The organism is Escherichia sp. E2586 (assembly GCF_005781105.1).
Taxonomy (GTDB): Bacteria; Pseudomonadota; Gammaproteobacteria; order Enterobacterales; family Enterobacteriaceae; genus Escherichia.
On the sequence record NZ_VATN01000022.1, the window covers coordinates 162,319 to 219,989 of the forward strand.

The window sequence follows — 57,671 nt, forward strand, 5'->3', positions numbered from 1 at the left end:
ACAACAGAAAAATTCATCTGCTGTACGTACAGCTGTTTAAGACAAAGAGGAGGTATCTGTGTCCAGACGTGAAAAATTACTGAAACAGGATTTGGTTGCTCATATCCGGAAAGACCGGGGGAGTTTCAAGAAGCTGAGTGACTATTCCCGGATCATGCACCGGTTTGCGGAAAGACTGGCTAAACTGAATATACAGATCAGTTCTGCTGCGCAGGTAAAAGTGCGGCATATTGAATTATATATGAACAGCAGGAGTGATGTTTCAAAGCGAACCAGAGAAAATGAAATGTCTGCAATACGGGTTATGTTACGTCAGGCCGGTAAACATAAAATGGCAGATCCTGAACATCCCCGTCTCAGCAATAAGGCGTTAGGTATTTCAGGAGGAAGCCGTAAAGGGACAAAGAAATTAATTAAGGATGAGCGTTTTCGGGAAATTCTTCAGCGCGTGGAAGCAAAAGATAAAGGGGTGGCCGCTGTTGTTAAACTGTCACGTTATCTCGGTCTGAGAAATGAAGAGGCTGTCCAGTCGGTCAAATCGTTACGGACGTGGAAAAAAGCGTTACAACGGGGAGATGAAAAAATAAGAGTGATTTTTGGTACGAAAGGGGGACGGGAAAGAATGACGACGGTTGTTGACCGGGATAAAGTTCTTGATGCTGTTAATTACGCACTCAAATATGCCAGTGAGCATAATGAACGTCTGATAGACAGAGATAATCTTAAGTCGGCAATGGATTATTATCTTAATACATTACGACGTTATGGAGAACTGAAAGGCGGAGATGAGACCGCACACAGTTTTCGGTACAGTTACGCCGCAAGTGCCATGAAATATCATATTATGAATGGTTACAGTTATAAGGAGGCACTTGCACTGACATCAATTGATCTTGGTCATGGCGATGGCAGAGGGCGATATATTGAACAGGTTTATTGTCAGTTATTAGGCTATGAGTAATAACTTATATCGATTTTGTACGGGTAAATATTACGAATTATACTATTTTGATGAAAATAATTTCTGTGATGGCGATTACAAAAGATTTGTCTTTGTGATCACGCTACCTGGCGCGATATATTGATTCCTGATATCAGGCTGAGTTTGAATGTGAAGGATCAGCAGATAAATGGGACATCTATGATGAATGGGATATCTGTGAATCCATTGCGGATTATTTTGATGTGGTGGGAGATTTTAACTGTGATATCAGACGGACGGGAAGAAAAATACTGATGAAAGGTACCTGTGTTTTTCCTCCAGGAGAACCGGTTAAGGGAACACATAATATTCCTCTTTGGGGCGATGTTGAATAACTTGACATCCATCTTTTGTGCCTTAAAAATATACAGGCTAACTTTGTTACCTTCGGGTGACCACCAATGTTCCGGCAGTCTGTGAGGAACGCCTTCGGGTGGCTGCATTCAACACCTCCTGAGCCTGAAAGGACGGTGCATTCCACGTGAATGGGGCAAATCTGCGCGCTCTTGAGAGCAGAATGTCGTCACAAAAAGCGTATTATGACGCGACGATGAGGGCTTTTTATACTTAATTTGTGCGGGGGTGTTCCGCATGGCGGTTATGTACCCTGTCTGATGGCAGTAGCGCATGGCATTTTATCTTCGACTGTGCTGGCGATAAAAGCATCGTGCAGCCCTGCTGTTTTGTCATTTATTACCCTGTCGGGAACATGCTTCCCGCAGGGCGGATGTGTTCCCGTAATTTTTTGTATCTGAGGTGAACACATGAATAGTCTGTTAATACTCCTTTACGTTGTTGTATGGCGTGTCTACACCATTCTTCGGGTAATCGCACCAGAGTCGGCGGCCCGTGCGTGGTGTGAGTATCACTTGGAGGGCATGTCGATCCTTCGTTATACGTACCGCACACTTGCAAAGGCGGCAGAAATGCGTGAAGGAGAAGCACCTCTTCCTCCGAAGGGGGGGCGGTTATCTTGAAAGCCTCGCACATTATTTGGGTTACAAAAGCGGCGATGAAAAGCTGGAATCAGGATTTCTCCGGCTGTTTCTGTGGCATATATGTGCGAAAGGTCATGTGCTGGGCGCTCTTATGGAGATGGAGGCACGTGTGTGCAGATACAATCCATGGGAGTACGGCTGGACTCAGTGTGTCTATATTGACAGAAATGAATATTTCGAATGAGTTTTACTGAGCTGAAGCATTAATCCCGTATTGATGTTTCTGTCCCCTGACGGGTGTTTTTGTCCGTCGGGGTGAAGACTCCCGTTTCTTTCTGCAGGAGTCTTTATGTCAACGTTTATTTTGTGCCCTGAACCGGGCATCTCTTCTTTTTTCCGGCGAATGACGGCTCAGTTGCGGGTGTTTTTTTCCCGCAATAACCTGTCATATTACAGTCGCTGGTACACCAATCCGGCCGGCAATCTGAGCGTCCGGGTCTGTATGTTCCGTCGTGGCGGTGTCTGGACACCCTGTCTGTACTACCGGCAGGGAATGCACCGCAACGAGTACACAGGCTGGTATCAGCCGTTACCGCGTGAAGTCATTTGTCTGAACCGGTTTACCGGGCGGATATCCCGTCGCAGGACCTGGCATGCTGCCTGCCGTATGGCGGAACAACTGACCACCCTGCGTTACCGGTTTGGTCTGCAGGCTGATGGATGAAAGCGTCGTACAGTCTTGCTGATTTATCATTTATTACCCTGTCGGGAACACGCTTCCCGCAGGGGAGATGTGTTCCCGTGATTTTTTGTCTCTGAGGTGAACACATGAATAGTCTGTTAATACTCTTTTACGTTGTTGTATGGCGTGTCTGCACCATTCTTCGGGTAATCGCACTAGTGTCGGCTGTCCGTGCGTGGTGTGAGTATCAACTGGAAGGTATGACGATACTTCGTGATGCGTACAGCTCGCTGGCAAAGGCGGCTGGAATGCAGAATGATGCATTTGCATATTCTGAAAGTATTGCACGTCATCTGGGCTACAAAAGCGGTGGTGACCAACTGAAATCAGGACTTTTCCGGCCGTTTCTGTGGCATATACGTGCGAAAGGCCACAGGCTGGGGGCTGTCATGGAGATGGATGTATGGAAGACATGGAAGAACGGCTGTAACGATGTCTGCAATCCATGGGAGCGTGGATGGAACGATGGCTGGACTGAATGTCTGAATCAACGTGTAGCCGGCATCCTGAAGCAGGTCTGTGTTGACTTTTCCGACGCAGACTGAACGGTTTTTCTTTTACTTACTGCACCGTGTGTCTGCGCCGGTGTTTTCCCTGACGGGAATTTTGTTCCGTCAGGGACAGGGCTTCCGGAACAGACGGAGGTCATTATGTATTTACCCTTACTTGTTCATTATTCAGCACTGCAGACGCAGTCTGCTCTGCTGGCGCATATCAGCCAGCTGGAAGGTGAGCTGATGCGGTTACGTGCCTGGCAACGGCTGGGTATTACCCCGGAGCTGGATGATGAGACGGAGCCTTCACTGGTCTGCGTGCATCTGTGGGATACCGGCGAGGCACTGGGCTGGCTGCTGTATGACCTGGAGCAGGAGAACATTCCTGCTCCGGGAGTTCAGGCTCGTCAGGTGCTTGACAGTCTGATGGCGCCGGGGCGTGAAATTAATCATGAAATCTGGACTGACAGTATCAGTACCGGAAAGCTGACGGCCGGAGCGGATGCCTGTTTTGCCCGGCACGACATGATGTAGTTCATAACCTGACCCTGACGGGGGGTGCCCTCCGTCAGGAAGGCATTCCCCGTTGTTTATTTTTAATCTGACCATGAGGAATGTTCCATGTCTGAACTATCTTCACGTCCGGCCCGTGAGCCGGTGGTATATACCCTTGAGCAGGTAGCCACAATACCGGAAAAGCAGTGGCATGCTTTTGTTCTGGCCGTAACAGAAACCTTCTGGCAGTTGCCGGAGGCGTTACGGCCGCAGAATGCGTATTTCGGCTCCCTGACCCGGGCATCTGAGTTGTTTCCGGTAACGGACATTCTGGCGTTTTACAGCCGGTCTGCAGACGGGCTGTGGTCGGTGAATGTCACCATTGAACGGGAGCATCGTCAGAACATTCTGGTGCTTAAGGAGCTGAATTTTGGCCGCCAGCCAGGGGATTTCTTTGCCCGTACGGTGTTTGTGCTGCTGCACAATCTGTGTCCGGATTGTTTCCGTATTCATTCCACTGCCGGTGGTGCCAGCTGGTCACTGCCACTGAAATGGATAAAACGATTTCTGGGACATGAGAATTTTTCTGCTCCGGAGTCTGTATTAACCACCCCGGTAAGGGGAGATGCGTTTGACCGTTTACTGCTGCAGTTTCTGTCCGGTCAGGGGCGACAGTTATCCCCGGATGACTGGTCAGCACTGGAAGAGGCTGAACATCAGCTTTACTGGCTGCGTGTACTTGCCGGTGGACACTGACAGAACACCGTTGTTTCTTTTCATTTACCCGGAATAACGCCATCGCGTATTCCGTCATTCATATACCCCGGCAGGGACATATCCCTGTGGGGAGAGTCCCTGCGTTATTCAGGAGAATTGTTATGGGACTCGATATTTACTTTCTGGCTCGTGATAACCATCAGAATGGTACCGTTGTGGAAACACAGGAACATCAGGAAGTGGGGGCTTTCCGTAAGGTGATGCCGCTTCTGACATGGTTCCGTAACCATACTGATGCTTCGGATGAGCAGCATACTTTCCCTGTAACACGCCGGTCACTGGCTGCATTATTGCGTGACCTCAGTATGCTGACGCCGGGAAACTGCCACAGCCTGTTTCCTTATGTCAGAAACTCGTGTTTACGGGGTGAAGACTATGCTGATGACTACTGGTATGACGTGAATGACATAAAAGCGTGGGTCAGCGATACGCTGAAGACGTTTGATTTTGAGCGTCGTTCACTGGTGATGCTGGCGTTGTGGTAATGCCGGAGGACAGTATGAAATCAGCCTCAGTAAAAGAAATGCCATCAGCAGAGCAGGTTACCGTTATAAGACGCCAGGCGTTTCTGGCATATCTGTCTGGTGATGACGCTCACATGGGGGAGCTGTACTGGTACATGCTGATTAACAGAATGTTGCCTGATTGCCCCTGTGAAGCATGGCATTTTGTGGCGTTTCCTGATGGTGGCGGCTACATGGTGCCTTTGCCTCCGGAGGAAGATATATTCCTTACAATTCGGGGGCTCCGTGGGACTGATTACACTGTCACTGCAGATGCTGCCGGTATAATTCTTACCACAGGGATTCTGTCTCTGCGGATGCATTTGCATTGCCTGAAAGGTAACGATGAGATGATGCGGTTCTGCAGGACGCGTCATTCACAACTGATGGTATTTGCCGGAACGCATCCGGAGCGTGGTGTGACGGGTGTAATTTTGAGTGAGTATAACTTCTGCAGTCGTTATTCCTGATAACTGGTTGCTTAATCTGAACCGCTGGCGGAGGGGGTAACCTGACCGCCATTCATCCCGTGAGGGCATTGTTCCTCACGGGACAATGCCCTCTTTTTACATCTGATAGATAAAAGAGGAGCATAAACCATGTCTGAATGGTGCCAGAATCGTTTTGAAATTACCGGTAAGTCAGTCTGCCTGGATGTGCTGACGCAGTGGATTGAAGGATGTGAGACACCGCGTTACCGCCATGCCATACAGCAGAGTATACAGCTGTTTCTGGCCGGTTGTGCCGGACTGGTGAAACCCACCCGGACGACGCAGTATCCGCCATATCCGGCGCTGGTTCGTCACGGTACGGGGTTGTCATCTCCGGCTAACCAGGCATTTGAACAGTGGCTGGGGCTGCTGGTAAAAGACGCCGTACTGGATGAAGAGACGATAAAGACTATTGACCGCCTTTATCACCAGTCATGTATTGGCGCAGTCCGCTGGGGGAATCTGCCGGAAAATGCCCGGGAGATAATCACTGCGTTAATGCGTTGTCAGTATTCTGACTGGTTTGGTCTGGTCGGACTGAGCGAACATATTGATGCCGGAGCCTGCTGGAGCCGTTTGTCGGACTACCCGGAGCAGGCGCAGCCCTGTGATATGCTGATGGTCATACCCTCCCGTCTGGCCACAGAGCTGAACGGTTCAGGTGGACTGCTGCAGGGCATTTCCACCACGACCAGCCTTTACTGCCGGATATACGGTGTGGAGTGGCCATCAGGTCACAATGTCCGCTGGGTGCGTGATGAGATGAGCAGTCTGGTGCTGCTGACAGACACGCCCTGGTATCCGCCTTCAGGTGAGCTGGTTGGTGAAATCTCGAAGGTGTTCGACTGTGAGATACGGCACTGGTACAGCGAGCCTGTCAGAGGCATACAGGGTTACAACTGTTATGACGGTGGTGAACATACGGACAGTGACCCGCAGGCCGAATGGCCGGGCAGGGAAACACTTCCTCAGCCCCGGCTGTATCTGGTGGAGGAGCGCGCTGAAGAACAGACAGAAGCCGCGCCTTTACCGGTTCCGCTGGTTTCAGGCCAGTAATTAACCTCAGGGTGCCACATTCGTGGCACCCGTTTTTTCCTGTCATCTTTCATTTCAGCCCGAAGGGGAACACCTGTTCCTCCCCGGGGCCATGTGTTCCCTGTTTTTACGGAGAAGCACATGACCACCTTTATCGACCATCAGAAAGCCTTCATTTCGCTGTTTAATCAGACGGCCCGTTATCACAAACGCCATAAGGTGTTTGAGGACTTTGTCAGCTGCAGTGTGATTGCCCTGGAGAACCGGCTTCAGTTCAGTGAGGCACGGGAGCAGAAGTTCCTGCGAATCGTCAGTGGTTATGAAAAGCAGGATGTTATCAACATTGCGCATTTGCTTGCCCATGTCATTGAGGGGCTGGAGCAGGGTTTCTGTGACTTTCTGGGCAGCGTGTTCATGCAACTGGAGCTGGGGGATAAATACCGGAGCCAGTTTTTCACGCCATGGAGTGTGGCCAGCATGATGGCACAGATGCAGCTGGGGAATGTGAAAGCGTTGTTTGAGAACAAACCCTTTATCACGCTCAGTGAACCTGCCTGTGGTGCCGGCAGTATGATTCTGGCTATGGCTGACACCCTGAACCGTTCGGGGTATCCGGCATACCGCAGGATGTGGGTGTCAGCAACGGACATTGACCCTCTGGCAGCTGGTATGGCGTATATACAACTGTCGCTGTGTGGTGTGGCAGGAGAAGTAGTGATTGGCAACTCATTGTGTAATGAGCGGCGCCGGGTGCTGCTGACGCCCGGGCATTACCTCGGGAACTGGTCATATCGCCTGCATCATATCCGGGAGCAGGCAGCAGCCTGATGTTGCATGCTTTTTTACTGCGCCAGCCTTCGGGCTGGCTTTTGTTGTTATTTCTAAGCCATCTGCAGCTCTTTAATTGAAACTCAGAATAGTCAGTTCACCTTCCGGGAGGGGGGTACTTCAATGTCAATCATCTGTTCTCCAGTGAGCAGTCTAAAGGCAGTTTTAAGAATATCGCTTATTTGAGAATGTTTACTGCTCATGAATTCATGCGGGACGATAAGTCACTGAGTGCTCAATAAAGTGGCATTAGCTAGGGAGGGTAAGAATTTTCTTATTCCCGGGGCGGGATCTTGGGGAGGGATGAGTATATTTATTGCGGTATTATAATAATTCGCGTGATTATAACTATTGGTCTGTTTTGGCGTTTTTTTAAAGTTTGATGATGTTTGATGGATGTAATGTTAGTGAATATTTGCACGATAATTAAGTTTTGTTTTTTTTTGATTTTTGTGAGAATTGTTTTTTGATGGATGTCTAATTTAATGCAAAAAAAATCCCGCATTGTTGCGGTGTGAGTTTTGTGTTTTTTGCGCTTATTCGATCTTTTATGTTGGTTTTTCGTGGTTGCTTGGTGTTTTGTGCTGTGATCGTTCTCATTTTTTTTATTTAAAATTGCATATCTTGTTTTGTTTAGCATAAAAGATCGTAAAAATTGTGTTTTTCAATGGAAGACTCTGTGTTAGATTTCTTTTGCAACAGAATGTTGCCAGAATCTTCGATTTATACGGATATATGGTTAGTGCTAGGTGTGAGGAGGTAAGAGGTTCTGAGTTTAGAGTTATCAATAGTTTTTGGAAATACAGTGATGAGAGATAACTGTTTATTTCTTACCAAGACCCAGGGTGAGTCTCTGATGCCAGGAGAAATGCCAGAGTTTCAGTTTTGGTTATTGGTTGAAATATCGCCTATCCATAGTGAGAAAATTATTCTTGCTCTTAAGGATTTTCTCGTTATGGGCTATTCACGAAAAGAGGTTTGTGAACGGCACAATGTTTCGCCAGGATATTTTTCTGGGGCATTAGGACGGTTTCAACGTGTTCACTTAACGGTTGTCCAGCTTACACCTTATTATTCGCAACCAAAAAAATATATGTTGGATAAATTTAGTGATGCAGGATAATAATTCACTATTTTGAAAATAGCCAAAACACTCGGTGAATAAAAACAAATAACTGATATTTGTTGGTATCAGAGCATCTTATTTAGGTGTTCTGACACCAGCGCATATATATGTGTTGGTTTGTTTATCATCTTTAATAAAACAAAGGAATTTTTTAATGAAAATGATTAAAACTGTTATGGCTGGCGCAGTTGCAATGGCTCTGGTTTCTTTTGGTGCTAATGCTGCAAATCAGGGACAGGGCGTTGTTAACTTCAAAGGTACTGTAATTGATGCTCCGTGTGGTATTGCGCCGGAATCTGCGGATCAGTCTATCGACTTTGGTCAGATCTCTAAATCTCATCTGAATGCCGATGGTATTTCTGTGAAGAAAGATCTGAACATCAAGCTGGTTAACTGCGAGCCGGGTAAAAATGTAGCAGTTACATTTACTGGTGCGACTATTTCCGGGGCTGCAACTGAACTGGGTACTGCCGGCGATACCGGTACTGCTGTAGTGATTTCTGGTCAGGATGGCAAGCTGATTTCTTTCGGTACTGAAGGTGCTGCCCAGAGCCTGAAAGAAGGAGATAACATGCTGCATTACAGCTCTTGGGTGAAAAAAGCCAGTGGTGCTGAGTCTGTGAAAGAAGGTGACTTCACCGCTGTTGCTAACTTCAATCTGACTTACAACTAATCACCCCTCTCCGGTTTTTAACCGTCAGATAAGCAGGGGCGTCAGCCCCTGCGATTACCGGTAAAGAATAAGGAATACTGCATGTTCTGGCGCGTGATCCTTTCGGTAACATTTTTCCTGTGTGCAGCGGCTCAGGCTGCGCCATCGCCCTCCTTTCCGCCGTCGGGGATGACCCTGCCGGAGTACTGGGGAGAGGAGCATGTCTGGTGGCATGGCCGGGCGAGTTTTAAGGGGCAGGTGATTGCTCCGGCCTGCACGCTGGCCATGGAAGACACCTGGCAGGCGATTGATATGGGGGAGACCCCGGTTCGTGATTTACAGGACAGTTTCGCCGGTCCTGAAAAGAAATTCCGTCTGCGGTTGCGTAACTGTGAGCTGGCAGGAACGGGCAAGCGGGTTTATACGGCGAGCCGTGTCCGGGTGACCTTTGATGGTCTGCAGGGCGAAACGCCTGACAAATTCTCGCTGACCGGTCAGGCAGAAGGTATCAATCTGCAGATACTGGATAACTTGGGCTATCCGGCTCGTGTCGGTAAAGTGATGCCGCCGTTATTGCTGAACGGAAATGAAGAGGGGCTGGATTATACCCTGCGGGTTGTCCGTAATGGTCAGCCGTTAAAGGCGGGAGATTATTATGCCGCATTACGTTTTAAGGTGGATTACGAATAACAGGGTGAACAGAAATAACAACCGGTAACAGACGGAAGCTTCCCGGTATTTAATTAACTATTCCGACAGAGGAACTGAAATTAAATCCTGCATGCAGGAGGGGGACACTTTGTCTTTATTTCCGGGAGCAGTCTGTATTAAAGGTGGTGGCTGATAATGAAAAATAATACCTCTTTTGCTGTTAACGGCATTACATATGCGCTGATGCTTTCCCTGGCAGGCGCACCGGCTTATGCCGTCGACTTTAATACAGATGTTCTGGATGCAGCAGACAGACAGAATATTGATTTTTCCCGGTTCTCCCAGGCGGGATATATCATGCCCGGGCAGTACCAGATGGAAATTATGGTGAATGACCAGGGGATATCACCGTCGGCATTTCCGGTGACGTTTCTGGAGCCGCCGGTTTCCGGTCAGGACGGAAAGAAGCCGTTACCGCAGGCCTGTCTGACGCCGGAGATGGTCAGCCGGATGGGGCTGACGGCGGCTTCTCAGGAGAAGGTCACATACTGGAATAACGGGCAGTGTGCGGACCTCAGTCAGCTGCCGGGGGTGGAGATACGCCCGAATCCGGCTGAAGGGATGCTGTACATCAATATGCCGCAGGCCTGGCTGGAGTATTCCGACGCCTCCTGGCTGCCGCCGTCCCGCTGGGATAACGGTATTCCGGGGCTGTTGTTTGACTACAACATCAACGGGACGGTGAACAAGCCGCACAAGGGAAAGCAGTCACAGTCACTGAGCTATAACGGGACTGCGGGTGCCAACTTCGGTGCCTGGCGTCTGCGTGCGGACTATCAGGGCAACCTGAATCACACCACCGGCAGTGCGCAGGGGACGGACAGTCAGTTCACCTGGAGCCGTTTCTACATGTACCGCGCCATCCCGCGCTGGCGCGCAAATCTCACACTGGGTGAGAACTACATCAATTCTGAGATTTTCAGCTCCTGGCGCTATACCGGTGCCAGTCTGGAAAGTGATGACCGCATGCTGCCGCCAAAACTGCGCGGTTATGCACCGCAGGTCTCAGGGATTGCGGATACGAATGCGCGCGTCGTGATTTCGCAGCAGGGACGCATCCTCTATGACTCCACCGTGCCGGCAGGTCCGTTCACCATTCAGGACCTGGACAGCTCCGTGCGTGGTCGACTGGATGTTGAGGTTATCGAGCAGGACGGGCGGAAAAAAACGTTCCAGGTGGACACGGCATATGTGCCGTATCTGACCCGTCCGGGCCAGATTCGTTACAAGCTGGTTTCCGGTCGTTCGCGTAACTACGAGCACACCACGGAAGGGCCGGTCTTTGCTGCCGGTGAGGCATCCTGGGGTATCAGTAACAAGTGGTCACTTTACGGTGGCGGTATCGTTGCCGGGGATTACAACGCCCTGGCAGTGGGTCTGGGTCGTGACCTGAATGAGTTCGGTACGGTATCTGCTGACGTGACCCAGTCCGTGGCCCGCATTCCGGGAGAAGATACAAAGCAGGGTAAATCCTGGCGTCTGAGCTACTCCAAACGTTTTGATGACGTGAATGCGGATATCACCTTTGCGGGTTACCGCTTCTCTGAACGCAATTACATGACGATGGACCAGTACCTCAATGCCCGTTACCGGAATGACTTCACGGGACGTGAGAAGGAGCTGTACACCGTCACGCTCAACAAGAACTTCGAGGACTGGAAGACCTCGGTCAACCTGCAGTACAGCCATCAGACCTACTGGGACCGCCGGACATCTGACTATTACACGCTGTCGGTGAACCGTTACTTCGATGCCTTCGGGTTTAAGAACGTTTCCCTGGGGCTGTCCGCATCCCGTTCGAAATACCAGAACCGGGATAACGATTCGGCATTTGTACGTCTGTCCGTGCCGTGGGGAACCGGTACGGCCAGCTACAGCGGCAGCATGAGCAATGACCGTTACACCAACACCGTGGGGTACAGCGACACGCTGAACAAAGGGCTGAGCAGTTACAGCCTGAACGCCGGTGTGAGCAGTGGCGGTGGTCAGCCATCGCAGAGTCAGATGAGCGCGTACTACAACCACAGCAGTCCGCTGGCCAACCTGTCAGCGAACTTCTCTGCCGTGGAGAACGGTTACACGTCATTCGGTATGAGCGCATCCGGTGGTGCAACGATTACCGCGAAAGGCGCGGCCCTGCATGCAGGGGGCATGAACGGAGGAACCCGGCTGTTGGTGGACACCGATGGTGTCGGAGGCGTGCCTGTCGACGGCGGCCGGGTCTCCACCAACCGGTGGGGCATTGGTGTGGTGACGGATGTGAGCAGCTATTACCGCAACACCACCTCAGTGGACCTGAACAAGCTGCCGGAAGACATGGAAGCCACCCGCTCGGTGGTGGAATCGGTCCTGACGGAAGGGGCCATTGGTTACAGGGAGTTTGAAGTCCTGAAAGGAAGTCGTCTGTTTGCCGTGCTGCGTCTGGCAGACAACAGCCATCCGCCGTTTGGTGCCAGCGTGACTAACGCGAAAGGCCGTGAGCTGGGGATGGTGGCAGACAGCGGTCTGGCCTGGCTGAGCGGGGTGAATCCGGGTGAAACCCTGAATGTCGGCTGGGACGGCCGGACACAGTGTGTGGTGGATATCCCGGCAAAACTGGACCCGGCACAGCAACTGCTGCTGCCCTGCCGTAAGGCGAACTGACGGAACGAGGGGCTGACTGCCGGTCATCTTCACTGGCCGGCAGTCAGTAACCCCGTACAGGCATAAATCGATAAGTGGACGGTGTTGCACCACAGGCGACACCGGAGCCAGAACTGAGAGAAGAAAAGATGCTGAAAATGAAACCGGCGCTGAAAAAAACGCTGATGGCGGTAGCGTGCCTGAGCGCAGTACCGGCAGCCCAGGCTGCTATCTCCCTGGACCGTACGCGTGCGATTTTTAACGGTGGTGAGAAATCGATGACGCTGAATGTGGTCAATGACAACAAACAGCTTCCGTACCTGGCGCAGGCCTGGATAGAGAATGAGAAGCAGGAAAAAATCACCACCGGACCGATTGTGGTCACTCCGCCGGTGCAGCGTCTTGAGCCGGGAGCCAAAAGTATGGTTCGTCTGGCCAGCACCCCGGATATCAGCAAACTGCCACAGGACCGGGAATCCCTGTTCTACTTCAACCTTCGTGAAATTCCTCCGAAGAGTGATAAGGCGAATGTGCTGCAGATAGCCCTGCAGACCAAAATCAAGCTGTTTTACCGCCCGAAAGCCATTGAGGCGAAACCCAATGCAGTCTGGCAGGACCAGCTGGTGCTGAACAAAACCAGCGGAGGCTACCGGATTGAAAACCCGACGCCGTATTACGTGACGGTGATTGGCCTTGGCGGCAGTGAAAAACAGGCGAAGGAAGGCGAGTTTGAGGCCGTGATGCTGGCACCGAAGTCCACGCAGACGGTGAAATCCGGAACATACAGCACGCCGTACCTGAGCTACATCAACGACTACGGCGGACGTCCGGTTCTGCAGTTCAGCTGCAGCGGAGACCGTTGTACGGCGGTGAAGAAATAAGCGCGCAGTGACAGGATTAACCGGAGGTGCCGGAGATGAACAGGACAACAACAGGACTCTGTCTGGCTGCGCTGCTGGTGAGCTGCAGCATGAACAGTGTGCTGCGGGCAGATGAGCTGCTCATGCGGGATAACTTTTTTGTGGCAGATGAGACCCGTCACCAGTGGGTGAATGAGCACAATGGCCGTACCGGGATGCTGACAGTCAGTGGTGCGCTGCTGTCATCCCCGTGCACGCTGGAGACGAATGAAGTGGAGCTGCCGCTGCAAAAAAGTACGGAAGGCATCATGACGCGTTATGTGCTGAAGCTGAATCTGCTGGGGTGTGGTGACGGTGGTGCGGTGACCTCTGCCACTTCGGTGGCAGGGCGTGACAGCATGATGGTGATGCAGAGTGCCCTGTTGACGGGAGTGGAGGATGGTGTGCTGCAGCCAGAACAGCGGATGGTCAGCACGGGACGTGCGGTTGTGTACGGTGGTGCAAACCAGTTCACTTACTGGCTGAGTGAGGCTCAGCAGCAGGCACTGGCGGGTCAGCAGGCGACAGACCGTGCGCAGGGGAAACCGTACATGAACCCGCGGGACAACACGGCCCTGTTGCGTCTGCGGCTGGATTATGAATAAGGAGAAGAACGGTGAATAAATACAGTATGCACGGAGCATTATTCAGCGTCCTGTTATCGGTGGTGTTTCTGCCTGTATCCGGCTATGCCTCGGAACTGGGATTTAAGGGCAATCTGCTGGACAGACCCTGCCAGATTGCCCCGTCTTCAACTGCACAGGATGTGACATTCAGAGAGACGGCCACTCCGCTTTATCACGTCTGGCCCGGCAAAAGTTATGAAGAGAAATTTCAGATAAAGCTGGTTAACTGCCATACCTCCACAATGGGGAAGGTGGTGCAGCTGACATTCAAAGGCTCAGAGGAGCCCGAACTGCCCGGATATCTGCAGGTCAGTGGGGTGAACAGCGGGAAACTGGGAATAGGTATTATTGATACTGATGGCAGCAGCCTTCTGAAACTGAATCAGGTACATAACGGCGGACAGGGCAATAAGGTGGAAAAGGACAGTGTGACGCTGGATTTTAAAGCATTTGTTCAGGCCACATCCGAAGCCATTACAAACAAGGCCGTTCAGCCGGGGGACTATAGTTCCACGGCAACTTTTGAACTTTTATATAAATAAAAAAGCGGGAGTTCTTGTATGAAAAAGAAGATGACGGGAGTTATGTTACTGGCAGCATTATTTTCGGCAGCCTCTGCGCAGGCGGCGGATAATCTGCAGTTCAGAGGAAATCTGGTTATTCCAAATTGTACGATTAATAATGGTGATCCTGTGGAAACGGACTGGGGGGGCGTGGAAATCCAGACTCTGGGTAATCCTAATACTCCTTCACATGAAAAAGAACTGAGCATCTCCGTAAAATGTCCGTATGCCCTTGGCACCCCTAAAATGAAACTCTCCGGTGCTGCTCATACAACAGCAGGAGAAAAAGGGCTGCAGACTTCAAAATATGATGAAGGTCTGCTGATTTACTTACGTACAAAAACTGCTGGTAGCTGGATTTCTTATAATACTGAACAAAATATTCCGGCTGATAGTATTAGCGGAAATGGTACGGATAAAACTCTGACCATGTATGCGTCACTGGGATATTACAAAAAAATGGAAGATTTGAAACCCGGTCCATTCACTGCCGGCGCAACATTAGAAATGCGTTACGAATAATCAACAGCCCGGGCTGATTTTATGTTGTCCATAAATATTTCTTTAAAACGGATTGTTTTTGTTTCCTGTTTTTTACTGAGTTGCATGAGCAGTCTGTTATTTTCTCTGACCGGAACGGCCCGGGCAGCAGAGGACGAGGGGCTTCCCGGTATTCTGCGTTATGCGCAGAAGCAACAGGGGGAAACGCAGAGTGTAAATGAAAAGGCAGAAAGTTCTCCGGACAGAGTTAGTGTCGCCGGAACAGACCTGAAACGTCGTCTTGCCCGTAGCGAAACGGAATTGCGGCAGCTCAGGAAGGAGAACCGTCAGCTTCGTGAGCAACTGAAACAGGCTTCAGCGGTGGATGACAGCAGGGAGGTTTCAGGCCTGAAAAAACGGCTTCAGGAGCAGGATGCAGCCCACAGGAAGACACTGGGAGAGCTGACGGAAAAGGCTGAGAACGCCAGAAATCAGCTTGCTCAGGAAGTTGTTGCACTGAAACAGCAACTGGCAGAGCGGGAGCAAACGGAGAAAGAGAAGGCCGGAGAGGAGCAGAAACTGGTCGAAACGCAGGTAAAACTGGCTGCATCGGAAAAGGAGAATGAAGGACTGAAGTCTTCACTGGATGAACTTAAGGTGAAGATGGCACAGATGCCTGTGGTGGATACAGCGCAACTGGGCACGCCTGAGAAACAGCAGACATATGCCGCAGGGGTGATGATGGGCAGGGATATTTTGTCCCTGCAGGCGGCAAATGCGTTGTCAGGTATTAAGACTGATAACCGTGTTCTCCTGGCCGGTGTACGGGATGCCCTGAACCGTCAGGAACTGCTGAATGAAAATGTTCTGCAGGCGGCTCTGTCAGAGGCCGAGCAGAGTATTCGTAAGGCCCGCCTTGAGACTGCGGCCAGGTGGAAGAAAGCCGGGGCCACGTGGCTGGAAACGTTCAAAAAGCAGAAAGGTGTACAGAAAGACAGTAGCGGATTCTGGTACCGGATTGAGCATATCGGCGATGGTGAACTGATTAGCAGTGACGATACAGTTGTTGATGTGGTTGTGGTGGAAAAGCTGACGGACGGTACAGTCATCGAGGATATGGATGCGCGGGGAACGGTGATATCCCAGCCGCTGGGTGAATATCCTCCTGTGTTCCGGTCGGCACTGTTATTACTGAAGAATCACGGCTCGGTGACGGTGGCAGCGCCGCCGGAACTGGCTTACGGGGATGAGGGATACCCACCCAAAGTGCCGCCGGGAGCGACGATGGTGTACACCATCCGGGTTGAAGATGTGAAGGCAGAGAATACTTCACCGGATAAACAGAAAGACAGAAATACGGTTGCGTCAGAGAAAACAAAAGGAGCGAAAAAATCATGATGCTGAAAAGATGCAGACTCGCGGGACTGATGGCTGCCGGCCTGTTGCTGACATCCGCTCAGGCACTGGCGGTGGATGTGCCGATTAAAATTACCGGGACAATACAAATTCCGCCCTGCGAGGTGAATGAGGGAAGAGAGATTGTGGTGGATTTTAAGGATGTCTCCGTAACGGATGTAGCTAATGAACGAAACCGCCGTAAGGTGGATGTTCCGTTCAGGTGCAGCTATTCCCAGGGGACAGCTTATGTGAAGGTGACGGGGACCCAGCTGGGCAGCAATACAAATGTTCTGAAAACGGATGTTGATAATTTTGGTATTGCTCTCTACCAGGGGGACGGAACTGCAACAAAACTTGTTCTGGGAGACGGAAAGCATAACGGACAGGATTCGATCGGTTATCCGATACAGAGTGGTCTTTCCGGAAAAGATAGCGGAACATTTACGTTTACAGCCATTCCTTTTAAAGAGGGGAATAAAGAGTTGACAGCTGGGGTATTCACTGCTTCAGCTAATATGAGTATCAGTTATTTTTAATAAAAATTTGGTTTTGTCGGAGGTGGAAGAATGTGCCATAACATAATGAGTATTGATGCAGAATATGTGACGAAACATATTTAAAGCTCTATTTTGAAGTGTGTGGTGAGTTAAAAATAAAAGTGACAATGATAGTTTTGTTGTTAATATTTTTCTTAATAGCTGTTCGGGGGGGCACAGATGTGATATGGATATGAAGTTATAAAAGGTAAATTGTCAGTTTGCATTCAGTGCTGTGTCTTGTAAACATGGAAGTACAGGACTCTGAATCCCGGAATCTTTAGGGTGTCAGTCGCAATGAGAATTATTTGCCTGTAACAGTTAAATACAGCCATAAGGTAGAGGAATATATGCGACGCAGTGCGCTAAATCCTGATTCAGTTCATGCTGCGCTTAAAGGGTTTTCTTGTTAACGGAAAAATCGGAAGGGAGTATTTTGTATCTATGGTATCAGTCCGGGATATTTTTCTCATTAACTTAACCAGTTAAGGCATTGTAGTCGAATTATTATGGATTTACTTCCTTACTACGTGTGTGATGATACGGATAATATTCAAAATGAAAAAATACATTAAACCGGCGTTCCTGGTTCTGCTTACCGGCATGTTACTTGGTGGATGCGAAAGCAAACCTGGTATCAAACCTTTACAGCAGACGACAGAAATAAAATCAGCTAGTAGTTCAGGAGATCGTTTGGATGATGTTGAAAAGATGGAACGCTGTCGGCGTGAACTAGAGGCGCTGAAGAAAATAGATTCGGCGGTATATAACAAACGTAAAGCGGAATTTGACAAGCTGGTTTCAGGGGCATCGCTTTATAACGGCGTAAGAAGTGATGTCGGAAATTATACCCAGAGTGCAGTGGATGCATTGTACCGGTTTAGATCAGATAAGCTTTGTGCCGATATAGCAAGTGAAGTATTGTTGGGACTGACTAAGTGATGCCATTAAATTATACATTGGGTAACAATTATGTTAAAATATAAGTTATATCTTTTTGTTTTAATCTTTAGTTGGGGTGAGGCTAAAGCTGAGGCTTTCAGAAATTACTTTTGGGTATTAAACACATTACCATCTGTTGAGGTCGTTCATTCAGAAGTTGTTGACTCTAAGAATGTGGCGACAGTTAGAGTGAAGGGGTTATCTGGCTTTTTTAACGCTCGAATAATGTATGGAAGATGTAAAGATGATGGTTCAGATAAATATACAGAGGTTCAAGGGAATAAGACGCAGTGGGTGTTGTTGCCAAAAGAATATGAGTATGGAAAGCTGAAGTTTTCACTTAAGGATATTAATCATCCGTGGATACCTCCTACAATAAATGTTTCCGCTCCTTCTGGATATGATGCATTTATAAATCAGCCGCAGAGAAGGAAATGGGTTTTAGGTGATTGCTGGCCTGAAGGGTTTATTCATAATGCTGTTGAAACGAATTGGCAAGATTTGGTTTTCTCTTTAGAAATTGACAGAAGAACGGCTGTTCCGGGACATTATGATTTATCTATTCCATTTTACTATGGATTTGAAGAATTCAAAACAACAACTGGCATGACAGATTCATCTGAACTACCTTATAAAATACCAGGGATATTGATAAATACTGCTCCTTTATTTATACCCGTATCTCTCGATGTAAAGTCTGCGTGTCAATTTGATGTGTCCTCAATAAATCTTTCCCATGGCATAATGGCTGGACGAAATGCTGATGGTAATCAGACAAAGCCTTACAACCTCAATGTGACTTGTACGCCAGGAACGTCGTTGTCAGTGAAACTTCTTGGTACGCAAAAAGTATCTGGCAAAACAGATAACTATACACAGTGTGGAACCGGTGGGGTGTGTGAGCTGACATTTGATAATGGTAAATATGATGAAACCATGACAATTGATAACAGCAAGACGCTATCCATTAAATCCACTTACAGACTGAATGATATTACCAAGCCGGTGGCTGGAGATTTTGAAGGAAGTGGTGTGTTGCAGGTGCTGGTAAATTAAAAATTTATTGTTCCCTTTGTTTCTGTTTTGTCATTAGTTCTGAGTTAATTGGGGCGAAGTGAGTATATGGGCTGGGTTTCCATAACTGGTGTAAATATGCGTTCACAACCTGACTGTTATGAAAAAATCATCCGTTTTATGGAAGAGCAAAATGCGTCCGTATCACCACTGAAAACGCGTGAAATTGCGGATGGTTGCGAAATGTCTGTTTATCTGGCGCTTTATTATCTCCGAGAGCTGAATCGGCAACATATCGTGGAACCCGACCGCAGTGGTAAGGGAAGTGCTATATACTGGCATCTGGTGAATTGATTATCTGAATCTGGTAACTGAATCATGAAGGTTGTGAAATACCTAAAAGCAGATTGGTATCTTTTTGTGCCTAACCTATCTGAAACAAACAGTGATTATAAAATAGTGCTGTATATATGATGACGATAGATGTTCATAGCCATGAAGCGAAAGGAGAACTATTCTTTGATTTCAAAAATATTTTATTGCGGCCTTTTAGGACTTCTTTTTATCAATAAGTGCTTTGCATATGGATGGCAGTCATGGGTTAAAATAAGTAGTGTTGTGCAGCCAAATGTTGTCAGCGTGAATCTTCCCTCTGTCGTAAAACAAGGAGATTTGGTTCATGTAACTTATAATATTCCATCAGGGGTATCATACAGAGGTGAGTTAAAACGAACTTATGGACCTCTGACCTGCACAGAGCCATATTATAATATGGAGTTGGGTGGTGTACTAAAATTTCCTGATAATATTTCAGCTAATTTAATGGATCTGGAGTTTGTATCTGTTGATTCTTCTGTAAAGCAAATTTTTAAATTTATAGATGGCTCTGTCGGTGTGTATGATGTCTCAGGAAAAACACCTCAGAGTTGCCAGTATTATGAAGGGTTATTGGATAAAGCAAACAATATATGGTATGGAACAGGAAGAAGCATTACTGTCACGTATCGGGTTGTAAAATTAAAGGGAACGGGTAATGATATTCTGACTGTCAATACCGCATTTACACCTACCCGCAGGCAGGAAAGTGCAGAGCCATGGATTAATGGTGCGAGTATTACTGATAATCTGGGGAGTACAGCTTCAGTGTCATACCAGATAGTGGACTTTTGTTCTCTGGATGTTAATAGTACAGAGGGAATTACGTTAAAGCATGGGGTATTAACTCCAGACGCAGTTCAGGGGCACAGAGTTTCGAAAAATATTAACTTTAGTTGTACAAATGGTACAAGTGGTAGTGCCAGATTATATCTTTCAAATCAGAAGAATGAACACGATATAAAACTTTCCAATGGATATAATTCAATATTACGCTTAAGTAAAAACAGTGTGTCAATTCCGCGAGGAGGGAAAGAAACGGTAGAGCTTACCTCAACTTTAAATGCATCAGAAATTGTTGCTGGTGAATTTGAGGGGCACGATGTGTTAACAGTGCTTTTCGATTGATAAGTTTTCTCATTTGGCTTTGTCTCACTAGTGTCTGTGCAGTATAAGTAGTTTATTTATACTCCTTATACTGTGGTTTTTATTATTCATAAAACAGGTTCAACAGATGTATAAAAATAAACTTCTTTCTCTTTTTTTATGCCTGACATTGTCCGGCACAGCATATGCACAGAAATATGCAACATATTCGGTGCTGGATAAACCAGTGGTGAGCACCGTTCAGGACAATGAAACTGTGGTTGAGTTTTTTTCTTTTTATTGTCCTCCCTGTTATGCCTTTTCTCAGGATTACGGCATTGATAAAGCCATCCGCGAAAGTCTTCCTCCGGGGAAAAAACTGGTCAAGTATCATGCCGGTTTTCTGGGAGAGTTAGGAGAGGAGCTGACCCGGGCGTGGTCAGTAGCTATGGTACTGGGCGTGGAAGATAAGGTTGAGCCGCTGTTATTTGATGCCGTGCAGAAAACGCGGAGACTGAAATCAGCAGAGGATATTCCGGGGATTTTTATCCGTGCGGGTGTTTATCCGGGAGAATATATGCGGACGCTTGCCAGTAAGGAAGTGGCTGATATGACAGAGAAGCAGAAACGTCTGTTCAGAGAGTATGGCGTGACCGGCACCCCGTCCGTGTATGTCAACGGCAGATACCGTATTGAGAACAGTGCATTTCAGGCAGACAGTGTGGAGGCTTTCCGTAAAAGCTACATTGCTGCGGTGAACGCACTGACTGACCGGACAGATAAATAAGTTGCTGTAATCATGGAGGCCGTATGGGTTGCCGGATGCAGCAGTTATGAAACAACCGGCGTAATACATCTGTTAAGGGAGGGCGGTATCAGTGCGGAGCTTTTCAGACCGGGAGAGCGACTCCGGACCAGAGACACGCTGATACTCTGTTTCAGCAGTGCGCCTTTGCTGGGGTGGTGGCGGTATCTGAAGATAACACAATGGGTGATGCATCGTTATGATATCAGGTTGATTGTTCTGTGCCCTGATGAGGTATATCGGGCTGGTATTGTATGTGGCAGAAATACAGTGGCAGTGAAAGGAGAACGCAGTTGTATTCATTTGTCCCGGTCATTACAGCAGGCAGTACAGCGTCGTCTGCCGGAGGAGATACTGACTCCTTATCAGGAATGTGTCAGGTTGTTTTTTCTGGAAAGGGCTGTTCAGGCCCTGCAGATTTATCCCGCTGGGGAGTCTGTGTACCCGGCGGCAAGAAGGGCATACTACCGGCGTGAGCAGATGGTTCTGCGTCTGGGGTTTACGTCGCTGCTGAAGCTGAAAGTATTCATGGCTGGTTTTATCAGGTAACAGAGCTCATTCATATCTGAAGAAGGACGCGTTTCCCGACGTGGAGGGCCGGACGGAGAAGGTAATTATGTGTTGTCGGTGCAGAAGAGGACAGTTCGGGATATATGACTGCCGTGAGCGACCTGTCGGGGGAAGGTTGCTGCTTGCGTTTCTGGCGGGTTTTGTTTCCGGGGCGTCTGTGGTTATTTATGCGCTGAGCTATATATAAGTGTGTCGTATTATTTCAGAGGAACAGGAATGAAGTCTGGTATTTCGGTAATGCTATCATTTATAAGTTTTGTTGCGATGATGGGGCTCTGGTTTATTGTATGGTTTGGTGCAGACTGGTTGCATCACTATTACTGAGTATATTTCAATGAGTATTTTATAACATAATGCACCCTAGTTCTTTTGGTGACGTGTTATATCTTTTCCAGAGTCTGAAGAAAAGAATCTGAAAATATCTCGGGTTTGTTGGGGGGCGAAAAGGGGGGGGGGTTACAGATGAGGTAAATCATGCAATTTGCGGATTTTTTTAAACTATACAAAGAGTTTGGTATAGAAATTGTGTTTTTGGGAGGTGTGTTGTTTTTTTTATATAGGCTGATGCTTCCTGATAATATAGAGGTCGTTTCTTCTTTGTTGTCCAGATTCAGGAAAAAAAGCAGACTCAGAAATCTTCTGGAGAATGATTTCTTGTCTCCTGAGGGGCGAACGAGAGTTAAGTTGGAGTTGAATCAGCTTAATAATATGTGGTTGACAGGAATGTTAAAACCGGGAATTGCAGAAGCGGCAGTTATCCTGACGATTGAAAATAATCTTCGCGCACGTTATCTGTATGGTTGGCGTGTATGGTTATATGAAAAAAATGGACGAATTGTTTTTGATGGACAGAAGTATAAGAAATTTCTTTTCATTAATTATTCGGTAGGTGTTCTTGTTGGGCTGTTAACGACGTTGTTTATTATTGCTGTATATTATCAGGGGTTTTATCCGGAATTTAGTCGAGGTGCTTTTCCTGCAGCGATAAACTTAATTGTATTATGGGTGATAATATACATGGCATTCCGGGTTCCTGGTAAGAAAGCGACATTACAAATGAAACGATATATTGAGCGTTATAATAATAACAGAGAAGTAGAATGTAAAAGAAGAGTAGGGTTGCATTGATTTACGGGTTTGGGTAATGAAGAGATAGTTCCGTAAGTTACGGGTAATAACAATTAGCCATATTGATTTCATTCAGGATGTTAATAAGGCTTAGTGTTTCAGATATTTATAGATCTTGCCGTGATGATGGGGCTAGTCTCTTGTGTGGTTGGGTACTTACTGGTTACGCCATTATTACTGAACGTATTGTAGACTGAATATTTCACACCAGAATATATGTCGGGAACCATAATTAAAATCAAAACGGGTGAAGATGTTCTGTCCGCAGCCATTCACCGTATTGAATGGCTGTTTGATACATTCTCTTCTGTTTGCCTGTCTTTTTCCGGAGGAAAGGATTCCACCGTACTCTTCCATCTTGTGGCCGATGTAGCCTGCAGGAAGAAGCGTCGTTTCTCTGTACTGTTCATTGACTGGGAAGCCCAGTATCAGTGCACCATTGAACATATTCAGAAAATGCGGGAAATGTACCGGCATGTGACGGACACCTTTTACTGGGTGGCTCTTCCCCTGACCACGGTAAATGGTGTCTCGCAGTTTCAGCCTGAGTGGATATGCTGGGAGCCAGGAGTGACCTGGGTTCGCCAGCCACCGGAATACGCCATTACAGATATGGCGTATTTTCCCTTTTACCGGTATGCCATGACTTTTGAAGAATTTGTTCCGGCATTTTCTTCCTGGTTTGCCGGTAACCGGTGTGGAGTGGCAGTACTGACCGGTGTCAGGGCGGATGAATCCCTCAACCGCTTTATGGGACTGGTGTCCCGGCGAAAACTGAGATATGCCGATGATAAACCCTGGACTACGGCGTCGCCGGAAGGTTTTTACTACACCATGTATCCGCTGTATGACTGGAAAGCCCGCGATATCTGGATATATAACGCCAGAACCCGTGCCATCTACAATCCCCTGTATGACCTGATGTACCGTGCCGGCGTGTCGTTACGCAACATGCGTGTCTGTGAGCCTTTTGGCCCGGAACAGCGTAAGGGACTATGGCTTTATCATGTTCTGGAGCCAGAAAACTGGGCCAGGATGTGTGAGCGGGTGTCAGGAGCTGCCAGTGGAGCGCTTTATGCCAATGAAAGCGGTGCCTATTTTGCCCTGCATAAACGGATATCAAAACCTGCTCATCATACCTGGCGCAGTTACGCGATGTTCCTGCTGGATGTGATGCCGGAAAGAACAGCAGAACATTATCGTAATAAAATTGCTGTCTATCTGCGCTGGTATCAGACGAGGGGCTTCCCGGATGATATCCCGGATGAACAGGAGAATGACTTGGGATGCCGGGATATCCCGTCGTGGCGACGTATCTGTAAGACACTCATAAAGAATGATTTTTGGTGCCGGACCCTCTCCTTCAGTCCGAACAAACCCCGGCACTATGAACGGTACCTGCAGCGTATGAAGGAAAGGAGGAAGGAATGGGGGATTCTGTAACAGCGGAGATACTGGGCAACATGATTCGTCAGTATTTCAGTCAGGTACGAACTGAAAAAGAGACCATACAGGCCCTGAATCACCTGCGTAGGGTGCTTCATGAGGCCAGCCCTTTTGCACAGGAGCCTGTGGACTGTGTGCTGTGGGTGAAAGCGGATGAAGTGGTGGCCAACGATTATAATCCCAATGTCATGGCACCGGGTGAGAAGAAACTGCTGAAGCAGTCACTGGAGAAAGATGGCTTCACACAACCGGTGGTGGTGTCTGAGGAAAAGAACCGTTACCTGGTAGTGGATGGTTTTCATCGCCAGGTGCTGGGCAGGGAGGCGGGCACAGGTAAACGCCTCAAGGGCTGGTTGCCTGTAGTCTGTATTAATCCGGAAAGGAAGGGACAAGCTGAACGTATTGCCGCGACCATACGACATAACCGGGCCAGAGGAAAACATCAGATAAACTCAATGTCTGATATTGTCAGAGATCTTTCACGTTTGGGCTGGTCGGATGAACGCATTGGTACAGAGCTGGGGATGGACCAGGATGAAGTGCTGCGGCTGAAACAGATTAGCGGACTGACGGAGCTGTTTCTGGAAGAAAATTTCAGCCCCGCGTGGATAGTTGATTGACCAGTTTTAAGTTATGTCAATGACCAGAATTTGTGAGGCCGAAAAAGGACCGGGATCAATATTAATATTGTTGTTGGTTTTTAATATAGATCTTATATCCAGTCTTACTGGCGTATTTACGGGAACAAATACCTTTCCGTCTTCCGGAATGCCTTCGATACTTAACTCCGACTGTAGCCCTGCCTTTATATCAATGATTTTTTTTGTGCCTGCAGTTTGTCCTTCAAACCATTTCAGTTGGAAGTAGGCTCCTTCACCTGTACAGGATAACTGTACTGGAGAACTGACCTGGTGGTTATTGACTTTACTGGCACTGAGTTCGCCATGATTTAATAAAATATCACGCCCCGGACCTACAGATGCGGAACACCAGTTCTTTACATTTGTGGTCAGGGTAATGTTAACAGGTTGAAAATAGTGTTGAAGATTTTTTATTTTGTTAATGATTTCTCCAGGTGAATATTCTGAACGACCAGATATGACTTTCACATTGGTATTAATGGTGGAGCTTCCTGCGCTATATATTTGGGACACCCGATATGTCGCAGTCATGCCATTCCCTACAAAAACCCAGTTTGTTCTGTATCCGGACGCATCTCCGCCAGGTTGATAATCAGAACATATTCTGGGTGCTGTACCTGTTGTAATACCCAGATTTTCTGGCTCAACGAGAGATAGTCTTAAATTATCCATATCAATAGTTTCAGGCCATTTATAGGCTTCATATTTGTATGGTCTCACTGATGGTGATACACACCACCCATCGCCACTGGTATGAACTGCAGTTCCGGTGTATCTGGCAGAACCTGGAGGGGTTTGTGTCAGGATTCTTACGATATCTCCCTGTTTCAGAAACGCTGGAACTTCAGTGACAGAGGAGAAAGATGCTGTCAGAGTTGAGCTATGTATATAGTTATTCATTTGTGCGGTGCCGTTTAACGGGATAATTCCGGACAGCATAAAAAAATATAGTTGAACTGCTTTCATGTAGTTATCCTCATTTCTTCTGAAATTTAGTATTTTTTCTTTTCAGAGTGATATTTTGTAGTTTTAAAACAGATGTGTGTGTATGATTTATGATAGGGGCTTATAAGCTTTTCATGTGTGTTAGTTTTTTCTCTTAGTGGGTTGAGGATTCTGTCTGGTTGTAGATTGTATATACAGGGTGATAATTTTGTTTTATACCGTGAACGCATGAGAATTACTTTCAGTAATATTGGCTGAGTGAATTGAATGGCATAATTTCGGAAATGCTTTTGGAGTGAATTCTACTGGAGGCAGGTTGAGAGTAATTATCTGTGAATGGGGAAAGTCCAGAAATATTCGGGTTGAGTATCTCTGACCAGTAACTGGTTGTACAGCAGCCTCACTGCAATACTGAGCAACGGCAGAACTTCCTATCAGGCATTTCATCAGCTAAAGGACGTGGTCAGTGAACCGTCCGGGAAGAATATACATCTGTCGCTAATCAGTCCGCTGATTGCCACTCACCGGACAGAATAATTTCCCAACACCGGTAATGAGTTAATGGTGGTGTGCACGTTCTGTAGTGATGCAGAGTGGGCGCACCATTTTTCTTCACAGGGGCCTGTATGTCACTGATACCCACTGATGAACAGTCTGCCATTATCCACTGGCAGGGGCAGACGCTGGTTGTGAACGCCTTTGCCGGTACAGGAAAGGCCAGTACCCTGGTTCAGTATGCACTGGCAAACCCCGACAGCAGGATGCTGTATCTGGTTTATAACCGTTCTGTACGCGATGAGGCTGAGCGTAAATTTCCGTTTAATGTGGAGTGCAAAACCTCTCACCAACTGGCCTGGTCGCGCTTCGGCAGACATTACCGGAATCGTCTGGTTGCCAGCCTGCGTATTACGGATGTGGCCAGAAAGCTGAACACCCGTCACTGGCTGCTGGTTCATCTGGCACTCAGCAGTCTGAATCAGTTCCTGTGCAGTGCAGACAAGGAATCGGGGCTGCAACATCTGCCGGATGAGGATGCCCGGGCCGGCACGGATGTCTCAGCCATTCTGCAGGCAGTACAGGTGCTCTGGCATGAGATGAGTCGCCCTGATGGCACATTTCCCGTCACGCATGATACCTGCCTGAAGCTGTTCCAGTTGTCATCCCCGGACCTGTCCCGACGCTGGGACACCATTCTGTTTGATGAGGCACAGGGCGCCAATCCAGTGACGTCTGCACTGGTGCTCTGTCAGTCCTGCAGGGTGATTCTGGTGGGCGATCGTTACCAGCAAATTTACCGTTTTCGTGGTGCCGATAATGCGCTTTCTCATCCTGCCCTGAACGATGCAGACCGTCTTTGGCTGACGCAGAGCTTCCGTTTTGGCCCTTCAGTGGCTCGGATGGCGAATCTGCTTTTGCAGCGTGCTGGTGAGACACGGCTGGTGACCAGCAGCGGTGGGGAAGATGAAATATTGATGAGCTGTATCGGCGCGGATAAATCGGAAGGGCACCAGGCGGTACTGAGCCGGGCGGTGGCAGGTGTTATATGCACGGCACTGATGGCCAGCCTGAGTGGCAGGAATGTGTACAGGATGGGAGGTATTGAAGGCTACCGGACAGAGGCACGGGAGGACCTGTACTGGTTTTCTGTTGAGATGCCGGAAAAAATGCAGTCTGATGTTCTGCGGCGGGATTACCGCGATTTTGATGCATACTGCCGGATAGCCAAATCCACCTGGGATGTGGAGCTGAATCAGGCCATTCGCCTGCTGGATATCTGTTTTCCGTTACCGTTGAAACTGAAGCTTATACGGGAGCACACCGTCACTAGTGAGAAGGAGGCGGATATTACCGTGTCAATGACCCACCGCAGTAAGGGACTGGAGTGGCCGGTGGTGAAACGATTCCGTATACAGGCAGGAGGATGAAAATGCTTAATCGCCTGAAAAAACTGCTTCTCGGTAACAGCAATATCAGTGGTACTGAGACAGCCGCCCCAGAAAACGCACGTCAATCGGAACACCTGCCGGAAGGGTTTTATATGCCCCGGACTGCGGAGGAGCTGATGTCCACACCGCGCAGGAAATACTGTCTGAAACAGTTGTGGGAAAACAGCAGTATGCCACCTGACGTGTATCAGCAGTTATGTCTTACTCCGGTACAAAAACTCCTGATGGCGGCGCAGAATGTTCCCGCAGCCAGAAACTCCCGGTGGGCAGATGCCGGCGGTTTTGGTGACCTGACGCTGCAGTTCACCACATATGCCGTTCGTCTGGCCAGAGGGTATATGTTCCCACCGGGTGCCACACCGGAAGAGCAGGCTGCACAGTCCGGTGTATGGAATGCGGTGGTATTCTGGTCAGCCCTGTTTTATCACCTGCCACTTCTTGCACACATTGAGGGTGAACTGGTCAGCGGAAAGTTATGGCAGCCGGGGATGTCATCACCGGATGAGGCATTTCGTTTTCGCTACAGACAGCAACGTCTGCAGGACACAGGGGCGCAGCAACTGGCAGCGCTGATGGCCGGGCAACTGTTACAGGAGGGGGCGATAGCATGGCTAGCCACTGTGCCAGGGGCATTACAGAATCTGGCGGGAGCGCTCTGGCATCAGCATCCGGAGATGGCATTGATTCGTTCAGTCCTGAAAACAGCGGCAGAAGAGGTGGAGAGTCCGATTCTTGCGTCGCCAGTAACGGAACCCATAACGGCACCTTTGCCCTCAGAAACCACTGTGCAGTCTGAAGACAATGCGCCGGAAACGCCGACAGCTGCTACGGAGGTGGAAGGATTTGCTCTGCAGCCATCTGTTTCAGGAATCGATGAGGCAGAAGCGGAAGTACTGGATACGTTGCAGTCTGCAGCAGGAGCGGAGGAAAAAGCACCGAAGGAGCAGAGTGTCCATGATGAGACCGATATGCTGCTGAGTCTGTTTTCAGCCGTCAGTGATGACACTGAGCTCACGGAGGCTGATGTGGTGGAATCTATTGAAAATAAAGATACAGTTTCTGATGAAACAGATTGTGCAAACAGTGAACAGGCTGTCGCGGAAAGTGGACCTGCGCAAGACACTGGTATTTTGGATTCTGTTTTATGTGTCAGTGAGCCAGTTCAGGAGATAAAAAAGTCGCCTGAGCGTTCGCGGGGCTGGAACAATGCGGAAAGAGTCAGGCCTCTAGGCAATGGTGGTGAATTTATCGAATGGTTGAAACATGGGCTGAATTCGGGAGATATTCCGGTGAACCAGCCTGGTGCCAGGGTTCATCTAATTGCCGGATATGTATTTCTGTGTGTGCCGGATGTGTTTTACCTGTATCTGAAACAGACTGAGAGTAGTCATGAGCGCAGGTCTGTTCAGTCTGCATTTGAACGTGTGGGGCTTCACCGGGTTCGCTCGGGAGAGCGTTTTGTTCAGGCCCGGTTGTATGATTCGGCAGAACGAACAGGGCGTTATCAACCTGTCAGTGGCTATCTGGTAAAAAGCCACAATCTGTTCAGAGGGAATGAGAGCCCCGGAGATAGTCCGTTTATCGCATTTCCGTGACGGAATGCTGTAGAGAAGGAATGATTTGTTATGGAGCTTTTATGGGATCAAAGAAGGCCGGGAAACTGACTTGGGATGAACTGCTTGATGAGTATTTTTTCTCGAGAAACCTACGTCCAGATACGGAATGGAGTTACCGCAAGGTTGTCCGGGGATTTGTTGATTTTATGGGAGAGGAGGTATTTCCGGCGGATGTGACCCAGTTTGATATTCAGCGCTGGCGACGTCAGGTTCTGAAAACGCAGTTACTTTCAACATACACGTGGAATAACAAAGTAGCGCATCTCCGGGCGATTTTTGGTTTCGGGATCAAAAAAGGGCTGCTGCCTCATACAGAAAACCCGTTATGTGAGGCATCGGTGGCAAAGGAGGCGAAAAAGAAGAAGACGCTGAACAAAGATCAGATGATTCAGATTTATCTGGTTGTTCAGAAGTTTGCTGAGTATGAAACACAGCAGAGGGTGCCCTGCGATCGGCGACGTAATGCCCTGTATCCGGCAAGATACTGGCTGACGGTTCTGGATGTGTTGCGATATACCGGAATGCGTTTTAATCAACTGCAGCATATCAGACTGAAGGATGTTCGTCCCGGAGAAGGGGTGATTGAACTGCAACTGGAGGGAAGTAAAACACACCGGGAGTGGGGGGTGCCGATAGTGACGCCACTGAAAGCGCCCTTGGAACTTCTCCTGTCACGGGCCCGGTGTCTGGGAGCAGGTCCTGATGATTTTTTGTTTGATGTCTGCCGGTTTACAGACTGCATTGAGCCTGATAAGTATGAGTATTGCCCCGCACGTGCCCATCAGGCAGTCAAGGGATTTTTCAGACGACTGTCACGGGAGTGTGGTTTTCTTGTTTCTGCTCACCGTTTCAGGCACACATTGGCAACGGTTCTGATGGAATCACCCGAGCGGAACATGCATCTGGTTAAATCTTTACTGGGGCATCAGAGTATTGTAACGACTATGGAGTATGTGGATGTCAGTGTTGCATCTACAGCCGAAATACTGGAGGTTGCGCTGGGTCTGTATACCGATACACGAACGGTCAGTGAAGTTTGTAAAGAGGGAGAAAACAAGGAAGAAGAAACGGAAAATTAACGTAACTTGACAGGGAATTTTCTGGTTGTAAGAATATGCGGCAACGAGAGCAGGGTGCCTGCTGGAACAGACACCCTGTTTGAGGATGCGATTCTGAATTCAACCAGTGTAACCTAACTACGCTGATGGAGATTCCGTAATGACCGAATCCTGTATTAAACGCCCGTTAAGGATCTCATCCCTTAACCAACGTGCTTTGATGCGGTGGTGCCCGGACTCGGAATCGAACCAAGGACACGGGGATTTTCAATCCCCTGCTCTACCGACTGAGCTATCCGGGCAACGGGGCGCATTAAACCGTAATCTGCACATCTCGTCAACCTAATTTCAGTAAAAGCGATTCAACTGCTTAAGATTGCGGCAAATCGCTTCTTTTCTGTGTTTCTGTCAGGTCAGTGCGCCACCCTGGCGGCAGCGAGCGAAGCGCAGGATATCTTCCGCCAGCCGATGTGCGGTGTCGACATCCGCCTGGCTACGATTCACCAGCATTCGGCTTAAACAACCTTCCAGCACCAGTTCCATCTGCTTTGCTACCATCGCCGGATCGTCCACTTCCAGCGTGGTTAACAGTTCGTGGGTAAAGTCGTAGGCCGCGCTTTTTTGCTGATCGGCCAATTGATGAATAGGGTGGCCAGGATCGGGATAAAACGTACAGGCAGCGATAAACAGACAGCCCGGATAGCGGTTGTTTTTAACGCACTCCGATAGCGCCTGATAACGTGCCAGCAGCTTTTGTTCGGCGGTTTGCGTTTCGTCCAGCATCAGCTGACGACGCCAGACATCTATCTGTTGGCTAAGATAGCGCAGGGCATCGTAGAGGATCGCCTCTTTGTCTGGCCAGAAGCGGCGCAGCTCGTCCAGTGGATAATCCACACGTTCAGCAACCATCTCCAGCGTGGTGTTGGCAATCCCTTGTAATTCTAATAATTTCAGGGCTTCTCCCAGTACATCTTCACGTTGCACGCTATTTTCCTCCGTCTTTCCCACTGAAGTGTCGTTCACGGTTGGCGATCGCGCAAATGTGCGCTGAAGGTTTCAGCATCCATAAAGCCCGTGACGCGCGCTTGTGGATGCTCCTGGCCTTGTCCGTCAAAAAAGAGAATTGTCGGTAGGCCAAGGACATTTAGATGCTTTAACAGCGCCACATCTTGTGCGTCGTTGGCAGTGACGTTGGCCTGAAGTAAGACCGTGTCTGCTAACGCTTTTTGCACCTGCGGGTCGCTGAAGGTGTATTTCTCAAACTCTTTACAGGCGACGCACCAGTCGGCATAGAGATCTAACATCACCGGTTTGCCTTTGGCTTCAGCGAGTGCCTGATTTAACTCATCTACCGTTTTGATTTGTGTAAAGTTGAGATGCGCCTGAGTTTGCGCGGTATGCGTCGCGCCAAATGCCCAATCCTGGAGTGGGCGCACACTAACCAATGCTGCCGCCAGCAGGATAATTTGCACAATACGCATCCAGCCGCGTTTGGCCTGTAAGCTGGTGATAAAGGCCCAGCCAAAGAACGCGACACCAAGCGCCGACCACAAGCGTAATCCCCAGACATCACCAACTACTCGCTCCAGCAGGAAGACCGGCAGTGCGAGGATCACAAAACCAAATGCGGTTTTGACCTGTTCCATCCACGGACCGCTTTTCGGTAGCAGACGGTTGCCAAAGATGGTAATTAGCATCAGCGGCAGGCCCATGCCCAGCGCATAGAGATAAAGCGTGCCGCCGCCCAGCCACATGTTCCCGCTTTGGGCGATATACAGCAGAATCGCGCTAAGCGGTGCGGTGGTGCATGGTGAACAGATCAGTCCGGCAATCGCCCCCATAACAAACACACCGCCGGGCGAGCCACCTTGTTGGCGATTGCTCATTAGCGTGAGGCGCGTTTGCAGCGAAGAGGGGAGTTGCAGAGTAAACAAGCCAAACATTGACATCGCCAGCAAGGTAAAGACGATAGCGAGGCCAATGAGCACGTATGGGTGCTGTAGCGCCGCCTGGAACTGTAACCCTGCGGCGGCAACCACCAGACCCAGTGCCGTGTAAGTCAGCGCCATCCCCTGCACATAAATAAAGGTCAGCAACAATGCTCTGGCAGTGGAGAGCCGCTGTTTACCGCCCAGCACGATGCCAGAAATCAGTGGGTACATTGGCAGCACGCATGGCGTAAAGGCGATACCAATACCGATCAACAACGCCCAGAGCGCGGAAAAGGGCAATTGCGCGGTGGGCTGCTCTTGCTGCGGAACTGATGCAGACGGTGGCGTCGCGTTGTTAGTAACCACTTCGCTTAACGGAACGGTTTTGGTTTCTGGCGGATAACAAAAACCGGCGTCAGCACAGCCCTGGTAGGTGACAGTCAATGTCGCACCCGCACTTGCCTGGTTGATGGTCACAGGAAGCGTCAGCCGCTCGCGGTAAATCTCGCTTTTGCCGTAAAACTCATCTTCATGCCAGACGCCCTGGGGCAGCTGCACGTCGGCAATTTTCGCTTGTTCCGGCGTAATGCGGATCTGTTTACGGTAAAGATAGTAACCGTCTTTGATCTGCCAGCTCAGATTAAGCTCATGTTGGTTTTGCTGAAAATCAAAAGCAAAGGCTTGATCCGCGGGGACAAATTGTGAGCGTCCCGGCGCGTCGAATAATCCGGCAAAAACGGAAGTGCTGCAAAGTAGCAGGATCAGCGTAAAGATGCGTTGAGCCATGAGAGGTAATCTGTGTCTCCGTGTGTAACAGGTAAAACCAGAAGCTCCGGGGTTTGATACGGATGATGAGACTTCAGGCATTCCAGCAGTGCCTGCTGGTGAGATACGGTGGTTTTTAAAATCATCTGCACTTCGTATTCCTGTTCCAGTTTACCTTCCCAGTAATAGAGAGAGGTAGCGCCAGGAATCAAGGTTGCGCAGGCCGCCAGTTTTTCCGCCAACACTTTGGCGGCTAATTCCTGGGCCGTCGCTTCATCCGGCGCGGTGCACAACACCACGACGGACGCGGTATTCGAACTTTTTTCATCAAGCATAAACACCTCGCAAGAACAGATGGAACCGCAAGAGAGAGGTCACTATACAACGGACGGGGAAAGGATGTTAGTCGGCGGGAAAGAAAGCGGGGCGTGAACGCCCCGCGATTTGTCATTACAGCATGAAGCTACCCAGCACGAAGCCGAAGCAAACGGCCAGAGCAACACCCAGAGTACCTGGGATAAAGAACGGATGGTTGAAGACGAATTTACCGATACGAGTGGTACCCGTGTCATCCATCTGTACCGCAGCAACCAGCGTCGGGTAGGTCGGCAGAATGAACAGACCAGACACGGCTGCGAAAGAGGCTACAGCGGTCAGTGGAGAAACGTTCAGCGCCAGAGCCATCGGCATCAGTGCTTTTGCAGTTGCAGCCTGAGAGTACAGCAGAGCAGAAGCAAAGAAGAAGATAACAGCCAGTAGCCACGGATGGCCCTGAATAACTTCACCAGCGGTATCTTTGATCCAGTCGATGTTGTTGGAAACGAAAGTATCGCCCAGCCATGCAACACCCAGGATACAAATACAGGCGCTCATACCTGCTTTGAAGGTGCTGGAGTTGAGGATGTTGTCGGTGTCCACTTTACAAAGAACAGTGGTCAGGGTTGCAACGCTCAACATGATAATCAGGATCGCGTTAGTGGTGTTCATCAGCGGTTTTTCAACCAGGCCCATGCTCGGGCTGTTGATAATCGCATAGATAACCACGCCAACTACGCCCAGCAGGAACAGCCAGACGGATGCTTTCGCGCCTTGTTTGATTTCAATCTGTTTCTCACCGCGCAGTTCAACCAGACCTTCTTCCAGACGCTTGCGATAAATCGGATCGTCAGACAGTTTGGAGTTGAAAAGCATGGTTACCAGGAAGGACATCACCAGAACTGCCAGCAGGGTAGACGGGATGACCACAGAGAGCAGATGCAGGTAGCTGATGCCATGACCTTCCATCACGGAAGACATGTAAACCACCGCCGCAGAGATTGGCGATGCGGTGATTGCAATCTGCGCGGATACCACTGCAGTAGACAGCGGACGGCAAGGTTTAACGCCTTGTTCCTTCGCAACTTCAGCGATAACTGGCAGTGTCGCCAGAGAGATGTTGCCGGTACCAGCAAAGATGGTCAGGAAATAGGTTACGATCGGTGCAAGGATCGTGATGTATTTCGGGTTACGGCGCAGCAGCTTTTCTGTCTGGTGAACCAGATAGTCCAGACCGCCAGCAACCTGCATAGCAGAAATAGCAGCGATAACCGCCATGATAATGGAAATGACATCGAATGGGATGTTACCAGGCTTGACGCCGATAGCGGCAAGAACCAGCACCCCCAATCCACCTGCAAAACCAATACCAATTCCCCCTAATCTGGCGCCCAAGAAGATCGCCAGCAAAACGATGATGAGTTCTACAACTAGCATATTAGCCTTCCTTGTTTTTTAACAAGTTGATATCAGGTTGTTGTTTTTAAGTTACTACTCACAAGAAAAAAGGCACGTCGTCTGACGTGCCTCTTTTATTTGTACTACCCTGTACGATTACTGTTCGCTTTCATCAGTATAGCGTTTTGCTTTGTAAGCCGGATGCATCAGGTTCTGTACGGAGAAAATATCGTCTAGTTCTGCTTCAGTCAACAGACCGCGCTCCAGAACGACTTCACGTACGCTCTTGCCAGTTTCGGCACAGATTTTACCCACGATGTCACCGTTGTGGTGGCCGATGAATGGGTTCAGATAAGTGACGATACCGATAGAGTTGTAAACGTAACCTTCGCACACTTCTTTGTTAGCAGTGATGCCGTTAACGCATTTTTCCAGCAGGTTGTAGCAAGCGTTGGTCAGAATGTGAACGGATTCAAACATGGCCTGGCCAATGACCGGCTCCATAACGTTCAGCTGCAGCTGACCCGCTTCTGCTGCCATGGTAACAGTGATGTCGTTACCGATGACTTTGAAGCAAACCTGGTTAACCACTTCCGGAACAACTGGGTTTACTTTAGCTGGCATGATGGAAGAGCCCGCCTGCAGTTCCGGCAGGTTGATCTCGTTCAGGCCGGCACGTGGGCCAGAAGAGAGCAAGCGCAGGTCGTTACAGATTTTGGACATCTTCACAGCCATGCGTTTCAGCGCGCCATGAACCATAACGTAAGCGCCGCAGTCAGAGGTCGCTTCGATCAGGTCTTCAGCAGGTACGCATGGGAAGCCAGTGACTTCAGCCAGTTTTTTCACTGCCAGCGGAGAGTACTCTTTCGGCGTGTTCAGGCCAGTACCGATTGCAGTTGCGCCGAGGTTAACTTCCAGCAGCAGTTCAGCGGTACGTTCGATGTTTTTCACTTCTTCTTTCAGCAGGATGCTGAAAGCGCGGAATTCCTGACCGAGGGTCATCGGTACTGCGTCCTGCAGCTGGGTACGACCCATTTTCAGGATGTCCTGGAATTCGACAGCTTTACGTTCAAAGCCTTCACGCAGTTGGTTAATAGCATCTACCAGTTTAATCAGAGAAGAGTAAACTGCGATGCGGAAACCGGTCGGGTAGGCGTCGTTAGTGGACTGACATTTGTTAACGTGGTCGTTCGGGTTCAGATACTGATATTCACCTTTCTGGTGACCCATCAGTTCCAGACCGATATTGGCCAGCACTTCGTTGGTGTTCATGTTTACGGAAGTACCTGCGCCGCCCTGGTAGACGTCTACCGGGAACTGATCCATGCATTTTCCGTTGTTCAGGACTTCATCACATGCGGCAATGATTGCATTCGCTACACTTTTAGGAATGGTTTGCAGCTCTTTGTTTGCCATAGCTGCAGCTTTTTTAACCATTACCATACCGCGAACAAATTCAGGAATATCGCTGATTTTGTTGTTGCTGATATAGAAGTTTTCAATCGCTCTCAGAGTGTGAACACCATAGTAGGCATCAGCTGGAACTTCCCTGGTACCCAACAGATCTTCTTCGATACGAATGTTGTTTGACATGTGAACCTTCTTTTTCAAGCTGCCAATGATTTGCTTTAAACACACAGAATATATGTGGTTTCGAATGTTTTTCGACCGACGATTATCCCCTGCATCAGTCGAATACTCGGGATCATATGCTGCTTGAGGATTTCTACCGTAATCTGGATCACTTTAAGTGTTGGTTTTTACCCCTTAATTATTAATTTGTGAAATAGATCACCGCTTTGGGATTACTACCAAAAATAGTTGCGCAAACATCTTGAAATTTTGCTAATGACCACAATATAAGCTGAACGCGATTCGCAACCCATTCAGGCGACCTGATTTAACTGGTTGCTATTACAGGAGAAACCTTTGCGCTGGTTACCTTTTATTGCCGTTTTCCTTTATGTCTATATTGAGATTTCAATCTTTATTCAGGTTGCTCATGTCCTTGGGGTATTGCTGACCCTCGTGCTGGTTATATTCACCTCAATTATTGGTATGTCACTGGTACGTAATCAGGGCTTTAAGAATTTTGTGCTGATGCAACAAAAAATGGCGGCGGGAGAAAACCCAGCGGCGGAAATGATTAAAAGTGTTTCGTTGATCATTGCCGGTTTGCTGCTTTTATTACCGGGCTTTTTCACCGATTTCCTCGGTCTTCTACTTTTATTACCGCCAGTGCAAAAGCACCTGACGGTGAAGCTGATGCCGCATTTGCGCTTTTCCCGTATGCCGGGCGGTGGTTTTAGTGCCGGAACCGGTGGCGGTAATACTTTTGATGGTGAGTATCAGCGTAAGGATGATGACCGCGACCGCCTTGATCATAAAGACGATCGCCAGGATTAATGACGAAACGCCGGATTATGTGGTTATGCCATTTTCCGGCGTTTTTCGTTTTGGCAGAAATAGCCATAACCCCGCCAGCATGATCAGGGCATATAAACTTTTCCAGCCGACCATCGCCAGTAACAGAACACATAACAGCCCGCCAATTACCGCCAGTAGTCGATAACGTCCTTGCAATAATTTACAGCCTGCCAGCATGCATAACAGGTAAATCATAATAAAGATGCCATTGGCATAGATGATAAGTGCGTCCAGATTGATCTCTAACATATGGATCGCCAACGTGCTCACCACGCAACAGCCGAGCACGGCATTAAGGGCATTAGTCGGGATATGGCGAGAAGAGAGGCGTGCCAGGTAGTGGTCAGGATTGTGTTGCGCCTGCGACCAGACTAATCGGGCGAAGCTCTGTATATAAATGTTGAGACTGGCAAAGCAGGCCAGATAGCCGATCACGCAGGCAATCCACAATGCTCCTACACCGAACAGCTGCACCACAATTTTTGGAAGCGATGCTGCCGCCGCCATTTTTTCACCATAGGCGTCGAAGCGTAATACCACCACCGTACAGCTCCAATAGACTAATCCTGCCAGCAACAGACCAATCATCAGAGCGCGGGGAAAATCACGCTCTGGATTTTTAAATTCCGAGGCGAGATGGGCAAATGCCTCCAGACCGACAAAGCACCAGAACATCACCGATAACGCAGCAAACAACCCGGAAAGTTCGATATCACCAGGCGCAGGGAAGGGGATATTCGCAGGTTTGATATCGCCCGCCCACCAGATAGCGACAATCAGCGCGACGATAAGCCCGGCAATAACCGTTTGTAGATTAGCACTGGAACTGGCACCGCGAGTACCGATGTACCACACCAGCGCCAGCGTACCAAGTTCTGCCAACAACAGTTGCCAACTATGCCAGCCAAACATTGCCTGGCCAAAGCCGGCGGCAATTTGTAGTGCAGCGGGCAGGCCCACGGGAATGACCGATAAAAATAGCCAGCCAGTGACTCGCTCAAGCCGCGAGCCAAACGCCATACCAACGAAGTGCGCGACGCCGCCCGCGCTGGGATAGTGGCGTCCCAGCAGCGCAAAGACGATTGCAATCGGGAACACCAAGATAATCAAAACGGGCCAGGCCCACAGGCTGGTATTGCCCGCTAGCAGGGCGGCTAATGCGGGAACGGCAAACACACCCGTGCCTAATAATGAGGTTGATAACAGGCCGATCCCCTGGGCTAATCCCAGTTCTTGTTTGAGTCCACTCATGGGTTAATGTCCAATTGTGCCCAAATTTTGGGCAACTGCGCAGGATTTCGATGGTAGCACAATCAGATTCGCGTATGGCGGCGATGGAGAAATTGCGATGAAATGTGATGTGAATCAGGATTTTTACCCGATTTTGTACTGATCAGAATTTTTTTTCATTTGCCCCCTTGAAGGGGGAGAAGCCCATCCCCATTTCACTGGTCACCAGCCGGGAAACCACGTAAGGTCCGGCGTCACCCATAACAGATACGGACTTTCTCAAAGGAGAGTTATCAATGAATATTCGTCCATTGCATGATCGCGTGATCGTCAAGCGTAAAGAAGTTGAAACTAAATCTGCTGGCGGCATCGTTCTGACCGGCTCTGCAGCGGCTAAATCTACCCGTGGCGAAGTGCTGGCTGTTGGCAATGGCCGTATCCTTGAAAATGGCGAAGTGAAGCCGCTGGACGTGAAAGTTGGCGACATCGTAATTTTCAATGATGGCTACGGTGTGAAGTCTGAGAAGATCGACAATGAAGAAGTGTTGATCATGTCCGAAAGCGACATTCTGGCAATTGTTGAAGCGTAATCCGCGCACGACACTGAACATACGAATTTAAGGAATAAAGATAATGGCAGCTAAAGACGTAAAATTCGGTAACGACGCTCGTGTGAAAATGCTGCGCGGCGTAAACGTACTGGCAGATGCAGTGAAAGTTACCCTCGGTCCGAAAGGCCGTAACGTAGTTCTGGATAAATCTTTCGGTGCACCGACCATCACCAAAGATGGTGTTTCCGTTGCTCGTGAAATCGAACTGGAAGACAAGTTCGAAAACATGGGTGCGCAGATGGTGAAAGAAGTTGCCTCTAAAGCGAACGACACTGCAGGCGACGGTACCACCACCGCAACCGTACTGGCTCAGGCTATCATCACTGAAGGTCTGAAAGCTGTTGCTGCGGGCATGAACCCGATGGACCTGAAACGTGGTATCGACAAAGCCGTTACTGCTGCAGTTGAAGAACTGAAAGCGCTGTCCGTACCGTGCTCCGACTCTAAAGCGATTGCTCAGGTTGGTACTATCTCCGCTAACTCCGACGAAACCGTAGGTAAACTGATCGCTGAAGCGATGGACAAAGTCGGTAAAGAAGGCGTTATCACCGTTGAAGACGGTACTGGTCTGCAGGACGAACTGGACGTGGTTGAAGGTATGCAGTTCGACCGTGGCTACCTGTCTCCTTACTTCATCAACAAGCCGGAAACTGGCGCAGTAGAACTGGAAAGCCCGTTCATCCTGCTGGCTGACAAGAAAATCTCCAACATCCGCGAAATGCTGCCGGTTCTGGAAGCCGTTGCAAAAGCAGGCAAACCGCTGCTGATCATCGCTGAAGATGTTGAAGGCGAAGCGCTGGCAACTCTGGTTGTTAACACCATGCGTGGCATTGTGAAAGTCGCTGCGGTTAAAGCTCCGGGCTTCGGCGATCGCCGTAAAGCTATGCTGCAGGATATCGCAACCCTGACTGGCGGTACCGTAATCTCTGAAGAGATTGGTATGGAGCTGGAAAAAGCAACCCTGGAAGACCTGGGCCAGGCTAAACGTGTTGTGATCAACAAAGACACCACCACCATCATCGATGGCGTGGGTGAAGAAGCTGCGATTCAGGGCCGTGTTGCTCAGATCCGTCAGCAGATTGAAGAAGCAACTTCTGACTACGACCGTGAAAAACTGCAGGAGCGCGTAGCGAAACTGGCAGGCGGCGTTGCAGTTATCAAAGTTGGTGCTGCTACCGAAGTTGAAATGAAAGAGAAAAAAGCACGCGTTGAAGACGCCCTGCACGCGACCCGTGCTGCGGTAGAAGAAGGCGTGGTTGCTGGTGGTGGTGTTGCGCTGATCCGCGTAGCGTCTAAACTGGCTGACCTGCGTGGTCAGAACGAAGAGCAGAACGTGGGTATCAAAGTTGCACTGCGTGCAATGGAAGCTCCGCTGCGTCAGATCGTACTGAACTGCGGTGAAGAACCGTCTGTTGTTGCTAACACCGTTAAAGCTGGCGACGGCAACTACGGCTACAACGCAGCAACCGAAGAATACGGCAACATGATCGACATGGGTATCCTGGATCCAACCAAAGTAACTCGTTCTGCTCTGCAGTACGCAGCTTCTGTGGCTGGCCTGATGATCACCACTGAGTGCATGGTTACCGACCTGCCGAAAAACGATGCAGCTGACTTAGGCGCTGCTGGCGGTATGGGCGGCATGGGTGGCATGGGCGGCATGATGTAATTGCCCTGCACCTCGCAGAAATAAAGAAACCCCCGGGCAGAAATGTCTGGGGGTTTTTCTTTTGGTCATCTTTCTAGTATAAGATTCAGACACGGACGACGCGAGTTGCGTCCAGCTCATTGATTATGGGGAATAACATGCACGTAAAATACTTAGCAGGGATTGTCGGTGCCGCGCTACTGATGGCGGGTTGTAGCTCCAGCAACGAATTGAGCGCTGCCGGACAGAGCGTTCGCATCGTGGACGAGCAACCAGGTGCAGAGTGCCAGCTGATTGGTACTGCTACCGGTAAGCAAAGTAACTGGCTTTCCGGGCAACACGGTGAAGAGGGCGGTTCTATGCGTGGTGCGGCAAACGATCTGCGCAACCAGGCGGCAGCAATGGGCGGTAACGTGATTTATGGTATCAGCAGCCCGTCGCAGGGCATGTTGTCCAGCTTTGTCCCGACTGACAGCCAGATTATCGGTCAGGTATATAAGTGCCCGAACTGATGGGATCCTGAGGCTGGGTGACAAACGTATAATTGCCAGATGCGCTTCGCTTATCAGGCCCACATCAGGCATTGCAACTGATTGAATGCTCGAGAATTTGTAGGCCGGATAAGGCGTTTACGCCGCATCCGGCATGATCAACGATCACATTATCAGTCATTTCAGGCTGTATGGCTCCAGCCTCGCATTAGCAAAGATGGGATTATTTCGCCTGTGGTGCAGTTTTGCTGATGGATTGAACGCGTAGGTGATGCAGTGCGCGTAGGCATTGATCCTGGGTCAGTGGTTGGGCGTTATTGGCTGCCATAGTCCGAACGTAGACCTGACACGGCACACCCGCGAGTTTTTTCAGTCGAGGACTGAAATCAAGCATCCGGCGAGTGATAGCCTCCACTTCTTTACCCGCTGTTGCTTCACGCGTTTTTACTACTGCTCCGCTAAATTGCTCTTTGCCACCTTCATCTTTAAAGCGATAAAGTACGGCCAGATAATGACTAAACAGATTATGTTTCCATTCTGGTTGGGAATAGGTGTCGTATTCCAGATTGCCATTGTCCTGGCAGTCGACGTCATATAACGGCAGGAAATCTAACAACGATGTAATACGTAACGCCAGTTCACGCATTTCTGCATTATTAATTGCATGAATGATTGCTCGCGCCAGCATTTCAATCTGCAACTCATTGACCACTAATTCGCATTTGCTGCCATCATGTAGCGTTAATGCGAAATTAAGATTTTCGCCCTGATTATCGGTAAGTTCCAGCGCGTTAACCCGGCGATTAATATCGGCATTTTTAAGCTCATCAACCAGAATTTCCGGGATATTTTCTGCCATTTTCTTAATGACTTTATCGCGAGCTTGCTCATACAGAAGGCGTGCATCAGCATCCAGTTTATGCTTTTGATGCAGACGACTTTCCAGCGCAATCAGAAGGTCGCGCAGTTCCATCACAGACATGAAGAACAACGATTCTTTATTGCGAGGCTCTTTAATTTTCAGCGCCAGTGCAATGAAATTATTACTCTTGCGAATAACACCGGTATTAACACCCTTGATGCTTATGGCCATGTAGGTTCTCCCTAACCATTTCTCAATTAAATAATTAATTTTAATTTATAAGCCAGATAAATGGGCTTGGTAGTAATAGTTGTTAAAATAACATAAATAGCCGTGCTCACTCTATATAAACAGAAAAGAAAGGTTAATTATTGGTGTTGGCTATATAAAGAGTAAAAATAGCAATGTATATGAATAATTAAAGGTTATGCAACGGGCAAAGATTAAACTTCCCTGTAAAATGACAGGTCGCTGTACTGCGTTTGTTGCTCTTGCCGGATGCGGCGTAAACGCCTTATCCGGCCTATAGTTCATTGAAAATTCATTCAATTTCAATGCACGATGTAGGCCTGATAAGCGTAGCGCATCAGGCAATTTTAATGTTTAACTTCCCTGTTTAATCAGTTACTGCTGGCGTAGCTGGAGATCCAGCGGCGTTTTGCTGGGTTCGCCACCAATCTCGCGCGCCAGTTTTGGCACCAGATATCCCGATACTAACGTCAGCAACTCACGCATAATCTGCCGCGCTTCATCATCGCTCACCATGAAATGCGCCGCGCCCTGCACTTTATCGAGCACATGCAGGTAATAGGGCATCACACCGGCGTCAAACAGTGCATTACTCAGATTTGCCAGCGTTTGCGCGTTATCGTTCACGCCACGTAACAGAACGCTTTGGTTAAGCAGGGTGACGCCGACACGGCGCAATTTAGCCATCGCCTGACGAAACGTTTCATCTACCTCATTGGCATGGTTGATGTGATTCACCAGCAAGATTTGCAGCGTAGAACGGGCAAAGCGTTCAACCAGCGCCTCGGTGATGCGTGCCGGGATCACAATCGGCAGACGGCTGTGAATCCGCAGACGTTTGATATGTGGGATGGCTTCCAGTTGCGTTAATAACCAGTCCAGTTCGTGATCTTTCGCCATCAGCGGATCGCCGCCGGAGAAAATAATCTCGTCCAGTTCCGGATGCGCAGCAACATACTCAAGTGCCGTCTTCCAGTTTCGCTTGTTGCCCTGATTTTCGGCATACGGGAAGTGGCGACGGAAGCAATAGCGGCAATTTACCGCGCAGCCGCCTTTGACCAGCAATAGCGCCCGGTTGTGGTATTTATGCAACAAACCAGGCACTACGCTGTGCTGTTCTTCCAGCGGGTCGGTGGAGAATCCGGGCGCGACGACAAACTCATCTTGCGAGGTAAGTACCTGACGCAAAAGTGGATCGTTTGGATTGCCTTTCTCCATGCGATCGATAAATGAGCGGGGCACGCGCAGGGCAAACAGCTTTTTGGCGCTGCGTCCGGCCAACAGTTTTTCGTCCGCGTCTATATTCAAAAGACGCAGAAGTTCATCAGGATCGGTCACAACATCGGCAAGTTGCGCTAACCAATCTTCTCTGGATGGGGTATTTAGGGTTACAATATGCGCCATTTTGTGGCTTAGCTACCAATTAATAAATTTCAGAGGGCCTTATGGCAACGTACTATAGCAACGATTTTCGTGCTGGTCTTAAAATCATGTTAGATGGCGAACCTTACGCGGTTGAAGCCAGTGAATTCGTGAAACCGGGTAAAGGTCAGGCATTCGCTCGCGTTAAACTGCGCCGTCTGCTGACTGGCACTCGCGTAGAAAAAACCTTCAAATCTACCGATTCCGCTGAAGGCGCTGATGTTGTCGATATGAACCTGACTTACCTGTACAACGACGGTGAGTTCTGGCACTTCATGAACAACGAAACTTTCGAGCAGCTGTCTGCTGATGCAAAAGCAATTGGCGACAACGCTAAATGGCTGCTGGATCAGGCAGAGTGCATCGTAACTCTGTGGAATGGTCAGCCGATCTCCGTTACTCCGCCGAACTTCGTTGAACTGGAAATCGTTGATACCGATCCGGGTCTGAAAGGTGATACCGCAGGTACTGGTGGCAAACCGGCTACCCTGTCTACTGGCGCTGTGGTTAAAGTTCCGCTGTTTGTACAGATCGGCGAAGTCATTAAAGTGGATACCCGCTCTGGTGAATACGTATCTCGCGTGAAGTAATGCGGTTGTGGTGCGGCCTGTGGGCTGCACCATCACTTTCTCAGGTCAGAGATGATGAAACGCCTTATCCTTCTTGTTTTGCTTGCCAGTGCGCTGCTCACGGGCTGTAACACCGCTCGCGGTTTTGGTGAAGACATTAAACATCTCGGTAATTCCATCTCCCGCGCAGCCAGCTAATTTTTCTTCTCTTCCTAAAAATCATCAGATTTCCGTCATTTTCGGTGGTGTTGTCTATTATTAATTTGCTATAGGCAAACACAAATAACATTACCTAAAAGGAAGACATTATGGTGAAGAAGACAATTGCAGCGATCTTTTCTGTTCTGGTGCTTTCAACAGTATTGACTGCCTGCAACACCACGCGTGGCGTTGGTGAAGATATCTCCGACGGCGGTAACGCGATTTCTGGCGCAGCAACGAAAGCGCAGCAATAAGCAATAACGGTACGGCAGTTTTGTCGTGCCGTTGATACTGATGACAAAGGCAAAATTGCCTGATGCGCTACGCTTATCAGACCTACATATCCCATGCAATATATTGAATTTGCACGATTTTGTAGGCTGGGTAAGGCATTAACGCCGCATCTGGCATAAACAACTGACACTTTGTCAACAATCTGTAACGGTACGACAAGTTTGTCGTACCGTTTATTTTTTCAGCGATAGTCACTAAGGTAATAGTTGAAATTCCCCTGCCACCTGGCAAAATATCCGTTCAACCATCAGCTTTGCAGGACGACCTGCAAACGCTTCTTTTCACCGGGGACGGCCCCATTTCTCCGGAGTTTTATATGTCCTGGATTATTTTATTTATTGCTGGGTTGCTGGAAGTCGTCTGGGCTGTTGGCCTGAAATATACCCACGGCTTTAGTCGTTTGACGCCAAGTGTTATTACCGTGACGGCAATGATTGTCAGTATGGCGCTGCTCGCCTGGGCGATGAAGTCATTACCTGTAGGGACGGCTTATGCTGTCTGGACGGGGATTGGCGCAGTCGGCGCGGCTATCACCGGCATTGTGCTGCTCGGCGAGTCCGCTAACCCGATGCGCCTGGCAAGTCTGGCGTTAATTGTGGTGGGAATTATTGGTCTGAAGCTCAGTACTCACTAACTACCGGGCTGCTGTACCCAAATAAACTTACTAACATCAAACCCTTCCCGGGTTGCGACTGCCAGCATCTCCTGTTTAACTTCGTCAGAAATGGTTGGTGTGCGAGAGAGTATCCACAGGTAGTCGCGGTCCGGGCCGCAAACCAGCGCGTGGCGGTACTCCCGGTCGAGCGCGATGACATTATAACCGCCGTAGAATGGCCCAAAGAACGACACTTTCAGGGCTGCGCGACGCGGATCTCCAGTAAAGTAGGCTTTTCCTTCACTCTGCTGCCACATCTCTCTGTCTGGGTTATAGCCTTTATTAATGACATTCAGGCCGCCGTCATCCCGCAGGCTGTACGTCGCGGTCACTTTCTCCAGCCCGCGTTCAAAGCGGTGATCAAAACGGGCAATCTCATACCATGTACCCAGATAGCGTTTGGTATCGAAATTATTTACCACGGTCACGCCACGCGGTGGTGTGGGAGAACTACAGGCAACCACCAGAAATGCAGCCGTCGCTGCGGCAACGAGAGGGAGCAGGCGCATAAATGTTTCCTTACTGGTTTTTTCTAAGTGTAGATGACAGCAAGGAAATGCGAAGAAAAGGTCCGAAAATTCGGACCCGATGAAATTTTACTGCAGAGCGTTGAAAATCTGCCAGGCGGCGGTAACTCTCGCTGGATTGGGATAATTTTTGTTAGCCAGCATCACAATACCCAGCTCTTTTTCTGGGATAAACGCGACATAGCTACCAAATCCGCCGGTCGCACCTGTTTTATGCACCCATGATGACCGCACAGCAGGAGCAGGGGGCGTAATCGCTTTTACTGGGCTTGTCGCCAGCGCAATTTTACTGTCGCTGCCATTGATGATGCTGTCAGGATTTACCGGCCAGTCCAGCATTTCCCAGCCCAGGCCCTGATACATATCGCCGGTTTGCCAGTAGCGAGATTGCGCCAGTTGTATCCCTTGCTGAAGTGTTTTGTCGTTGATATCACGGGGATTCATATTGCTTCGTACCCAGCGGGCCATATCTTCAATCGTCGATTTTACACCGTAAGCCTCAGCATCCAGCGCCCCTGACGAAACATGCACTGCCTTGCCTTCGCGATATCCCCAGGCGTAATTCTTTTCTTCCGCTGATGGCACATTAATCCACGTATGGGTGAGTTTGAGTGGCTGGAAAACACGAGTTTGCATCGCCTGCTCAAAACTCAAACCGGATGGCTTCACAGCCAGTGCGCCGAACAAACCGATACTGGAGTTTGCATACAGACGTTGTGTTCCTGGCGCCCATGCAGGCTGCCAGTTTTGATAGAAGCGCAGCAAGTCGCTTGAGGATTTCACCTCATCCGGCACCTGTAACGGCAGGCCGCCAGCGGTGTAGGTTGCGAGATGTAATAGCGTGATCCCATTCCACTGTTTAGCGGTAAGTTCAGGCCAGTATTTTGTGACGGGATCGTTTAGATTGATTTCCCCTCGAGCAATAGCGTCACCACCAAGCACGCCCGTAAATGTTTTACTGACCGAGCCTAACTCAAACAACGTTTGCTGCGTGACGGGCCGCTTTTTTGCCACATCCGCGTAGCCCCAGGTAAAGTAATAAGGCTTACCCTGATAAATCACTGCAACGGCCATGCCGGGGATGTTTTGTTGCTCAACAAGTGGGGTAATTGTGTGATGCACAATATCGTTGATTTGTTGTTCGCTATGGGGCGCGGCAAGAGTGGAGCAAGAGACGGTAATCAGTAAGGCGCAAAGCGTCGTTTTGAGCATAAGGTCTGGTTTCCATACAAAACGGCCCGCCATAGGCGGGCCGGATTTACATTGGCGATACGTTAGATTGTAACGATACCAATCAGCGTGACAACTGTCAGGATAGCAGCCAGACCGTAGAAAACCCATTTGCCCGCAGGCACGTGAATTTTCAGATCGTGCATCGCGTGGTGCATACGGTGTAAACCACACCACAGCGGCAGGACGATCATCAGGAACAGGAATACGCGACCAATGAAGCTTTGCGCGAACGCCAGAACGCGTTCGTAGCTCAGTGCGTCACCCGGGAACAGACCCAGCGGCAACAGAATGCCAACCAGCAGGATCACTACCGGCGCAATGATCGCACTCCACATACCACCGGCCCCGAAGAGGCCCCAGAATACCGGTTCGTCAGAACGCTTTGGATTTGGATTAATCATCTCAGGCTCCTTACCAGTACAGGGCAACAAACAGGATTACGATGGTGGCAACCACGGTTACCGCCCAGAGACTTTTGATAATTGGCTCTGGTCCCATTTTTTCGTCTTTTACAATGATATTGGCCGCTTTCGGTGCCAGTTCAAACCAGGTTTTGGTGTGCAGCAGGGCTGCCGCCAGAGTAATCAGGTTAATGATCACGATAACCGGGTTTTGTAAAAAGTCGACGAATCCCGCCCAGGTTTCCGGGCCATTTTTCAGGGCAAACAGCCCGAAAATCAGTTCAATGCTGAACCACACAGCCGGAACCGCTGTGCCTTCGCGCAGCATGTAAAAGCGATAAAACGGCAATTTTTTCCACCAGGTGGACGTCATTGGCCGTACATACGGTTTACGTTTAGTCGTCATGTTGCACTCCTTAGCGTGGTTTCAGGGTCGCGATAAGAAAGTCTTTTGAACTTTCTACTTTGCCCTGCTGAATGGCCGCAGCCGGATCGACGTGTTTCGGGCAGACTTCGGAGCAGTAGCCCACGAAAGTACAGCTCCATACGCCGTTCTGGCTGTTTAACTGCGCCATACGCTCCTTCTTACCGTGGTCGCGGCTATCTTCGTTATAACGATGTGCCAGCGTAATGGCAGCCGGACCGATGAACTCTGGGTTCAGGCCGAACTGCGGGCATGCGGCATAGCACAGACCACAGTTGATGCAACCGGAGAACTGGTGATACTTCGCCATCTGCGCCGGGGTCTGGATGTTAGTACCCTGATCCGCGGTGCGGGAGTTGCCGATGATGTACGGTTTGATCGCTTCCAGACTTTCGATGAAGTGGGTCATATCGACCACCAGATCGCGTTCAATCGGGAAGTTAGCTAACGCTTCAACCTTCATGCCGTTGGTGTAGTCACGCAGGAAGGTTTTACATGCCAGTTTCGGCACGTTGTTAACCATCATGCCGCAGGAGCCACAAATCGCCATACGGCAGGACCAGCGGTAGCTCAGGTCCGGCGCAAGGTTGTCTTTGATATAGCCCAGCGCATCCAGCAATGAGGTGGTTTCATCATAAGGCACTTCATAGAATGCGCTATGTGGTGCGGTATCGACTTCCGGGTTATAACGCACCACCTCAATTTTCAGGTTTTTCATCTCAGCCATTCGCCTTCTCCTTCTTATTGGCTGCTTCCGCCTTATCGGCTGCATCCGCTTCGCCACCGTACATGCGTTTGGCCGGCGGCAGCTTAGTAATTTTCACGTCGCTGTACTCCAGGCGAGTAGTGCCATCAGCATCGCGGAAGGCGAGGGTGTGTTTGAGGAAGTTGATGTCGTCACGTTCAGTGCAACCTTCGTCCAGACGCTGGTGCGCGCCGCGGGACTCTTTACGTGCCATTGCAGAGTGCGCCATACATTCGGCAACGTTCAGACCGTGGCCCAACTCAATGGTGTAAAGCAGGTCGGTGTTGAACACGCTGGAAGTGTCGGTGATGCGAACGCGCTTGAAGCGTTCCTGCAGTTCCGCCAGCTTGTCGATGGTTTTCTGCATCAGTTCCGGCGTACGGTAGATACCGCAGCCTTCTTCCATGGCCAGGCCCATTTCGTCGCGGATCTTCGCCCAGTTTTCGCCGCCGTCCTGGTTAACCAGATCTTTCAGACGCTGTTCAACGCCAGCAACCTGGGCATTGATCGCTGCATCGTTGCCATTACCGGCAGTAGATGCGCGCTCCATTGCTTGCTCACCAGCCAGACGACCAAAGACCACCAGTTCCGCCAGGGAGTTGGAGCCCAGACGGTTTGCGCCGTGCAGACCTACAGAGGAACATTCGCCCACGGCGAACAGGCCCTTAATGCGGGTTTCGCAGTTCTGATCGGTTTCGATACCACCCATGGTGTAGTGTGCGGTCGGACGTACCGGAATCGGCTCTTTAACCGGATCGACGCCAACATAAGCTTTCGCCAGTTCACAGATGAACGGCAGACGTTCGTGCAGTTTTTTCTCGCCCAGGTGACGCAGGTCAAGGTAAACCACATCGCCACGCGGCGTGGAAATGGTGTTGCCTTTACGCCATTCGTGCCAGAAGGCCTGAGAAACTTTGTCGCGTGGACCCAGTTCCATGTATTTGTTTTTCGGCTCGCCCAGCGGAGTTTCTGGACCCATGCCGTAGTCTTGCAGATAACGGTAGCCATTTTTGTTGACCAGAATACCGCCTTCGCCACGGCAACCTTCGGTCATCAGGATACCGGAACCTGGCAGACCGGTTGGGTGATACTGAACGAATTCCATGTCACGCAGCGGAACACCGTGGCTCAGCGCCATACCCATACCGTCGCCAGTAACGATGCCGCCGTTGGTGTTGTAACGATAAACACGGCCAGCGCCACCGGTTGCCATCACCACTGCGTTAGCACGGATCTGAACCAGCGTGCCTTCCATCATGTTCATTGCTACCAGGCCGCGAACATGACCATCATCAACCAGAATATCCAGCACGAAGTGTTCGTCAAAACGCTGGATCTGCGGGAATTGCAGAGAGGTCTGGAACAGCGTATGCAGCATATGGAAGCCGGTCTTATCGGCGGCGAACCAGGTACGCTCGATTTTCATGCCGCCGAAGCGACGTACGTTCACGCTACCATCCGGGCGACGGCTCCATGGGCATCCCCACAGTTCCAGTTGGGTCATTTCGGTTGGGCAGTGGTGGACGAAATAATCCACAACATCCTGCTCACATAACCAGTCGCCACCCGCTACTGTATCGTTAAAGTGATAATCGAAGCTGTCATGATCCTGCGCGACAGCGGCGGAGCCCCCTTCTGCAGCAACGGTATGGCTGCGCATTGGGTATACTTTTGAGATTAGTGCGATTTTTGCATTCGGATTTGCCTGCGCGGCAGCAATTGCAGCACGTAATCCCGCGCCACCGGCACCTACAATGGCAAGATCGGCTTGAAAGGTTTGCACGACATTCCTCCAGATTGTTTTTATCCCACATCCACGTACTTCAGGGTAAGTGCCTGAAAGTTACGGTCTGCGAACGCTATTCCACTGCTCCTTTATAGGTACAACAGTATAGTCTGATGGATAAGTCTGAAATTTGACGAGATCGATTTTTTTAGTGCGCAAGCGGGCTAAATTATCACTGAAGATGATTAATTTAATTACTAAACCATCAGATTGTGGTTTTTTTAGTCACCCCCCCCTTGCTGAATGATTCCTGCGTAAAATTTGTCTCGCCGTCGCGTTGCGAGTAGACTTCGTGCCCTTGTTAAAAACTGGAGATTTCACTATGAGCGAAACGGCATCCTGGCAGCCGAGCGCATCCATTCCTAACTTATTAAAACGCGCGGCGATTATGGCGGAGATCCGTCGTTTCTTTGCCGATCGTGGAGTGCTGGAGGTGGAGACGCCTTGTATGAGCCAGGCGACGGTAACCGATATTCATTTGGTCCCGTTTGAGACACGTTTCGTTGGCCCCGGACACTCTCAGGGGATGAATCTTTGGTTAATGACCAGCCCTGAATATCACATGAAACGCCTGCTGGTTGCCGGTTGTGGCCCAGTATTCCAGCTGTGCCGCAGCTTCCGTAATGAAGAGATGGGGCGTTATCACAACCCTGAGTTCACGATGCTGGAGTGGTATCGGCCGCATTATGATATGTACCGGTTGATGAACGAAGTTGACGATCTTCTGCAGCAAGTACTGGATTGCCCGGCTGCAGAAAGCCTTTCTTATCAGCAAGCCTTCTTACGTTATCTGGAAATTGATCCGCTCTCAGCTGATAAAACGCAGCTGCGGGAAGTGGCGGCGAAACTGGATCTGAGCAACGTTGCTGATACCGAAGAAGACCGCGATACGTTGTTGCAGTTGCTGTTTACCTTTGGTGTGGAACCGAACATTGGTAAAGAAAAACCGACCTTTGTTTATCATTTCCCTGCCAGTCAGGCATCACTGGCGCAAATCAGTACCGAAGATCATCGGGTCGCAGAGCGCTTCGAGGTCTACTACAAAGGTATTGAGCTGGCGAATGGTTTCCATGAATTAACGGACGCCCGTGAACAGCAACAACGCTTTGAGCAGGATAACCGTAAGCGTGCGGCGCGTGGTTTACCGCAGCATCCAATCGACCAAAACCTCATCGAAGCTCTGAAAGTCGGTATGCCTGACTGCTCCGGCGTAGCTCTGGGCGTTGATCGTCTGGTGATGCTGGCGTTGGGCGCGGAGACGCTTGCGGAAGTGATTGCCTTTAGCGTTGACCGGGCATAATTCTGAAAAATCATCTAATTAACCACACAGAATGGCGCTGTAACGCCATTCTGTAGCAGATGTTTTCATTTTTCTGCTAAAGGCCACAATTTAAGACTGGATATTTGCTATCATCCAGGTATCAATTCTGTATGTTTTTTTATTGCGGCCCGTCAATCGATGGGTAGTGCAGTTCAGTGCGCGCGTTTTATACATGTGCTAAAACGAAGGATAATTTCATGCCTCACACGATAAAAAAGATGAGTCTGATAGGACTCATATTGATGATCTTTACCTCAGTATTTGGGTTTGCCAATAGTCCGGCAGCTTATTATTTAATGGGGTATAGTGCGATTCCCTTTTATATATTTTCTGCATTATTATTTTTTATACCATTTGCCTTAATGATGGCAGAAATGGGCGCGGCCTATCGCAAAGAAGAAGGCGGCATCTATTCCTGGATGAATAATAGTGTCGGACCACGTTTCGCCTTTATCGGCACATTTATGTGGTTTTCCTCTTATATCATCTGGATGGTGAGTACCTCAGCTAAAGTCTGGGTACCATTTTCTACGTTCCTCTACGGTACCGACATGACTCAGCACTGGCGCATTGCTGGCCTGGAGCCAACGCAGGTAGTGGGTCTGCTGGCGGTGGCATGGATGCTCCTGGTTACCGTGGTTGCTTCAAAAGGGATTAATAAAATTGCTCGTATTACTGCAGTAGGTGGTATTGCAGTAATGTGTCTTAATTTAGTATTACTGTTAGTGAGCATTGCCATTTTGTTATTAAATGGTGGCCATTTTGCACAGGATATTAATTTCGTGGTATCGCCGAATCCAGGATATCAATCCGGTCTGGCGATGTTATCGTTTGTGGTATTTGCCATTTTTGCTTACGGCGGAATTGAAGCGGTTGGTGGTCTGGTAGATAAAACAGAAAACCCAGAAAAGAACTTTGCCAAAGGTATTGTTTTTGCCGCTATTGTTATTTCAATCGGTTATTCGCTGGCGATATTTTTATGGGGCGTCAGCACTAACTGGCAGCAGGTATTAAGTAATGGTTCCGTTAACCTCGGCAATATCACCTATGTGTTGATGAAAAGTCTGGGGATGACGCTGGGTAACGTGCTGCATTTGTCACCTGAAGCGTCATTGTCGCTGGGCGTATGGTTTGCGCGTATTACCGGGCTTTCGATGTTCCTCGCCTATACCGGTGCGTTCTTTACGCTTTGCTATTCACCGCTGAAAGCGATCATCCAGGGTACGCCGAAAGCGTTATGGCCGGAACCGATGACGCGCCTGAACGCCATGGGCATGCCGTCTATCGCCATGTGGATGCAGTGTGGGCTGGTTACTGTCTTCATCCTGCTGGTTTCGTTTGGCGGTGGTACTGCATCAGCGTTCTTTAACAAGCTGACGCTGATGGCGAACGTTTCCATGACGCTTCCCTATCTGTTCCTCGCGCTGGCTTTCCCATTCTTTAAAGCTCGTCAGGATCTCGACAGACCATTTGTGATTTTCAAAACACACATGTCAGCAACGATCGCGACAGTGGTGGTGGTACTGGTGGTGACGTTTGCGAACGTTTTCACCATCATCCAGCCAGTGGTTGAAGCCGGAGACTGGGATAGCACATTGTGGATGGTTGGCGGCCCTGTCTTCTTCTCGCTGTTAGCGATGGCGATTTACCAGAACTATTGCAGCAGAGTGGCAAAAAATCCGCAGTGGGCGGCTGAGTAATCAGATGCCCTATCGTCGGCCTGACGATAGGGCGTAATGACAGGGAATTAGTGGGATTTCGTATGCGCTATAGCGAAATTAAACTACGGGTTACCTCATGAGTGCGCGCATGTTTGTCTTGTGCTGCATCTGGTTTGTTGTGGCGATCCCCTGGATACTCATCACTTCCACGCTGGACAAAGAGTGGATGATTGATGGACGCGGGATTAACAACGTCTGTGATGTGCTGGAGTATCTGGAAAATGACGATACTCGCGATGTCGGTGTGATATTGACGTTGCCGCTCTTTTTCCCTTTTCTCTGGTTCGCGCTGCGGCGAAAAAAAGGCGGCTGGTTTATGTACGTCACCGCACTTGCGATCTTCGGCTACTGGCTGTGGCAGTTTTTTCTGCGCTATCAGTTTTGCTTGTGAGCCGGATGGGGTCATCCGGCCACAAAGACCTTACAAACTTCCCACCTGACGACCTTTACCCGCAGAAGTCAACGTTCTCCCCGTTTGTTTACCATTCAGGCTTTCCAGACGCATCTGGAAGGGCGGGAATGGCATATCAATACCGTGGGCGTGGAAGCCCGCCAGAATCAGTTGATGGATTTCATGGCGCAGCGGCATGCGGTGACCCATTTCTGCGGCGTAAATACGCAGCTCGAAAATCTGGATCCCTTGCTGTAGATCCACCAGGAAGACTTCCGGCGCCGGGTTATCGATCACCAGCGAGCAGCGGCGCGCAGCGTTGAGCAAGATTTCTGTCACTTCTTCACTGTTGGCATCGGCAGGGGCCGGAATCGTCAGCACCACGCGCGTGACCGAGTCAGAGAGCGACCAGTTGATAAACTGCTCAGTAATAAACGCCTTGTTTGGCACGATAATCTCTTTGCGGTCCCAGTCGCTGATAGTTGTGGCGCGGGTGTTAATTTTCGTCACGCTACCGGTAAGATCGCGGATCGTTACCGTATCGCCAATGCGAATCGGTTTTTCGAATAGGATAATCAGGCCAGAGATAAAGTTGGCGAAAATTTCCTGCAAACCAAAGCCCAGACCAACACCGAGCGCGGCGACCAGCCACTGTAATTTCGACCACTCAATACCAATCATCGAGAAGCCGACCAGCCCGCCAATCAGCATCAGCAGATATTTGGTGATGGTGGTGATGGCGTAGCCCGTACCCGGCGTTAAATCGAGATGCTGCAAGATTGCCAGTTCCAGCAGCGCGGGCAGATTGCGCACCAGTTGCGTGGTGATGATGAACACCAGAATAGCTATCAGCACCGCACCGAGGGTGATCGGCTCCAGGCTTTCTACGCCCTGTACCGTGGAAGTGACATCCCACAGCGAAATATTTTCGAGGAAGCCGAAAGCGGAATGGATTTCTGACCACAGCACAATGACCGAAAGCAGGGCGATCAACATCAGGATTGAGCGCACCAGCCGCAAGGACTGCGCACTGATGGCATCGAGATCGACTTCGCTTTCATCGACTTCAATCGCCCCTTCCGGGCTACTGTGATGATGCGCTTCCTCTTCGCCACGCGCGCGCTGCGCTAACATCTCGGCCCGGCGATGTTTCGCCCGGTCAAAAGCCAGTCTGCGCCGCTGGATTAGCATCCAGCGGCGGATAACGTGGTAAACCACCAACAGCAGGAACCAGATGGCGACCGAGGTTTCAAGCCTTGCTAACAGCGCCTGTGCCGTTGCCAGGTAACCGACTGCCGCTGCCAGAATAGCGACCAGCGGCGCGCCAATCATCATGTTCCATAACATATGGTTGGTAATGTTATCGCCGCTTCCCTCTTTGTTGAGGTACAGCGGGATCCCCGCTTTTTTCAAACTGAGGGTGACCACCGCCAGCGCACCACATATGAGAATAAAGCAAAGCCGTCCCAGCGAACCGGAAAACTCGCGGTCGTCGAGATTATCGAACATCATCAGCGCCATAATCAGCGGCACGATAAGCCCGATGCTCATCAGGTAGTAGCGCATCCCGCGGGAAACACGTTCGCGCGGCCAGCCAAAATGAGCGATAAACAAGCCGTTCGGGCGGGCAAATGTGGCGCAAATCATCACTACCCACAGCAGCGGCACGGTGGCTGTTACGCCATCACCAATCGCTACCGCCAGCGGATAAGGCCACGCCTCGCGCAAGCCGTAACCCAGCGTCATCCACAGCACCGGTAACGGTGACGCGACGAGAATCGACCAGAAAAGGGTGCGTAATGTCAGCCAGAAGTGATCCTGAGTCACCTTGCCGACTTTCGCTGCCGAACGTTCGAGAAAACGGGTGAAATAGCGGCGCGAGTAAATACTGCAACCGACCAGAATCAACGCGCCAAACAGCGGCAAAATCGTTTCTTTGCTGGTCAGCATCATGATACTGGCTTTACCTAACTGGCTGAAGGTGTCCAGCGAAATGAGACGGCGCAGGTCCTGGGCGATTTCCAGTGGCCAGGCGATGGTCATCGGGCGCACGTCAGAGGTCCAGAACAGATAGCGGTGCGTCGCTTCGTTCACCTCTTTCAGCGCATCTTCCAGTTGCCCGTTGGAGACTTTCAGCTTGGTCAGTTCCAGCAGTAGCGTGTCACCACCCTGCAACAATGAGTTCAGCAACTCACGCTGAGTACGCAGTTGTGCTTCGAGAATACGGTTTTGCTCGGCGGTCAGCGGCTGACCGTCAGTCTGAAGGATTTGTCGCAGTTGCGGTTGTTTATTGAGTAGATCCTCATAGTGCAACCGTTGCACGCGCAACTGCGCCATTTCGGTATCAAGTTGTTGCGGTTTCGGCATTTCCGGCAGTCGTGCCACCTGCGCTCGCAATGCTTCGCCGAGCAGGTTGGACGCTCCCAGCCATTGTGACTGCTCGCGCAGGGTATTCAGCGCCTGCCGGACCTGTAATGTCTGGCTGGCAGCCTGACGCTGTTGCGAAGCGACGAGATCCATTCGCTGCGCCTGCTGATTCAGCGCCGCCGAAAGCTCGCGGTTAATTTTGAATTGCGCGACGATATCTTTCGGTAAATTGGCACTACTTTCAGCCAACAACTCGGTGCTTTCCAGCGCCCGCTCCGCCTCAAGCTGGCGTTGGCTGTTCAACTGATTACGTAAGGCCTGCAAATACGCATCCAGCTGCTGGCTCTCTTTTTCCGCCAGCTCAGAGCGCAAGCGCGCTAATTCCTGGCGGTTATTGGCAGACAGCTGCGCCAGCTCCAGTTCATCAACGAGGGCTTTCAGACGTGCGGAGTCAGACTGCAACGCGAAATTTTGTGCCTGATTAAGCGGGGTATTGCCGGTAAGTGTTCCCAGGCGGCGCTCAATTTCATTTAACTGACGACGGGCATCAGTTTGCTGTTGCGGCAGTTGATTCAATGAATCCGCTATCTCGCGGGCGCGTTCCTGCTCTTGCTGGGCCTGACGGCTCTTATCCAGCAACTGACTGCTGACCTGGAGAATTTCCTGATTCAGCGCGTCGGTAGACATTCCCGGCGACACGCTGCGCGGCTCGTCACGCATGTTGTTTAATTGTGCGCGCAGAGTAGCGGAGAGTTTCGGATAATTATCAATGACTTCTTGGTATTGCTTGATACGCTCAAGGGAACTTTTTCGTTCCTCAAGCGCGTTTAAGGCAGACTGGAGCGCCTCTACGACTTCCGGCTGCGCGGGTTTTGCCGCTTTTGCCTGCTCCAGTTCCTGGGTGATTTGTTTGCTATCGGGGGCCGTCGCGGCGTACGCCCCCCAACTGAGGCACCAGGCCATCAGAAAAGTGATAATCAGGCGCACGTCAGCGTTTCCTTTGATGGATTAGACCTGGTCTTTTTTGTCGTCAACCAATGGGCTGGCGTCGTGTTCTGCTTCGATCTCTTCAGCAGGAAGCGGGGCTGGTTCAGCGTCTGGCGTAACAAAGGTTTCGGTAGATACTGCCAGCGGCTGGCCAATTTTCGTGACAGACAGGCTTTCCAGTTGCTCAACCAGGTTCACTTTACCCGGTGCAAACAGGTTGATAACGGTAG

59 protein-coding genes, 1 tRNA gene and 1 pseudogene (1 of these 61 running past the window's edge) are annotated in these 57,671 nt (G+C 49.7%); 43 read left to right on the top strand and 18 right to left on the bottom strand.

Going from position 1 to position 57,671, the window contains the following annotated elements:
• The first annotated feature begins 58 nt into the window (after positions 1-58).
• From FEK50_RS20090 to FEK50_RS20240, 29 genes and pseudogenes are all read left to right on the top strand, one after another.
• Positions 59-961 carry an integrase domain-containing protein gene (locus FEK50_RS20090; protein WP_138211674.1) on the top strand — a complete coding sequence of 301 codons (903 nt, stop codon included), beginning with the start codon at positions 59-61 and terminating at the stop codon, positions 959-961.
• A gap of 785 nt (positions 962-1,746) precedes the next feature.
• A pseudogene (locus FEK50_RS24795) lies at positions 1,747-2,164 on the top strand (hypothetical protein).
• A gap of 105 nt (positions 2,165-2,269) precedes the next feature.
• A complete protein-coding gene (locus FEK50_RS20105; RefSeq protein ID WP_000102861.1) occupies positions 2,270-2,644 on the top strand; it encodes a hypothetical protein in 375 nt (124 codons plus the stop codon).
• A gap of 104 nt (positions 2,645-2,748) precedes the next feature.
• The gene (locus FEK50_RS20110; RefSeq protein WP_135524447.1) at positions 2,749-3,207 is read left to right on the top strand and encodes a hypothetical protein; all 459 of its coding nucleotides are present in this window, start codon (positions 2,749-2,751) and stop codon (positions 3,205-3,207) included.
• Between the two features lie 105 nt (positions 3,208-3,312).
• Positions 3,313-3,690, top strand: coding sequence for a hypothetical protein (locus FEK50_RS20115; protein ID WP_131161940.1), 378 nt, complete (start codon positions 3,313-3,315; stop codon positions 3,688-3,690).
• An 87-nt stretch (positions 3,691-3,777) separates the two neighbouring features.
• A complete protein-coding gene (locus FEK50_RS20120; RefSeq protein WP_138211675.1) occupies positions 3,778-4,407 on the top strand; it encodes a hypothetical protein in 630 nt (209 codons plus the stop codon).
• Between the two features lie 122 nt (positions 4,408-4,529).
• A complete protein-coding gene (locus tag FEK50_RS20125) occupies positions 4,530-4,913 on the top strand; it encodes a hypothetical protein (protein ID WP_135524448.1) in 384 nt (127 codons plus the stop codon).
• Between the two features lie 14 nt (positions 4,914-4,927).
• Positions 4,928-5,401, top strand: a complete 474-nt coding sequence (locus tag FEK50_RS20130; RefSeq protein WP_167852367.1) for an antirestriction protein — start codon at positions 4,928-4,930, stop codon at positions 5,399-5,401.
• 129 nt (positions 5,402-5,530) lie between these two features.
• On the top strand, positions 5,531-6,478 hold the full coding sequence (locus FEK50_RS20135; RefSeq protein ID WP_135524450.1) for a DUF1281 domain-containing protein: 948 nt from the start codon (positions 5,531-5,533) through the stop codon (positions 6,476-6,478).
• A 120-nt stretch (positions 6,479-6,598) separates the two neighbouring features.
• The gene (locus FEK50_RS20140) at positions 6,599-7,285 is read left to right on the top strand and encodes an N-6 DNA methylase (protein ID WP_135524451.1); all 687 of its coding nucleotides are present in this window, start codon (positions 6,599-6,601) and stop codon (positions 7,283-7,285) included.
• A gap of 808 nt (positions 7,286-8,093) precedes the next feature.
• Positions 8,094-8,408: an adhesin biosynthesis transcription regulatory family protein gene (locus tag FEK50_RS20145; protein ID WP_033555783.1), complete on the top strand. Its 315-nt coding sequence runs from the start codon at positions 8,094-8,096 to the stop codon at positions 8,406-8,408.
• A gap of 163 nt (positions 8,409-8,571) precedes the next feature.
• Entirely contained in the window at positions 8,572-9,084 is a 513-nt protein-coding gene (locus tag FEK50_RS20150) for a fimbrial protein (protein ID WP_135524477.1), read from the top strand.
• A gap of 81 nt (positions 9,085-9,165) precedes the next feature.
• A complete protein-coding gene (locus tag FEK50_RS20155; RefSeq protein ID WP_135524452.1) occupies positions 9,166-9,753 on the top strand; it encodes a fimbrial protein in 588 nt (195 codons plus the stop codon).
• A gap of 156 nt (positions 9,754-9,909) precedes the next feature.
• Positions 9,910-12,417, top strand: a complete 2,508-nt coding sequence (locus tag FEK50_RS20160; RefSeq protein ID WP_135524453.1) for a fimbria/pilus outer membrane usher protein — start codon at positions 9,910-9,912, stop codon at positions 12,415-12,417.
• Between the two features lie 128 nt (positions 12,418-12,545).
• A complete protein-coding gene (locus tag FEK50_RS20165; RefSeq protein WP_135524478.1) occupies positions 12,546-13,277 on the top strand; it encodes a molecular chaperone in 732 nt (243 codons plus the stop codon).
• A gap of 35 nt (positions 13,278-13,312) precedes the next feature.
• Positions 13,313-13,900 carry a pilus-assembly fibrillin subunit gene (locus tag FEK50_RS20170; protein WP_135524454.1) on the top strand — a complete coding sequence of 196 codons (588 nt, stop codon included), beginning with the start codon at positions 13,313-13,315 and terminating at the stop codon, positions 13,898-13,900.
• An 11-nt stretch (positions 13,901-13,911) separates the two neighbouring features.
• Entirely contained in the window at positions 13,912-14,463 is a 552-nt protein-coding gene (locus FEK50_RS20175) for a fimbrial protein (protein ID WP_135524455.1), read from the top strand.
• An 18-nt stretch (positions 14,464-14,481) separates the two neighbouring features.
• On the top strand, positions 14,482-15,006 hold the full coding sequence (locus FEK50_RS20180; protein ID WP_167852368.1) for a fimbrial protein: 525 nt from the start codon (positions 14,482-14,484) through the stop codon (positions 15,004-15,006).
• 84 nt (positions 15,007-15,090) lie between these two features.
• Entirely contained in the window at positions 15,091-16,362 is a 1,272-nt protein-coding gene (locus FEK50_RS20185) for an FKBP-type peptidyl-prolyl cis-trans isomerase N-terminal domain-containing protein (RefSeq protein WP_167852369.1), read from the top strand.
• The gene (locus tag FEK50_RS20190; protein ID WP_135524457.1) at positions 16,359-16,898 is read left to right on the top strand and encodes a fimbrial protein; all 540 of its coding nucleotides are present in this window, start codon (positions 16,359-16,361) and stop codon (positions 16,896-16,898) included. Before FEK50_RS20185 ends, FEK50_RS20190 begins: the two co-directional genes overlap by 4 nt.
• 558 nt (positions 16,899-17,456) lie before the next feature.
• Positions 17,457-17,840 carry a hypothetical protein gene (locus FEK50_RS20200; protein WP_135524458.1) on the top strand — a complete coding sequence of 128 codons (384 nt, stop codon included), beginning with the start codon at positions 17,457-17,459 and terminating at the stop codon, positions 17,838-17,840.
• Between the two features lie 30 nt (positions 17,841-17,870).
• On the top strand, positions 17,871-18,896 hold the full coding sequence (locus FEK50_RS20205; protein ID WP_135524459.1) for a hypothetical protein: 1,026 nt from the start codon (positions 17,871-17,873) through the stop codon (positions 18,894-18,896).
• Between the two features lie 96 nt (positions 18,897-18,992).
• Positions 18,993-19,208: a FaeA/PapI family transcriptional regulator gene (locus tag FEK50_RS20210; protein ID WP_040074505.1), complete on the top strand. Its 216-nt coding sequence runs from the start codon at positions 18,993-18,995 to the stop codon at positions 19,206-19,208.
• Between the two features lie 165 nt (positions 19,209-19,373).
• Positions 19,374-20,357, top strand: a complete 984-nt coding sequence (locus FEK50_RS20215) for a hypothetical protein (protein ID WP_135524460.1) — start codon at positions 19,374-19,376, stop codon at positions 20,355-20,357.
• A gap of 106 nt (positions 20,358-20,463) precedes the next feature.
• Complete coding sequence (locus tag FEK50_RS20220; protein WP_135524461.1) at positions 20,464-21,102, top strand: DsbA family protein; 639 nt, start codon at positions 20,464-20,466, stop codon at positions 21,100-21,102.
• Between the two features lie 294 nt (positions 21,103-21,396).
• Complete coding sequence (locus FEK50_RS24590) at positions 21,397-21,669, top strand: hypothetical protein (RefSeq protein ID WP_240783265.1); 273 nt, start codon at positions 21,397-21,399, stop codon at positions 21,667-21,669.
• A gap of 495 nt (positions 21,670-22,164) precedes the next feature.
• Positions 22,165-22,818, top strand: coding sequence for a hypothetical protein (locus FEK50_RS20230; protein WP_135524463.1), 654 nt, complete (start codon positions 22,165-22,167; stop codon positions 22,816-22,818).
• Positions 22,819-23,034: 216 nt separating this feature from the next.
• Positions 23,035-24,261 carry a phosphoadenosine phosphosulfate reductase gene (locus tag FEK50_RS20235; protein ID WP_131161957.1) on the top strand — a complete coding sequence of 409 codons (1,227 nt, stop codon included), beginning with the start codon at positions 23,035-23,037 and terminating at the stop codon, positions 24,259-24,261.
• Positions 24,246-24,884 carry a ParB N-terminal domain-containing protein gene (locus FEK50_RS20240; protein WP_131161958.1) on the top strand — a complete coding sequence of 213 codons (639 nt, stop codon included), beginning with the start codon at positions 24,246-24,248 and terminating at the stop codon, positions 24,882-24,884. The genes FEK50_RS20235 and FEK50_RS20240 overlap by 16 nt, the downstream gene beginning before the upstream one ends.
• A 6-nt stretch (positions 24,885-24,890) precedes the next feature.
• On the opposite strand, the gene FEK50_RS20245 is transcribed toward FEK50_RS20240, so the two are convergent.
• Complete coding sequence (locus FEK50_RS20245; RefSeq protein ID WP_097292583.1) at positions 24,891-25,871, bottom strand: hypothetical protein; 981 nt, start codon at positions 25,869-25,871, stop codon at positions 24,891-24,893.
• A 605-nt stretch (positions 25,872-26,476) separates the two neighbouring features.
• On the opposite strand from FEK50_RS20245, the gene FEK50_RS20250 reads away from it, so the two are divergent.
• Genes FEK50_RS20250 through FEK50_RS20260 form a run of 3 tightly spaced genes read left to right on the top strand, consistent with a single transcriptional unit; the run spans position 26,477 to position 30,491 of the window.
• Positions 26,477-27,775: a UvrD-helicase domain-containing protein gene (locus tag FEK50_RS20250; protein WP_138211676.1), complete on the top strand. Its 1,299-nt coding sequence runs from the start codon at positions 26,477-26,479 to the stop codon at positions 27,773-27,775.
• A gap of 2 nt (positions 27,776-27,777) precedes the next feature.
• On the top strand, positions 27,778-29,391 hold the full coding sequence (locus FEK50_RS20255) for a TraI domain-containing protein (protein ID WP_135524465.1): 1,614 nt from the start codon (positions 27,778-27,780) through the stop codon (positions 29,389-29,391).
• 41 nt (positions 29,392-29,432) lie between these two features.
• Positions 29,433-30,491, top strand: a complete 1,059-nt coding sequence (locus FEK50_RS20260) for a site-specific integrase (RefSeq protein ID WP_135524466.1) — start codon at positions 29,433-29,435, stop codon at positions 30,489-30,491.
• A gap of 205 nt (positions 30,492-30,696) precedes the next feature.
• Here the strand turns inward: FEK50_RS20260 and FEK50_RS20265 are convergent.
• The 6 genes from FEK50_RS20265 to aspA form a co-directional block, all read right to left on the bottom strand.
• A tRNA-Phe gene (locus FEK50_RS20265) sits at positions 30,697-30,772 on the bottom strand.
• 106 nt (positions 30,773-30,878) lie between these two features.
• Positions 30,879-31,454: a transcriptional regulator gene (locus tag FEK50_RS20270; RefSeq protein ID WP_001188520.1), complete on the bottom strand. Its 576-nt coding sequence runs from the start codon at positions 31,452-31,454 to the stop codon at positions 30,879-30,881.
• Between the two features lie 35 nt (positions 31,455-31,489).
• Positions 31,490-33,187 (bottom strand): protein-disulfide reductase DsbD, encoded by a 1,698-nt coding sequence (gene dsbD / locus FEK50_RS20275; protein WP_131161349.1) that lies wholly within the window; start codon positions 33,185-33,187, stop codon positions 31,490-31,492.
• A complete protein-coding gene (cutA, locus tag FEK50_RS20280; protein WP_064525746.1) occupies positions 33,163-33,501 on the bottom strand; it encodes a divalent cation tolerance protein CutA in 339 nt (112 codons plus the stop codon). Before cutA ends, dsbD begins: the two co-directional genes overlap by 25 nt.
• A 115-nt stretch (positions 33,502-33,616) precedes the next feature.
• A complete protein-coding gene (dcuA, locus tag FEK50_RS20285) occupies positions 33,617-34,918 on the bottom strand; it encodes an anaerobic C4-dicarboxylate transporter DcuA (RefSeq protein WP_131161348.1) in 1,302 nt (433 codons plus the stop codon).
• 117 nt (positions 34,919-35,035) lie between these two features.
• The gene (gene aspA, locus FEK50_RS20290; RefSeq protein WP_130205949.1) at positions 35,036-36,472 is read right to left on the bottom strand and encodes an aspartate ammonia-lyase; all 1,437 of its coding nucleotides are present in this window, start codon (positions 36,470-36,472) and stop codon (positions 35,036-35,038) included.
• A gap of 336 nt (positions 36,473-36,808) precedes the next feature.
• Here aspA and FEK50_RS20295 point away from each other — a divergent pair, with 336 nt between their 5' ends.
• Complete coding sequence (locus FEK50_RS20295; protein ID WP_130258490.1) at positions 36,809-37,285, top strand: FxsA family protein; 477 nt, start codon at positions 36,809-36,811, stop codon at positions 37,283-37,285.
• Between the two features lie 15 nt (positions 37,286-37,300).
• Here the strand turns inward: FEK50_RS20295 and yjeH are convergent, their stop codons facing one another.
• A complete protein-coding gene (gene yjeH, locus FEK50_RS20300; RefSeq protein ID WP_131161347.1) occupies positions 37,301-38,557 on the bottom strand; it encodes an L-methionine/branched-chain amino acid transporter in 1,257 nt (418 codons plus the stop codon).
• Between the two features lie 275 nt (positions 38,558-38,832).
• On the opposite strand from yjeH, the gene FEK50_RS20305 reads away from it, so the two are divergent.
• The 3 genes from FEK50_RS20305 to FEK50_RS20315 all read left to right on the top strand — a co-directional run bounded on the left by FEK50_RS20305 (position 38,833) and on the right by FEK50_RS20315 (position 41,307).
• Entirely contained in the window at positions 38,833-39,126 is a 294-nt protein-coding gene (locus FEK50_RS20305) for a co-chaperone GroES (protein ID WP_001026276.1), read from the top strand.
• 43 nt (positions 39,127-39,169) lie between these two features.
• Positions 39,170-40,816 (top strand): chaperonin GroEL, encoded by a 1,647-nt coding sequence (gene groL, locus FEK50_RS20310; RefSeq protein WP_000729132.1) that lies wholly within the window; start codon positions 39,170-39,172, stop codon positions 40,814-40,816.
• A gap of 137 nt (positions 40,817-40,953) precedes the next feature.
• Positions 40,954-41,307, top strand: a complete 354-nt coding sequence (locus FEK50_RS20315; RefSeq protein ID WP_000558209.1) for a DUF4156 domain-containing protein — start codon at positions 40,954-40,956, stop codon at positions 41,305-41,307.
• Between the two features lie 202 nt (positions 41,308-41,509).
• Here the strand turns inward: FEK50_RS20315 and FEK50_RS20320 are convergent, their stop codons facing one another.
• A complete protein-coding gene (locus FEK50_RS20320; RefSeq protein ID WP_130205955.1) occupies positions 41,510-42,379 on the bottom strand; it encodes a YjeJ family protein in 870 nt (289 codons plus the stop codon).
• A gap of 393 nt (positions 42,380-42,772) precedes the next feature.
• Positions 42,773-43,801 (bottom strand): EF-P beta-lysylation protein EpmB, encoded by a 1,029-nt coding sequence (gene epmB / locus FEK50_RS20325; protein ID WP_130205957.1) that lies wholly within the window; start codon positions 43,799-43,801, stop codon positions 42,773-42,775.
• Positions 43,802-43,842: 41 nt separating this feature from the next.
• Between epmB and efp the strand changes: the two genes are divergently transcribed.
• The 4 genes from efp (at position 43,843) to sugE (ending at position 45,517) form a co-directional block, all read left to right on the top strand.
• Entirely contained in the window at positions 43,843-44,409 is a 567-nt protein-coding gene (gene efp, locus FEK50_RS20330) for an elongation factor P (protein WP_000257278.1), read from the top strand.
• Between the two features lie 51 nt (positions 44,410-44,460).
• Positions 44,461-44,586, top strand: coding sequence for a lipoprotein antitoxin entericidin A (ecnA, locus tag FEK50_RS20335; RefSeq protein WP_064525758.1), 126 nt, complete (start codon positions 44,461-44,463; stop codon positions 44,584-44,586).
• Between the two features lie 110 nt (positions 44,587-44,696).
• Positions 44,697-44,843: a lipoprotein toxin entericidin B gene (ecnB, locus tag FEK50_RS20340; RefSeq protein ID WP_000239596.1), complete on the top strand. Its 147-nt coding sequence runs from the start codon at positions 44,697-44,699 to the stop codon at positions 44,841-44,843.
• Between the two features lie 356 nt (positions 44,844-45,199).
• On the top strand, positions 45,200-45,517 hold the full coding sequence (sugE, locus tag FEK50_RS20345; RefSeq protein WP_130205961.1) for a quaternary ammonium compound efflux SMR transporter SugE: 318 nt from the start codon (positions 45,200-45,202) through the stop codon (positions 45,515-45,517).
• Here the strand turns inward: sugE and blc are convergent.
• The 6 genes from blc to frdA all read right to left on the bottom strand — a co-directional run bounded on the left by blc (position 45,514) and on the right by frdA (position 50,651).
• The gene (blc, locus tag FEK50_RS20350; RefSeq protein ID WP_130205963.1) at positions 45,514-46,047 is read right to left on the bottom strand and encodes a lipocalin Blc; all 534 of its coding nucleotides are present in this window, start codon (positions 46,045-46,047) and stop codon (positions 45,514-45,516) included. The two genes, sugE and blc, sit on opposite strands and share 4 nt — an antisense overlap.
• Before the next feature lie 87 nt (positions 46,048-46,134).
• Positions 46,135-47,277, bottom strand: coding sequence for a BlaEC family class C beta-lactamase (locus FEK50_RS20355; protein ID WP_131161346.1), 1,143 nt, complete (start codon positions 47,275-47,277; stop codon positions 46,135-46,137).
• 62 nt (positions 47,278-47,339) lie between these two features.
• Positions 47,340-47,699 carry a fumarate reductase subunit FrdD gene (gene frdD, locus FEK50_RS20360; protein WP_130205967.1) on the bottom strand — a complete coding sequence of 120 codons (360 nt, stop codon included), beginning with the start codon at positions 47,697-47,699 and terminating at the stop codon, positions 47,340-47,342.
• 10 nt (positions 47,700-47,709) lie between these two features.
• Positions 47,710-48,105, bottom strand: a complete 396-nt coding sequence (gene frdC / locus FEK50_RS20365) for a fumarate reductase subunit FrdC (protein ID WP_001568431.1) — start codon at positions 48,103-48,105, stop codon at positions 47,710-47,712.
• A 10-nt stretch (positions 48,106-48,115) separates the two neighbouring features.
• Positions 48,116-48,850 (bottom strand): fumarate reductase iron-sulfur protein, encoded by a 735-nt coding sequence (gene frdB / locus FEK50_RS20370; RefSeq protein ID WP_064525766.1) that lies wholly within the window; start codon positions 48,848-48,850, stop codon positions 48,116-48,118.
• On the bottom strand, positions 48,843-50,651 hold the full coding sequence (gene frdA, locus FEK50_RS20375; protein WP_130205969.1) for a fumarate reductase (quinol) flavoprotein subunit: 1,809 nt from the start codon (positions 50,649-50,651) through the stop codon (positions 48,843-48,845). The genes frdB and frdA overlap by 8 nt, the downstream gene beginning before the upstream one ends.
• A 325-nt stretch (positions 50,652-50,976) precedes the next feature.
• Here frdA and epmA point away from each other — a divergent pair, with 325 nt between their 5' ends.
• From epmA to FEK50_RS20390, 3 genes are all read left to right on the top strand, one after another.
• On the top strand, positions 50,977-51,954 hold the full coding sequence (epmA, locus tag FEK50_RS20380) for an elongation factor P--(R)-beta-lysine ligase (RefSeq protein ID WP_000004771.1): 978 nt from the start codon (positions 50,977-50,979) through the stop codon (positions 51,952-51,954).
• Positions 51,955-52,172: 218 nt separating this feature from the next.
• On the top strand, positions 52,173-53,675 hold the full coding sequence (yjeM, locus tag FEK50_RS20385) for a glutamate/gamma-aminobutyrate family transporter YjeM (protein WP_131161345.1): 1,503 nt from the start codon (positions 52,173-52,175) through the stop codon (positions 53,673-53,675).
• Positions 53,676-53,772: 97 nt separating this feature from the next.
• Positions 53,773-54,087, top strand: a complete 315-nt coding sequence (locus FEK50_RS20390; RefSeq protein ID WP_131161344.1) for a YjeO family protein — start codon at positions 53,773-53,775, stop codon at positions 54,085-54,087.
• Positions 54,088-54,117: 30 nt separating this feature from the next.
• On the opposite strand, the gene mscM is transcribed toward FEK50_RS20390, so the two are convergent.
• Both mscM and asd read right to left on the bottom strand, forming a co-directional pair.
• Positions 54,118-57,441 carry a miniconductance mechanosensitive channel MscM gene (gene mscM, locus FEK50_RS20395; protein ID WP_131161343.1) on the bottom strand — a complete coding sequence of 1,108 codons (3,324 nt, stop codon included), beginning with the start codon at positions 57,439-57,441 and terminating at the stop codon, positions 54,118-54,120.
• A gap of 21 nt (positions 57,442-57,462) precedes the next feature.
• Positions 57,463-57,671, bottom strand: the end of a protein-coding gene (gene asd, locus FEK50_RS20400; RefSeq protein ID WP_130221779.1) for an archaetidylserine decarboxylase. 760 nt of this gene lie beyond the right edge of the window; the window shows 209 of its 969 coding nt (coding positions 761-969); the start codon falls outside the window, past its right edge; its stop codon occupies positions 57,463-57,465.

Excerpts from the sequence above, each read along its gene's own strand:
- FEK50_RS20105 (WP_000102861.1), top strand. The coding sequence starts at position 2,270 with ATGTCAACGTTTATTTTGTGCCCTGAACCGGGCATCTCTTCTTTTTTC.
- FEK50_RS20110 (WP_135524447.1), top strand. The coding sequence starts at position 2,749 with ATGAATAGTCTGTTAATACTCTTTTACGTTGTTGTATGGCGTGTCTGC.
- FEK50_RS20115 (WP_131161940.1), top strand. The coding sequence starts at position 3,313 with ATGTATTTACCCTTACTTGTTCATTATTCAGCACTGCAGACGCAGTCT.
- FEK50_RS20120 (WP_138211675.1), top strand. The coding sequence starts at position 3,778 with ATGTCTGAACTATCTTCACGTCCGGCCCGTGAGCCGGTGGTATATACC.
- FEK50_RS20125 (WP_135524448.1), top strand. The coding sequence starts at position 4,530 with ATGGGACTCGATATTTACTTTCTGGCTCGTGATAACCATCAGAATGGT.
- FEK50_RS20130 (WP_167852367.1), top strand. The coding sequence starts at position 4,928 with ATGAAATCAGCCTCAGTAAAAGAAATGCCATCAGCAGAGCAGGTTACC.
- FEK50_RS20135 (WP_135524450.1), top strand. The coding sequence starts at position 5,531 with ATGTCTGAATGGTGCCAGAATCGTTTTGAAATTACCGGTAAGTCAGTC.
- FEK50_RS20140 (WP_135524451.1), top strand. The coding sequence starts at position 6,599 with ATGACCACCTTTATCGACCATCAGAAAGCCTTCATTTCGCTGTTTAAT.
- FEK50_RS20145 (WP_033555783.1), top strand. The coding sequence starts at position 8,094 with ATGAGAGATAACTGTTTATTTCTTACCAAGACCCAGGGTGAGTCTCTG.
- FEK50_RS20150 (WP_135524477.1), top strand. The coding sequence starts at position 8,572 with ATGATTAAAACTGTTATGGCTGGCGCAGTTGCAATGGCTCTGGTTTCT.
- FEK50_RS20155 (WP_135524452.1), top strand. The coding sequence starts at position 9,166 with ATGTTCTGGCGCGTGATCCTTTCGGTAACATTTTTCCTGTGTGCAGCG.
- FEK50_RS20160 (WP_135524453.1), top strand. The coding sequence starts at position 9,910 with ATGAAAAATAATACCTCTTTTGCTGTTAACGGCATTACATATGCGCTG.
- FEK50_RS20165 (WP_135524478.1), top strand. The coding sequence starts at position 12,546 with ATGCTGAAAATGAAACCGGCGCTGAAAAAAACGCTGATGGCGGTAGCG.
- FEK50_RS20170 (WP_135524454.1), top strand. The coding sequence starts at position 13,313 with ATGAACAGGACAACAACAGGACTCTGTCTGGCTGCGCTGCTGGTGAGC.
- FEK50_RS20180 (WP_167852368.1), top strand. The coding sequence starts at position 14,482 with ATGAAAAAGAAGATGACGGGAGTTATGTTACTGGCAGCATTATTTTCG.
- FEK50_RS20185 (WP_167852369.1), top strand. The coding sequence starts at position 15,091 with ATGAGCAGTCTGTTATTTTCTCTGACCGGAACGGCCCGGGCAGCAGAG.
- FEK50_RS20190 (WP_135524457.1), top strand. The coding sequence starts at position 16,359 with ATGATGCTGAAAAGATGCAGACTCGCGGGACTGATGGCTGCCGGCCTG.
- FEK50_RS20200 (WP_135524458.1), top strand. The coding sequence starts at position 17,457 with ATGAAAAAATACATTAAACCGGCGTTCCTGGTTCTGCTTACCGGCATG.
- FEK50_RS20205 (WP_135524459.1), top strand. The coding sequence starts at position 17,871 with ATGTTAAAATATAAGTTATATCTTTTTGTTTTAATCTTTAGTTGGGGT.
- FEK50_RS20210 (WP_040074505.1), top strand. The coding sequence starts at position 18,993 with ATGCGTTCACAACCTGACTGTTATGAAAAAATCATCCGTTTTATGGAA.
- FEK50_RS20220 (WP_135524461.1), top strand. The coding sequence starts at position 20,464 with ATGTATAAAAATAAACTTCTTTCTCTTTTTTTATGCCTGACATTGTCC.
- FEK50_RS20230 (WP_135524463.1), top strand. The coding sequence starts at position 22,165 with ATGCAATTTGCGGATTTTTTTAAACTATACAAAGAGTTTGGTATAGAA.
- FEK50_RS20235 (WP_131161957.1), top strand. The coding sequence starts at position 23,035 with ATGTCGGGAACCATAATTAAAATCAAAACGGGTGAAGATGTTCTGTCC.
- FEK50_RS20240 (WP_131161958.1), top strand. The coding sequence starts at position 24,246 with ATGGGGGATTCTGTAACAGCGGAGATACTGGGCAACATGATTCGTCAG.
- FEK50_RS20245 (WP_097292583.1), bottom strand. The coding sequence starts at position 25,871 with ATGAAAGCAGTTCAACTATATTTTTTTATGCTGTCCGGAATTATCCCG.
- FEK50_RS20250 (WP_138211676.1), top strand. The coding sequence starts at position 26,477 with ATGTCACTGATACCCACTGATGAACAGTCTGCCATTATCCACTGGCAG.
- FEK50_RS20255 (WP_135524465.1), top strand. The coding sequence starts at position 27,778 with ATGCTTAATCGCCTGAAAAAACTGCTTCTCGGTAACAGCAATATCAGT.
- FEK50_RS20260 (WP_135524466.1), top strand. The coding sequence starts at position 29,433 with ATGGGATCAAAGAAGGCCGGGAAACTGACTTGGGATGAACTGCTTGAT.
- dsbD (WP_131161349.1), bottom strand. The coding sequence starts at position 33,187 with ATGGCTCAACGCATCTTTACGCTGATCCTGCTACTTTGCAGCACTTCC.
- cutA (WP_064525746.1), bottom strand. The coding sequence starts at position 33,501 with ATGCTTGATGAAAAAAGTTCGAATACCGCGTCCGTCGTGGTGTTGTGC.
- dcuA (WP_131161348.1), bottom strand. The coding sequence starts at position 34,918 with ATGCTAGTTGTAGAACTCATCATCGTTTTGCTGGCGATCTTCTTGGGC.
- aspA (WP_130205949.1), bottom strand. The coding sequence starts at position 36,472 with ATGTCAAACAACATTCGTATCGAAGAAGATCTGTTGGGTACCAGGGAA.
- yjeH (WP_131161347.1), bottom strand. The coding sequence starts at position 38,557 with ATGAGTGGACTCAAACAAGAACTGGGATTAGCCCAGGGGATCGGCCTG.
- FEK50_RS20305 (WP_001026276.1), top strand. The coding sequence starts at position 38,833 with ATGAATATTCGTCCATTGCATGATCGCGTGATCGTCAAGCGTAAAGAA.
- groL (WP_000729132.1), top strand. The coding sequence starts at position 39,170 with ATGGCAGCTAAAGACGTAAAATTCGGTAACGACGCTCGTGTGAAAATG.
- FEK50_RS20315 (WP_000558209.1), top strand. The coding sequence starts at position 40,954 with ATGCACGTAAAATACTTAGCAGGGATTGTCGGTGCCGCGCTACTGATG.
- FEK50_RS20320 (WP_130205955.1), bottom strand. The coding sequence starts at position 42,379 with ATGGCCATAAGCATCAAGGGTGTTAATACCGGTGTTATTCGCAAGAGT.
- epmB (WP_130205957.1), bottom strand. The coding sequence starts at position 43,801 with ATGGCGCATATTGTAACCCTAAATACCCCATCCAGAGAAGATTGGTTA.
- efp (WP_000257278.1), top strand. The coding sequence starts at position 43,843 with ATGGCAACGTACTATAGCAACGATTTTCGTGCTGGTCTTAAAATCATG.
- ecnA (WP_064525758.1), top strand. The coding sequence starts at position 44,461 with ATGATGAAACGCCTTATCCTTCTTGTTTTGCTTGCCAGTGCGCTGCTC.
- ecnB (WP_000239596.1), top strand. The coding sequence starts at position 44,697 with ATGGTGAAGAAGACAATTGCAGCGATCTTTTCTGTTCTGGTGCTTTCA.
- sugE (WP_130205961.1), top strand. The coding sequence starts at position 45,200 with ATGTCCTGGATTATTTTATTTATTGCTGGGTTGCTGGAAGTCGTCTGG.
- blc (WP_130205963.1), bottom strand. The coding sequence starts at position 46,047 with ATGCGCCTGCTCCCTCTCGTTGCCGCAGCGACGGCTGCATTTCTGGTG.
- FEK50_RS20355 (WP_131161346.1), bottom strand. The coding sequence starts at position 47,277 with ATGCTCAAAACGACGCTTTGCGCCTTACTGATTACCGTCTCTTGCTCC.
- frdD (WP_130205967.1), bottom strand. The coding sequence starts at position 47,699 with ATGATTAATCCAAATCCAAAGCGTTCTGACGAACCGGTATTCTGGGGC.
- frdC (WP_001568431.1), bottom strand. The coding sequence starts at position 48,105 with ATGACGACTAAACGTAAACCGTATGTACGGCCAATGACGTCCACCTGG.
- frdB (WP_064525766.1), bottom strand. The coding sequence starts at position 48,850 with ATGGCTGAGATGAAAAACCTGAAAATTGAGGTGGTGCGTTATAACCCG.
- epmA (WP_000004771.1), top strand. The coding sequence starts at position 50,977 with ATGAGCGAAACGGCATCCTGGCAGCCGAGCGCATCCATTCCTAACTTA.
- yjeM (WP_131161345.1), top strand. The coding sequence starts at position 52,173 with ATGCCTCACACGATAAAAAAGATGAGTCTGATAGGACTCATATTGATG.
- FEK50_RS20390 (WP_131161344.1), top strand. The coding sequence starts at position 53,773 with ATGAGTGCGCGCATGTTTGTCTTGTGCTGCATCTGGTTTGTTGTGGCG.